Origin of the sequence: Flavobacterium saccharophilum (genome assembly GCF_900142735.1) — a bacterium.
In the GTDB taxonomy this organism is placed as follows: Bacteria; Bacteroidota; Bacteroidia; order Flavobacteriales; family Flavobacteriaceae; genus Flavobacterium; species Flavobacterium saccharophilum.
This window is the reverse complement of record NZ_FRBY01000001.1, coordinates 1-57671: the sequence shown is the minus strand read 5'-3', so window position 1 is coordinate 57671 and position 57671 is coordinate 1. Positions and strand designations below refer to the sequence as shown.

Below are 57671 nucleotides of genomic sequence, written 5' to 3'. Positions count from 1 at the left end.
ACAAACGCTCTAAACGCTGTGCATATAAATAAGGAGGGTTTATAGAATGTTGCCAAGGATCTTTAAGTATTTCTGTATATTCTTCTTCTGAAATTTCTAATCTTGAAGCTAGTTTGTCTAAAAACGATTTTTCCTCGTCATTAATTTTTCCGTCAGCATAAGCTACACGCACAATTGCAGAGAAATGACCTCTGTTTCTTTGTTTGAATTCGTTATCAAATAATTCTGAAAATGGCATAATTAATAGGGTTTTATATAGAACAAAGATAAATCTTATTTTAATTTAACATTTTAAATTTCTCATAAAATTTAACTTATTTTTCTGCGTTGTTTTAATAGTACGGTTTCTTTACTTTTCAAAATAAATCGTAAGTTTACATCCCCTTAATCAATTAATACCATTACCCCTATGTCAGAATTTTGGATTTATTTTCAGATAGGATTAAAGCACGTTTTAGATATCCACGCCTACGATCACGTTCTTTTTTTAATTGCCTTAACTATCCCGTATTTGTTTAAAGACTGGAAACGAATTTTGCTTTTGGTTTCACTTTTTACGATCGGTCACACTCTGGCTTTGTTGCTTTCTGTTTTTGGAATCATTGCTATTAAAGTAAATATTGTAGAGTTTTTAATTCCAATTACGATCTTGATAACAGCAATTTTTCATCTTTTTACTGCAGGAAAAGCAACTAAAAATGAAGGTGTGAATTTAATTTTTATGGTAACCCTGTTTTTTGGAATTATACACGGACTTGGTTTTTCTAATTATTTTAAGACTATTTTAGGAGGGTCGCCAAGCTCAAAATTATTACCTTTAGGCGAATTTGCATTAGGAATTGAAGCAGCGCAGTTAATTGTTGTTTTTGTAGTATTGATACTTTCCTATATTGTGCAGACCGTATTTCGTTTTTCAAAACGCGATTGGGCACTTGTAATGTCGGCTTTCATTATCGGAGTTGTGATTCCGATGATTATTGAAAGCCCAATTTGGAACAGATAAAATAAATGGATTTAAAAAAAATAAATAAGTACGATAAAGCGTACCTTCGTATTGCAAGAGAATGGGGTTCGCTTTCTTATTGCAAACGTAAACAGGTTGGCGCCATTATCGTAAAAGACCGTATGATTATTTCTGATGGATACAACGGTACACCATCCGGATTTGAAAATTGCTGCGAAGACGACGAAGGATTAACCCGTTGGGAAGTTCTCCATGCCGAAGCAAATGCAATCCTAAAAGTAGCCCGATCAACACAATCTTGTGAAGGTGCTACTTTATATATTACACTTTCACCCTGTAAAGAATGTAGCAAATTGATACATCAATCCGGGATAAAGAGAGTGGTTTATCAAAATGGATATCGCGACGATGCCGGAATTCAATTTTTATTAAAAGCAGGTGTAGAAGTTGAACATCTTCCTGTTTTAGAAGAGTAAATGAAATTTAATTCGAAATATTTGCCAATCGTAATCGGAGCGACTTTTGCTCTCGGAACTGTCCTCGGAAGCCTAATGAACGCTCCCGTTGATGACGGACTTTTGGCTAAAAATTACTCCAAAACAAAACTCAATAAACTGATTGATTTTATCAATAATGAATATGTCGACAGTATCAATACAGATTCAATTGTAAACCTGACAGTTGATAATATCTTATCCAAATTAGATCCGCACTCTGTTTATATTCCACCAAGCGAACAGGCTGAAGTGGCAGAAAGCATGAAAGGTGATTTTGTTGGAATCGGAATCAATTTTTATATGTATAAAGATTCGGTTGCGATCATAAAACCAATCGAAAATGGCCCTTCGGCGAAAGCCGGAATAAAATCAGGAGACCGAATTTTATTTGCCGGAAAAACGAAATTATATGGACGGAAATTGCCTTCAGATAGTTTGTTTTCGAAGTTGAAAGGATTGCAGGGTTCTGAAATTGAATTAACCGTTTTTAGAAAATCGGAACAAAAGAAACTGAAGTTTAAAGTAAAAAGAGATGTTATTCCGATAAAAAGCGTTGATGCTTCTTTATTACTTGGAAATAATGTCGGTTACATCAAAATAAATCGTTTTGCCGAGACTACTTTTAATGAATTCAAAACCGGTTTAACAAGATTAAAACAAAGCGGGATTCAGTCGCTTGTAATCGATCTTCGTGATAACGGCGGTGGTTATATGGAAGAAGCGGTTGCTATTGCCGATGAATTTTTGAAAGACAAACAATTGATCGTTTTTACTAAAAATAAAAACGGAACAACAGAGAAAACATACGCCACAAAAGCCGGAAGTTTTGAAACCGGAAAAGTGTATGTTTTGATTAATGAAAACAGTGCCTCTGCAAGTGAAATTTTGGCAGGAGCATTACAAGATAATGATCGTGGAATTATTGTGGGGCGCCGTTCTTTCGGAAAAGGTTTAGTGCAACGCGAAATGGATTTCAATGACGGATCTGCTGTACGTTTAACGGTGGCAAGATATTACACACCAACCGGAAGATCAATTCAAAAACCGTATAAAAAAGGAAACGAAGAATATTTTAAAGAATCAGAATCTCGTATAAAATCAGGCGAACTTTATGCTAAAGACAGTATAAAAGTAGCCGATTCGTTAAAGTTTAAAACGCCAAAAGGTAAAATTGTATATGGGGGCGGTGGAATTGTTCCCGATGTTTTTGTTCCGATGGAAGCAGAGCACGGAAATGAAAATGTTGGTTATTTGCTTCAAACCGGAGTAGTCGGACATTTTGTTTTTGAAGAATTGGATAAAAACCGAAAAGCTTTTGCCGGACTTAAGTTTAATGAGTTCCTGGCCGAAATGAAAAACTCGGATGTTTATTTCAAGAAATTCAAAAACTATATTTTCATGACGGGTCTGGATTTGAAATTAGACAAAACCAAACCTTTAGTGAATCGTTATATTACTGCTGAATTTGCCAGACAATTGTATGGTGAAATATATTACTACGATGTGATTTTGAAAGAAGATGCCATGATTAAGGCAGTTCAGAATCCGAAAAAATAACGCTCAAAACTTTTTAATATGAAAATAGAAGCCGTTGTAACTGCTGAAATTGAACTTTTGACAGCTATTAAAAATGCTGATGTTTTGTTTTTAGAAAAAATCCTCCACGACGATTTGCTTTTTAATTTACCTGATGGAAATACGATTACAAAAGAATTTGATTTGGCTACTTATCGTTCAGGAAGAATGAAAATTGATGCCCTCGAAGCGGCAGATCAAACTATAAATCTTATTGGTGATACGGCTGTAGTTGCAGTTACAGTTTCATTGAGAGGATCATTGGATAGTAATCCTATAAATGGTGTTCTTCGGTACATCAGAGTTTGGAAACAATTTGATGAAAATTTAAAAGTTATTGCGGGAAGCTGCATTCAATTACAATAAATAATAATAATTTATTAAAATATAATGTAACGAATCTTAGCTGATATAGTGCGAGATTTGTGGTTAAATATATAATATGAAAAATCTAAAAAAAATTAAGCTTTCTATTCGTTTTAATGACTTTTGTAATTTCTTGTAAAACTATGAAAGATAGCAGTTCTAATACAGTTACCGGAAAAGTAGATTCAATAGAAGCTGGAAAAGATGGTTATACAGCTAAAATTTCTACAGCTGCCAAAGAAGTGTATTTCGCAACAATCAGTATTGTAAATGTTGGCGGTCCTGAAAATTACAAACAATTAAAAATTGGAGATAATGTTTCTGTAAAAGGAGAAATCTGGAAAACAGAAGATGAAAAACATATTAAAGTAACTGAGATTGTTTCAGTAAAATAATAAGTAAGAAATAAAAAAAATAAACCATTAAGAGATTAAGTCTATTAAGCGCAAAGTCTTAATTTTTCTTAATCTCTTAATGGTTTAATTATATAAAAACTTATGTTTTAAATTTTATCGAATACTGTCATGAGCATGCGTCTGTATGCCGTTATTCCATAAAGTCAGAATATCTGTAGCAACAGCAGCACCGCTTCCTGCAGCGATAGCTAATTGGCTTCTCCAGCCGGCTAAAGTTCCAATAACATAAATACCATCGGTCACTTTATGATCGTCGTTTTTAAGCTGAATGCGTTGTTTTTCGGGAAGTGCTTTTTTGTGCGGTTCAATATACTGCATTAAACCTTCAATGTCGAAAGTATTGGCAGAACCAATTCCGATAACAATACTTTTAGTTTTGTATGAATTTTTATTTGTAGTCACAGTAAATTCAGGATAAGTACCTTCAATTTTGACTACTTTCTCGTTTGGAATCTGAGTAATGTGAGGATAAGTCATGGCCAGATCCTGTGTACTTTCTACAAGTAATTCAGATCCTAATTTACCAGGAGTTATTCCGTATGCGTTATAGAAGATCGCTTCCTGCAGTGAAGAATTCTTTTGATGGGTAAAAATTCCGATTTTTTTATCGGTAACAAAAGTTTTGTTTTTGGCAGAACCTAAAACGAGAGCACAAGACATGCCTGAAACGCCTCCGCCAATAATGAGAACGTCAAACATAATTATCTGTTATCGTGCATTTTTTCTTCAATTCTTTTTGAAATTCTAAAAATCAAAAGAATCAATACTGCGCAAAATGCTGCTGCGATTCCAATAAGCGCTACACCACTATCTCCCTGAAAAGGATTTTTAAAGTCTAATTGCGTAATATTAAAAACAATTAAGGCTAATGCTAAAAGCACTAAGATTGAAGTAAAGATTTTCATAATGGTTGTTTGTTTGTCTAAAAATTAAACTAAAACTCTATGCATATTGTAAATATGTTAAAAGTTCTATTTTAGAAATTTTATGGGGTAAATTTATAAAAATATCCGTTAGACGAACAAACCTTTAACATTAGCAGCGAATAATTTAACAGCAATTGCTAAAAGTATGACTCCAAATGTCTTGCGTACTACTCCAAGTCCGTTTTCTCCTAATAAATTTTCTATTTTTTTGGATGATTTCAAAACAATGTATACCAAGATAATATTCAACAATATTGCTATGATAATATTTATCGTATGAAATTGAGATCGAAGTGAAAGTAAAGTCGTCATTGTTCCTGCTCCGGCGATAAGAGGAAAAGCCAATGGAACAATAGAAGCTGATCCAGGTTCTTCATCGCGATAAATTCGGATACCTAAAATCATTTCCAATGCTAAAAAGAATAATACAAAAGATCCTGCAACGGCAAACGAATGCACATCGATTCCAATAAGATTAAGCAAACCTTCGCCGACAAAAAGAAAAACAATCATAATCATTCCGGCAACGATTGAAGCTTTTTCCGATTCAATGTGTCCCACTTTTGCTCGTAAATTGACAATAATTGGAATAGATCCTACAATATCAATTACAGCAAAAAGCACCATTCCAACAGTAATAATTTCTTTAAAGTCGATTTCTAACATATTAGTTTGATTTTAAGGGTTTAAAATTTTTGCAAAGGTAGATAATAAAGATAGGTGTTTTTTGAATACAATGCATTATTGTTATAAAAACACGTTTATAGTGTTAAAAAAGTGATATTTGTAACAAATGGTCATTTGTACCACGGAGATTCGCAAAGGTTAATTGTTTTTTACCACAGAGTGACACAAAGCTTTTCACAGAGTTACACAAAGATTTCAATAAGTTAATCTCAAATTTCGTGAACTTAAACTTCGCGCTGCTCTGTGAAAAACTCTGCGAATCTCTGTGGTACAATTTCTTTGCGAAACTCTGTGAAAAATCTTTGTGTCACTCTGTGGTAAAAATATTACCACGTAATGCAGTGAAATTTAATCTCATTTCATCTGCTTTCTTTGACTATCTTTGCACTTTATAAATTACAGTACTTTATTATCATGTTTCAATTAGGGAAAACCATTATTTCAGAAGATATTCTTGAAAAAGAATTTGTGTGCAACTTGTCAGCTTGTAAAGGAGCCTGCTGTGTTGACGGAGATGCCGGTGCGCCTTTGAGTGAAGCTGAAACTAAAATTCTGGAAGAAATTTACCCGAAAGTAAAACCATTTTTACGAAAAGAAGGAATCGCTGCGATCGAAGCGCAGGGAACCTGGGTAAAAGGAACTGATGGTGATCTTGAAACACCATTAATAGATGAAAAAGATTGTGCTTACGTTATTTTTGACGGAAAAACGGCCCTTTGCGGAATCGAGCAAGCTTACAATCAGGGAATCGTAGATTGGAAAAAACCCGTTTCTTGTCATTTATACCCAATCCGTGTGAAAGACTTTACCGAATTTGCCGCGGTGAATTACGACAAATGGGATATTTGCGATGATGCCTGTTCTTTAGGAAAAGAATTGGAAGTTCCGGTTTATAAATTTGTCAAAGAAGCTTTGATTCGCCGTTTTGGTGAAGACTGGTATTTGGAACTTGAAAAAGTAGCCGAAGAGCTTAAAAATTCGAAATAATTAAAGGGCTATAGTTACCGCTTTAAGAGGATATATTTTAACTCAAAAAATAAAGTTTTAACTCAAAAAAAACTTTTTAAAAACAATTAGAATTTCTTGCTTATTATTCCAAAAAGTCTATATTTTACAGGGGCTTTAGCGGTAAATGACTATATTAAATAGCTCATTTACAAATATTTAAATATTGTCTGAAAAGTATCTCATTTTTTAGGCGTTGTTAAAAACTACATCGAATTGTGAATAAGTTTGGCTTTCATTTTTGGCTACAAATGACAATCTTTGTAATCGTTCTGAATAAGTAAAAATTCAGCATAAAAATTAAATAAAACAGTCATGTCACAAGTCGAGCCAATATTACAAGAAAATAAAAATCGTTTCGTTATTTTTCCTATCAAACATCATGATATTTGGGAATGGTACAAAAAGATGGAAGCTAGTTTTTGGACTGCGGAAGAAATCGACTTACACCAGGATTTGACAGACTGGAATAATAAATTAAGTGATGACGAAAGATATTTCATTAAACATATTTTAGCGTTTTTTGCTGCATCTGATGGAATCGTAAATGAAAACCTTGCTGAGAATTTTGTAAATGAGGTACAATATGCTGAAGCGAAGTTTTTCTATGGTTTCCAAATCATGATGGAGAACATTCATAGTGAAACCTATTCATTATTGATTGATACTTATGTAAAAGATGAAGCTGAAAAAGCAGAGTTATTCAATGCATTGGAAGTTTTTCCTGCAATTAAGAAAAAAGCAGACTGGGCTTTAAAATGGATCGAGTCAGATTCATTTGCTGAAAGACTAATTGCTTTTGCTGCAGTTGAAGGTATATTCTTCTCTGGTGCTTTTTGTTCTATTTATTGGTTGAAAAAACGTGGTTTAATGCCAGGTTTAACTTTCTCTAACGAGTTGATTTCTCGTGACGAAGGTGTACACTGTGATTTTGCAGTGCACTTGCATAATCATCATTTGATTAACAAAGTACCAAAAGACAGAATTAAAGAAATCATCGTTGATGCTTTAGATATCGAAAGAGAATTTGTAACAGAATCGCTACCGGTAAGTTTAATTGGAATGAATGCGACTTTAATGACGCAATACTTAGAATTTGTTGCAGACAGATTGTTAGTAGAATTAGGTTGTGATCGTGTTTATGGATCAGCGAATCCGTTTGATTTCATGGATATGATTTCTCTTCAGGGAAAAACTAATTTCTTTGAAAAACGTGTTGCCGAGTATCAAAAATCAGGTGTTATGAACACAGACAGCGATGCTCAGAAAATTTCATTTGACGCAGATTTCTAGACAACAAAATATTTTAGCGACTCCAAAAACGCTAAAAGAATAAAATCATTTTTTTAAGATTGAATCTCTTTCCCAAATCGTAGATTCAGTAACAATTTTTTGCATTTTCGATCTATTTCATAGGTCGGAAGCAGACGACTATTGAGGATTCGATAATTCTCAAAAAATAATTTAAAAACACGCAATGTTTAAGGGCTGGAATTCGTTTTCTAGTGTCTTTCATTTTTTCAATAACTAATAAATAGTAAGCTTATGTATGTAGTAAAAAGAGATGGCCACAGAGAGCCCGTAATGTTTGATAAGATTACAGAAAGAATCAAAAAATTGTGTTACGGCTTAAATGAGCTTGTAGATCCTGTTAAGGTAGCCATGAGAGTTATCGAGGGATTGTATGATGGGGTTTCTACTTCTGAACTGGATAATCTTGCGGCAGAAACGGCGGCTTCTATGACTATTGCGCATCCTGATTATGCACAATTAGCAGCGCGTGTGGCAATTTCGAACCTACATTCAAATACTAAAAAATCTTTCTCAGAAACGATGAAAGATATGTATCACTACGTAAATCCAAGAAATGGACAAGAAGCACCATTACTTTCAGATGAAGTATTTAAAGTGATTCAGGAAAACGCTGCGTTTTTAGATTCTCATATTATTTACACAAGAGATTTCAATTACGATTACTTTGGTTTCAAAACTTTAGAGCGTTCATACTTACTTAAAATAAACGGAAAAATCGTAGAAAGACCACAACATATGTTGATGCGTGTTTCTGTTGGTATTCACTTAGACGATTTACAATCGGTTATTGAAACGTACGATTTAATGTCTAAAAAGTTCTTCACGCATGCAACGCCAACGTTGTTTAATGCAGGGACTCCAAAACCTCAAATGTCTTCTTGTTTCCTTTTGGCAATGCAGGATGATAGTATTGACGGAATTTACGATACTTTAAAACAAACGGCTAAAATCTCGCAATCAGCTGGAGGAATTGGTCTTTCTATTCATAACGTTCGTGCGACAGGATCTTATATTCGTGGTACAAACGGAACTTCAAACGGAATCGTACCAATGTTGAGAGTTTTCAACGATACGGCTCGTTACGTAGATCAGGGTGGTGGAAAACGTAAAGGAAGTTTTGCGATTTACATCGAAACCTGGCATGCTGATATCTTTGAGTTTTTGGATTTGAAGAAAAATACAGGAAAAGAAGAAATGCGTGCAAGAGATTTATTCTTCGCCATGTGGACTTCAGATTTATTCATGAAACGTGTACAGGAAGATGCTAGTTGGACATTAATGTGTCCGAATGAATGTCCTGGATTATACGATGTTTACGGAGAAGAATTCGAAACGATGTATTTGGATTATGAATTTAGAGGAAAAGGTAGAAAAACCATTCGTGCACGTGAATTATGGGAGAAAATCCTTGAATCACAAATCGAAACAGGAACACCTTATATGTTGTACAAAGATGCAGCAAACCGTAAATCGAACCACAAGAATTTAGGAACAATTCGTTCTTCTAACTTGTGTACTGAGATTATGGAGTTTACTTCTAAAGATGAAATTGCGGTTTGTAACCTGGCTTCTATTTCGTTGCCAATGTTTATTGAAAACGGAAAATTCGATCACCAGGCACTTTACAATGTTACAAAACGTGTAACGCGTAACTTGAACAAAGTAATCGACAGAAACTATTACCCGGTTAAAGAAGCTGAAAACTCAAACTTACGTCACCGTCCGGTTGGATTGGGAGTACAAGGTTTGGCAGATGCTTTTATCATGTTGCGTTTACCGTTTACAAGTGATGAAGCTAAAGTATTAAATCAGGAAATTTTCGAAACTTTATACTTCGCAGCTGTAACCGCTTCTATGGAAATGGCGAAAGAAGAAGGACCATATTCTACATTTGAAGGTTCTCCAATGTCTAAAGGAGAATTCCAATACAACATGTGGGGAATGAAAGATGAAGAATTATCTGGTCGTTGGGACTGGGCTTCATTAAGAAAAGAAGTTGTAGAGCACGGAGTTCGTAACTCATTGTTAGTTGCTCCAATGCCAACTGCTTCGACTTCTCAAATTCTTGGAAACAACGAAGCATTTGAACCATATACATCAAACATTTACACACGTCGTGTATTGTCTGGAGAATTCATTGTAGTAAACAAACACTTACTTCATGATTTAGTAGAAAGAGGTTTATGGAATGAGACTTTGAAACAAGAAATCATGCGTCATAACGGATCTGTTCAAAATATTGATGTGATTCCACAAGATTTAAAAGAATTATACAAAACAGTTTGGGAAATGTCGATGAAAGATATTATCGATATGTCTCGTCAAAGAGGTTATTTCATTGACCAATCACAATCTTTGAACTTGTTCATGCAAGATGCCAACTATTCTAAACTAACGTCAATGCACTTCTACGCTTGGCAGTCTGGTTTGAAAACAGGAATGTATTACTTGAGAACCAAATCAGCAGTTGATGCGATTAAATTCACATTAAACAACGATAAAAAAGAAGAAACAGCTCCAGCTTTAGTTGCAGAAACTGAAGAGATCAATATTGAGGAATATAAAGCGATGTTGCTTAAAGCACAAGCTGCAGGTCCTGAGGATTGTGAGATGTGTGGGTCTTAATTTTCTTTTAGAAGAAAGATAATAGAGTAAAGAGGAGAGATTTATTCTTTAATTTATAGAAAGCAGTTATTGTAATGATAGCTGCTTTTTTTTGGTTTAAAACTATTTTATGTAGCTTTTTTCGTATAATTGTAGCCTTAAGTGGAATTTAGAAAAAATTATAGTTTCACTTTAGGACAACTTTTATATATTTGCTATTATGAGTAATAATCAAAAGATTAGAACTGTTATTTTTTTTAATAATTACTTTAGAGATTTTTTTATAAAACAACGAGATAAGGTTCGAGCTAAAATTGTTTGGACAATTGACTTAATTGAGGAATTCGAAAGAGTTCCTGAAACGTATTTAAAATATATCGAAAATACCGATGGACTTTATGAAATTAGGGTAAAACAAGGAAGCGATATTTTTAGAATCTTTTGTTTTTTTGACGAAGGAAAATTAGTTGTATTGGCTAATGGATTTCAAAAGAAAACTCAAAAAACACCAAAGATCGAAATTGAAAAAGCACTAAAAATAAAAAAGGAATATGAAAACGAAAAGTAAAAATATTACCACTTTAGAAGAGTTTAAAGAAGAACATTACGGTAAAATAGGAACGCCAAAACGGGATGAACTCGAAGCCGGTTATGAAAATTTTAAAATTGGAGCAATGATTCATGAAGCAAGACTTCAAAAAGGAATGACTCAGGAACAACTAGCAGAAAAAGCAGGAACAACAAAATCTTATATTTCCAAGATTGAAAATAATGTAAAAGAAGCTAGATTTTCTACACTTCAAAAAATAGTAGAAATTGGTTTGGGAGGACATTTAGAGCTATCGATTAGATTATAATTATCTAAATTCTTAGCACCTTAGCACCTCAGAATCTTAGCACCTCACTAAAAACCAATTGCCTAAATCGCATTTTAAGACCTATTTATTAAATTATCCTACAAAACCAATAGATTTTGTTAAGAAATCCTTTTTTGTTTCATAAAATGCATTATTTTTTTTGGTGCGCTAAAAATAATTTATACATTCGCAGAGAATTTAAATAATAACACAAACAAAATGGCATCTAACCGTTTTTATTTTAGCAACTCTTTTTATTTCTTCTTTAGTAGAAGTGAGGATTGTGCTATGGTTATTTGAGAAATATAAAAGACAAATAAAACTAATATACAATCCTGATGAAAATCAGGATTTTTTTTTGAATATATGACAACTAAAATTGCAATACAAGGTATAAAAGGTTCTTTCCATCATCAGGTAGTGAAGGAGTATTTCTCTGAAAATGTGGCTATTGATGAGTGTTTGTCTTTTGAAGAATTAATTGACAGCCTTCTTTCAGGAAAATCGGATCAGGCAGTTATGGCGATTGAGAATTCGATTGCAGGTCCAATTATTCCGAATTATGCTTTGATTGACAAGAACAATTTACACATTATTGGAGAGCATTATTTAAGCATTCACCAAAATTTAATGGCTTTGAAAGGTCAGAAAATTGAAGATATAAAAGAAGTTCATTCGCATCCAATGGCCATTTTACAATGTATGGATTTTTTGAAACAGTATCCAAACATCAAATTGGTTGAAGATAAAGATACAGCTGAAACTGCCAGAAGAATTCAGGAAAAACAATTAACCGGAATCGCTGCAATTGCAAGTAAAACAGCATCTGAAATGTATGATTTAGAAATCATCGCTCCGGAAATCCAAACGATCAAAAACAACATGACTCGTTTTGTGATTATTAAAAAACAGAATTCATTTTTGCCTGAAAACGAAATCAACAGAGCTTCAATCAAATTTGAATTAGATCACAAAAGAGGAAGTTTAGCAGCGGTATTAAATGTAATGAGCGATTGCAAACTGAATTTAACAAAGATTCAATCGCTTCCAAAAATTGAAACACCTTGGAAATATTCGTTTTTCGTAGATGTAACATTTGAGAAATACGAAGATTTTGCAAAAGCCAAAACGTTACTAAATATAATGGCAGAATATTTCAAAATTCTGGGAGAATATAAAAACACGAAACCTTTGAGTAGCGAGTCATAAAGTTGGAAAGTCGAAAGTCTTAAAGTCCAAAAAAGCTTAGAGCTTACTGTCTAAAGCAAAAATAAAAGTTTAAAAAGAGCCTAAAGCTTACAGCTTAAAGCCTAAAGCAAATAAAAAATGATTACAACAGCAAAAAGATTAGATACAGTTGAAGAATACTACTTCTCCTCAAAATTGAGAGAAGTTCGTCAACTAATGTCTGAAGGAAAATCTATCATCAATATGGGAATTGGAAGCCCTGATTTGAGTCCGTCGAAAGCAGTAATTGAAGCGGTTGCCGCGGCAATTCAAGATGAAAACGGGCATGGTTATCAGAGCTATCAGGGATTGCCGGAATTGAGAAAAGGAATGGCAGATTTTTATCAGAATCAATTTGGTGTTGCGTTAAATCCGAATAACGAGATTTTGCCTTTGATGGGTTCGAAAGAGGGAATTATGCACATTTCGTTAGCCTTTTTAAATGAAGGCGATCATGTTTTAATTCCGAATCCAGGTTACCCGACGTATACTTCGGTAACTAATTTGGTTGGAGCAGTTCCGGTTTATTATGATTTGAAAGAAGCAAATGCATGGGAACCGGATTTTGAAGCTTTAGAAAAATTAGATCTTTCGAAAGTAAAAATTATGTGGCTGGGTTATCCGCACATGCCAACAGGTGCGAGAGGAAGTTTAGCGTTATTTGAAAAATTGGTTGCTTTTGCTAAAAAACACAACATATTATTAATCAACGACAATCCATATAGTTTTGTTTTGAATGATAACCCGATGAGTTTATTGCAGGTGGATGGAGCTAAAGAAGTAGCTTTAGAATTGAATTCATTAAGCAAAACTTTCAATATGGCAGGCTGGAGAGTTGGAATGGTTTTAGGAAATCCTGAAATTATCGATGCAGTGCTGAAAGTAAAAAGCAACATGGACAGCGGAATGTATTACGGAATTCAAAAAGGTGCAATTGCAGCGTTGAATTGTGATAAATCATGGTTCGAAGAGCAAAACAAAATTTACAGACGCCGTAGAGAATTAACGGAGAAATTAGCTGAAAAGTTAAATTGTAAAGTGTATAAAGAAGGAGTTGGACTTTTTGTTTGGGCAAAACTTCCGGAAGGGATTGAATCAGCAGAAAAGTTCATTGACGAAATATTATACGAGAAACATATTTTCATTACACCGGGAACCATTTTTGGAAGTAACGGAGAAGGTTATATCAGATTCTCATTGTGTGTGAAAGAAGAAAAAGTACAAGAAGCGATAGATCGGTTTTAGATTAAAGATTTTAGAAACAAGAGACAAGATTTTTTAATAGTCTGAAAAATAAAAGATCTTGAAAGAACGAGAGGCCCTAGCCCTGATAGAAGTGGAAATCCTTTTGCGCCGGGGTTCGGCGGAAAAGATTGAAACGGATAGCAGGAATTTGCTTCTAATAAAAAGAATTATGAAAGTATACGTAATAGGAATAGGGTTAATAGGAGGTTCGATGGTGCTGGACATCAAAGACCAACATCCGAACGCGACTATTTTTGGGATTGACAGCAACGAAAAACATTTGCAGGAAGCAATTGATTTGGGGGTTATCGATCAGGCAGGAAACTTTGAAGATTTGGCTGAGGCCGATTTTGTAATTGTTTCGGTTCCGGTTGATGTGGCGTTGGTTGTTTTGCCAAAAGTATTGGATTTGGTTGGAGATAAAACAATTGTTTTTGAAGTGGGTTCGACTAAAAAGCCAATTTGTGATGCAGTTGCCAATCATCCGAAAAGAAGAAATTTTATCGCAACGCATCCAATTGCAGGAACAGAGTTTTCCGGACCATCAGCGGCGATAAGAGGTTTGTTCAAAGGAAAGACAAACATTATTTGCGAAGTGGAAAAAACCACTTTTAAACTGCAGGAAAAGGCATTACAGCTTTTTAGCGAAATTGGAATGAGGATTCGATATATGGATCCGACTTCGCACGACAAACACATTGCTTACGTTTCGCATTTGTCGCACATTAGTTCGTTTATGCTTGGTAAAACGGTAATGAACAAAGAAAAAGACGAACAGGATATTTTTGATATGGCGGGAAGTGGATTTGAAAGTACCGTTCGTTTAGCAAAAAGTTCTCCGGCAATGTGGACGCCGATTTTTAAGCAAAACAAAGAACACGTCATTGAAACATTAGAAGAATATATTTCAAATCTCAGTCGGTTTAGGGATTTGCTAAAAGAAGAAAATTACAATGCCATTTTTGAAGAAATGGAAAGCACAAATAAAATAAAAGAAATACTAAACGGATTAACAACAACTAAAAAGTAAATTAGAATTAAGATGGAAAATAAGAAAGAAATGAGAAAGTGGTTAGAAGATTTCAATTTAAATCACCCACTTGTGATAGCTGGACCTTGTAGTGCAGAAACGGAAGATCAAGTATTAAAGATTGCTCATGAATTGAAAGATTCAAAAGTTAGTGTATTCAGAGCTGGAATTTGGAAACCAAGAACGCGTCCAGGAGGATTTGAAGGTGTTGGAGAAATTGGTTTAAAATGGTTACAAAAAGCTAAAAAAGAAACTGGTTTATTGATGGGAACTGAAGTTGCGACTGCAGCTCACTGTAAATTAGCTTTAGAACATGATATCGATGTTTTATGGGTTGGTGCTCGTACAACTGCAAACCCTTTCGCAGTTCAGGAAATTGCTGATACTTTAAAAGGAACTGACAAAATTGTTTTGGTTAAAAACCCAGTAAACCCGGATTTAGCTTTATGGTTAGGTGGTGTTGAGCGTTTACACATGGCTGGAATCGAGAAATTAGGAGTTATCCACAGAGGTTTCTCTACTTACGAAAAAACAAAATACAGAAATATTCCAGAATGGCAGATTGCTATCGAATTACAAAATAAATTCCCTGATTTACCCTTAATCATCGATCCATCTCACATTACCGGAGATCGTAAAATGATTTTTGAAGTAACGCAAGAGGCTTTAGATTTGAATTACGATGGTATGATTATCGAAACGCACTACGATCCGGACAACGCTTGGTCTGATGCTGCTCAACAAGTTACTCCTGATGCTTTGAAACAAATCATTAAAGATTTGACTATCAGAAAAACAGATGATACTACAGATGAGTACAGTTCAAAAATGACAAAATTAAGAGCTAACATCGACGTTTTGGATGCTAACTTATTAGAGTTACTAGGAAAACGTATGAAAGTTGCTGACGAAATTGGTCAGGTGAAAAAAGATGCAAACGTTGCGATTCTTCAAAACAATCGTTGGAATGAAATCTTAGGAAAAATGATTTTAGAAGGTGAGAAAAAAGGTCTTACTGAAGAATTCGTTTTGAGAATGTTCAAAGCTATCCACCAGGAAAGTATTGGTCACCAGGAAAAAATATTCAACGCATAATTTTTTCAAACATATAAGTGATATAAGTTAAGTTTAATTTTTTCTAAACTTTGTTATTTGGTTTTCTTATATCATAATTTTAAAAATAGATTGTTTTTTTAATCCCCATTTCTTCGAAAGAAGAGTGGGGATTTTTGTTTTATAATATATAGCCCACGGTTTCAACCGTGGGGACGTAATCAATAATCATAATCTTTATCCCCACGGTTGAAACCGTGGGCTATGTTTAAAATTATTCATTTATCTTTGCAAAGATTTAATTTCAATCTGAAATCTAAAATCAGCAATCTAAAATTAAAGAATGACAGGACTCGTATATAAATCTACAGGAAGTTGGTACACCGTAAAATCGGAACAAGGCGATTTTATAGAATGCCGTATGAAAGGGAAGTTTAGAATGAAAGGGATTAAAAGTACTAATCCTATTGCTGTAGGCGATATTGTCGATTATGAATTGGAAGAAACTTCAGATGCGGTAACCGGAACGATTTTTAATATTCACGAAAGAAAAAATTACATCGTTCGTAAATCGGTTAACCTTTCGCATCAAATGCATATTATTGCTTCGAATATTGATCGCGTTTTTTTATTGATCACGATTAATAATCCCCCAACGACATTCAATTTTATAGACCGTTTTTTGGTAACTGCCGAGGCTTACAATATTGAAACTATTTTGGTTTTTAATAAAATAGATACTTTTGATGAACCAACTTTGGAAGATCAATTGTATATGCAATATGTGTATCAGCAAATTGGTTACAAATGTCTTCGTGTTTCTTCGACTGAAATGAAAGGTGTTGACGAATTGAAAGAAATGATGATTGGCAAAGTAAGTATGTTCTCCGGACATTCAGGTGTTGGAAAATCGACTTTGGTCAATGCGATGGAACCTTCTTTACATCTTAAAACCAAAACCATTTCAGAAGCCAGTAAACAAGGCCAACACACCACAACTTTTGCTGAAATGTATGATTTGTCCTTTGATGCCAAAATTATCGACACACCGGGAATTAAAGGTTTCGGAATTGTAGATATGGAGAAAGAAGAAATCAGTGGTTATTTCCCTGAATTCTTCAAATTAAAAGACCAGTGCAAGTTTAACAACTGTTTACATAAAGAAGAACCACACTGTGCTATCAAAGCGGCTTTAGAAAGAGATGAGATCGCCTGGTCCCGTTATAATAGTTATTTGAAAATCCTCGAAGGCGATGAAGAAAATTATCGTACAGATACTTATGATGAGGATCGTAAAATTAGTGATGAAACAAGAAACCAGAAATAATTGTGAATTGTAAATGGTTAATTGTGAATTATGGCTGATAACGTTATAAAAACAAAATCTTTCAATTTTGCGTTGAGGATTATTAAATTGTTTCAGTTTCTAAATCAAGAAAAGAAAGAATTTGTTTTAAGCAAACAATTACTTCGCAGTGGAACTTCAATAGGAGCATTGGTTCGCGAATCCGAACAAGCAGAAAGCAAAAAAGATTTTATTCATAAATTAGCAATTGCACAAAAAGAAGCAAATGAAACGGATTATTGGTTAGAATTGTTGTTTCAGTCCGATTATTTAAATGAATCTCAATTCAAATCAATCAAATCTGATATTGTAGAAATCAATAAAATTCTAGCTTCAATCATAATCACAACGAAACAAAAATTGACTACAATCTAAAATTCACAATTAATCATTTACAATTAACCATTATTATGAAAGTTGTTCTTCAAAGAGTTTCACAAGCATCTGTAACTGTCGATTCTAAAATTATTGCTGATATTCAAAAAGGTTTATTAGTTTTAGTAGGTATTGAAGATGCCGATACTCAGGAAGACATCGATTGGCTGGTTGGAAAAATCATTAAAATGAGAATTTTTGGTGATGAAAATGACGTCATGAACTGCTCAGTTCAGGATATTGATGGTGATATTATAGTAGTAAGTCAATTTACACTTCATGCTTCTACAAAAAAAGGGAATCGTCCGTCATACATAAAAGCATCAAAACCCGAGTTTGCTATTCCAATGTATGAGAATTTCGTAAAATCTTTAGAAAAAGAATTTAATAAAAAAGTACAGACCGGAATTTTTGGTGCTGATATGAAAGTCAGCCTATTAAATGACGGGCCTGTTACGATCCTAATAGACAGTAAAAACAGGGAATAAAAAAAACTAAACAAATGTTAAGGATTTCTAAAAATAATATATATTTGAAGAAATTCCCTACTAATGAAAAGCCCTTTTTTTGCGTTGTTTTTTTTATTATTTAGCCTTATTTCTACTGCTCAAAAGAGCGATTTTTCTGTGTTAGGTATTGCAGATAGTCTTAAGGCAAATGCAGACGCTGTGGTGCGTTTAGACAAAATGGATATTGTCATTACTTCGCAACGCAGCATGAATATAAAAGTACAAAGAGTAGTAACGGTTTTTAACGGAACAGGGTTAAGTGATATCGATGCTTATCAGGGATATGATAAATCAACCTCAGTAAAAAGTATTGAAGCAATTGTTTATGATGCTTTTGGTAATGAAATCAAGAAAGTTAAAAGAAAAGATTTTAAAGACCAGAGCGCTGTCAGCGGAAGTACTCTTTTTTCGGACAATCGTGTAATTTTTTTAGAATATACTCCAGTTTCTTATCCTTTTACGGTGGTCTACAATAGCGAGATTGAAAGTTCAAATACAGCTTTTTTACCTCAATGGTATTTCTTGGGAGGTTATGCTGTAAGTATTGAGAAATCTGTTTTAAATGTTACTTTTCCTAATAACCTCGGATTCAAAAAGAAAGAATTCCATTTTTCGGGTTATACAATCAATAAAACTTTGGATACTGATACACAGGTAAGTTATGTTGCGACCAATATTTTAGCACAAAAATCTGAAGATTTAAGTCCTTCTCACAGAGATCTTTTTCCAAGAATTATGATGGGACTGGAAAATTTTCATTTAGAAGGTGTTGATGGTACAGCCAAAACCTGGGAGACTTTTGGTAAATGGTACAACGAAAAAATTCTAACAGGCACTACTGATCTGTCGGAAGAAACTAAAACTAAAATAAAAACGCTGGTTGGTGATGAAAAAGATCCAATAAAGAAAGCGAAGATTATTTATGATTTTGTTCAGAAAAAATCGAGATATGTAAACATTGCTATTGGTATTGGTGGATGGAAACCAATGCTTGCGACCGATGTAGATCGTTTAGGATATGGTGATTGTAAAGCCTTGTCAAATTATACCAAAGCACTTTTACAGGCAGTTGATGTTCCTTCGTATAATACTATTTTATATGGAGATCGTTACAAGTCTGATATTCAGTCTGATTTTGTCTCCATGCAGGGAAATCATATGATATTGGCAATCCCTAATGGAGATAACTATACTTTCCTGGAATGTACAAGTCAGGATGATCCGTTTGGTTATCAGGGAACTTTTACAGACGATCGTGATGTTTTAGTAGTTAAGCCGGATGGAGGTGTAATTGTCAGAACAAAAATTTATGAAGATAAAGGGAATTCCCAATTGGATAAAGGTGTGTATGCCATTGATGAAAATGGGAATTTTTCAGGTTCAATTTCGATAATTTCAGAAGGTTCGCAATATAGTTCAAAACAAAGACTCGAAAGTTTTCAGCCAACAGAAAAAGAATCATATTACAAAAAATACTGGGACAATATCAATAATTTGAAACTGGGGAAAATCGCTTTTTCAAACGATAAGGAGAATATTCGTTTTACGGAAGATATTCAGGTTAGTGCCATAAGTTACGCATCGCTATCAGCAAATAAAATGATTTTTGCAATTGATGCTTTTAATCAGAATACCGGAAATATTAAGCGAATCAGAAACAGAAAGAATCCTTTTCAGGTTCAGCGTGGTTATTTAGATACCGACGAAATAGAAATTAATCTTCCAACTGGTTTTACCATCGAATTTTTGCCTTCAAACTATGAGCTGAAAGGAAAATTTGGAGAATATAAAACTGAAATAATCAAAAAAGAAAATAATAAACTCCTTTACAAACGCTCCATGTTTGTAAATAAAGGTAAATATTCAAATAAAGAATATGACGAGTATCGCCTTTTTATGGAGCAAATAGCAAGAAATGATAACGCCAAAATTATACTAACCAAAAACTAACTCAATGAAATTAATCAAACTTTTTTGCCTCTCAGTTCTCTCCTTATTCTTTTCGAGAGTAGCGGCGCAGGAATTTAAACTAGGAAAAGTATCTATAGCCGAATTAGAGCAAAAAGTACATCCAAAAGATTCATCAGCGGCAGCTGCTATCTTGTATAAAAAGGGAAGTTCCAGAATTGAATATAATCAGAATGACGGTTTTGTTACGGTTACAGATGTCGAAACAAGAATTAAAATCTATAAAAAAGAAGGATACGATTGGGCTACCCATGAAGTTTGGTATTATAACAATCCTAACTTGTCTGAGAAAGTATCTTTTAATGATGCTGTTACTTATAATTTAGTTAATGGTAAAATTGAGAAAACTAAAATAAAAAGTGAAGGGATGTTTGATGAAGTTTTAAATAAATTCAGAGGACAAAAAAAAATAACAATGCCTAATGTTAAAGAAGGCTCAGTTATAGAATTTAAATATACAATTAGAAGTCTTGCCAGGATGATCAGAGAATGGGATTTTCAAACCAGTATTCCTGTGAATTATTCTGAGTTTACAACATATATCCCGGAGTATTACACTTTTAACTCTCAACAAAAGGGCTATGTTTTTCCTAAAGTAACTGTCGAAAAAAATAGTAAATCGATCGTGTTAAATTCTAAAGAAAGAGTTTCTTCAGGAGGTTTTGGAGGAGGAGTTACAAAAACAGAATTTTCTACGGATAAAATAGATTACATGGAAACAAAAACCACTTATATCGCGGAGAATTTTCCAGCAATAAAAGACGAGGCTTTTGTAAATAATATTGAAAATTATACTTCCAGTGTTCAATATGAATTGTCTATGGTGAAATTTCCAAATGAAACAATTAAGTCTTATTCTACAGATTGGAATTCAGTTGCAAAAACAATCTACGATTATGATACTTTTGGACCCGAATTAAATAAAACAGGTTATTTCGAAGAAGATTTAAAAACGGTTTTAGCAGGTAAAAACACAACTGATGAAAAAATATTAGCGATATTAAACCATGTAAAATCGAATATAAAGTGGAATAAATATACTGGTTACGATTGCGATCTGGGAGTCAAAAAAGCTTATAAAGAAAAAACGGGAAATATTGGTGATATTAATTTAATGTTGACTGCAATGTTGCGTTATGCAGGCTTAACAGCAAATCCGGTTTTAGTAAGTACACGAGCTAACGGAATTGCATTGTTTCCTAACAGAACTGCTTTTAATTATGTAATTACGCATGTAGAAACACCAGAAGGAAGTGTTTTACTAGATGCTTCTGATAAATATTCGGTTCCAAATGTTTTGCCTTTTCGAACTTTAAATTGGTATGGAAGATTGATACGTAAAGACGGAACTTCCGAAGAAGTGGATTTAATGCCTAAGAAATCATCAAATGATATGGTTTTTATGAATTATAGTATTGATGCTGAAGGTAAAGTTACAGGTAAAACAAGAAGACAATGTACAGATTACAATGCCTTGATTACAAGAGATAATATGGATGGGGTTGTGCAAGAAGAATATTTGGAGAAATTAGAAAATGAGAATAATAAAATTGAAGTTAGTGAATATGAAAGAAAGAATGAGAAAGATATTTTATTGCCAATGATCGAGACGTATACGTTTTCCGGAAATAATTTGTGCGAAATGATTGGCGGAAAAATTTATGTGAATCCTATGCTGTTTCTTACGAATAGAGAAAATCCATTTAAACAGGAAGTAAGAGAATACCCGGTAGATTTTGGATTCCCATTTACTGATAAATATAATATCACAATTAAAATACCGGAAGGTTTTATGGTTGAAACATTACCAACACCAGCTGTAATTACAATGGAAGACAATATTGGTACCTTTAAATTTAATATTGTGGCAAATGGCGGAACCTTACAATTAGTAGTTTCACATCAAATTAATGAACCAATCGTGTCAACCGAAAAATATGAAATGCTAAAAGAATATTATAAAGGGATGGTTGCAAAAGAAACTGAGAAAATAGTTTTAAAAAGAATATAAAAGATGGGATTACGTTTAATAATTGTCTCAGCTTTATTGATTTTGGGGACTTCAAAAGTCAATGCCCAAAATTATGAGTTGGGAAAAGTTACGATTGCTGAATTACAAGAAAAATCGAATGCAAAAGATACAGCGGCTCCGGCCGCTATTTTGTTTAAAAAAGGAAGAACCTTTTTTACCTACACTGAAGGGAAAGGGCTTGTAGCAAATAATGTCTATGAATTCAGAATTAAAATTTATAAAAAAGAAGGATTGAAATGGGCAAATCAGGAAGTTTCTTATTATGTAGGGTATGAGAATCTAAATGATGATACTGTAAAATTTTCTAATGCAGCAACATACAATTTGGAGAATGGCGAAATTGTAAAAACAAAATTGAACAGTGAGGGAAGTTTCAAAAATAAAATAAACAAGTATTGGAACCAGGCTACTATCACTTTGCCAAATGTAAAAGTAGGTTCGATTATAGAGTTCAAATATGTTTTGAAATCAGAAAATTTAGTCAGACTTCCTGATTTTGATTTTCAGTATAATATTCCAGTCAATTATTTCGAATATAAAACTGAAATTCCGGAATTCTTTATTTATAAAACGTTACTTGTCGGAAATTTAAAAATAGAAACTAACGCAGAAGTGGTTTTGAGTAGCCAGGTATTTGCAAGTGGTTACAAACAGATTAATAGTTTTTATACTTCAAAAGATATTCCGGCGCTTAATGAGGAAAGATTTGTCGATAATATAAATAATTATAGGGGGTCAATTCAAAATGAATTAGAAAAGGAAAGATATCCCGATAAACCAGCTATTAATTACACAAAAACCTGGGAGGGAGTCGCGACCTCAATCTATAAGAGTAAAGATTTTGGGGGTGAACTGAAACAAAAGGATTATTTTTCAGCAGATCTTAAAGAGATTTTACAGAAGACAGATTCTAAAAAAGAACAGTTAAACTTGATTTTTCAGTTTGTTCAAAACAGGATGAATTGCACTGGAAAGAGAGGGTATTTTGTAGATAAAGGTGTTGTAAAAGCATACGAAGAAAAGTCTGGAAATGTTGCTGAAATCAATTTTATTTTGATTTCGATGCTTAAAACAGCCGGAATAGACGTAGGCCCTGTTTTAGTAAGTACAGTCGAAAATGGTATACCTGTTTTTCCAAATAGAACTGTTTTTAATTATGTTATTGGTGTAGCGGAAATTGATGGACAGAAAATCTTGTTGGATGCTTCAAATAAGTTTACAACGCCTAATATTTTGCCATTGAGTCTTTTAAATTGGAAGGGCAGACTTATCAAGGAAGATGGTACGTCTCAGGAAATTGATCTTATCCCTAAAATCACTTCAAAAGAAAATTATACAATAACAGCTAGTATAAATCCTGCTTTGGGTGAAATTGAGGGAAGGTTGCGAATCAAGAAAACAGATTATGATGCTTTTCGATTTAGAGAAATAAACTCGAATGATAATGAGGATTCTTATTTGGAAAAACTAGAGAATGATTTGGGTAAAATTGAGATCGAAGACTATAAGATTGAGAATAAAACAGGGGATTTATCAAAACCAGTTCAGGAGGAATTCAATTTTAAGGCAAGAAATTCGTTTGATCTTATCGGTGGAAAAATATTTTTAAGGCCGATACTTTTTTTTACTGATGGCACTAATCCGTTTAAGCAGGAAAAGAGACAAATGCCTGTGTATTTCGGATACCCTGGTCAGGAAACATATAACGTGTTTTTAGATATTCCGGATGGTTTCGTTGTTGAATCGCTTCCAAAGCCAATGCGTATTGTAACAGAAAACAGAGATGCTTCTTATACAATGAATATGATTTCTGAAGAAAGTAAAATACATATTCAGGTTACGAAAGAAATTAATAAATACATTTTTGCTACTGACGATTACGATATGTTAAAAGAGTTCTTTCAAAATATAATAGCAAGTCAAAATGAAAAAATAGTTTTAAAAAGAATCTAGTATGAAATTCCAAAAAATTGTATTTGTTATTGTTTTATTTTTTTGCTTTTCTAAAATTAATGCACAGGACAATAAACTAGGAAAAGTAACGGTTGAAGAATTAAAAGAAAAAGTAAATCGAAAAGACACAACTGCGGCGGCTGCTATTTTGTTTAAAAAAGGAAGAACCTTTTTTACTTATAATAAAAAGAATGGTTTTTCAGCTAATCATGTTTATGAATTTAAAATTAAAATTTATAAAAAGGAAGGACTTCGCTGGGCTGATCAAAAAGTAAGGTTTTATATTGGCTACGAAAAGTTAAACGACGACCAATTGGAGTTTTCACAAGCAATTACTTATAATTTAGAAAATGGAGTAATTGCTAAAACAAAAATGGACAATCAAGGTACTTTTAAGAAAAAGGTAAATAAATACTGGAACGAAAAAACCATAACATTACCAAATGTAAAAGTCGGGTCAATTATTGAATACAAATACATTTTGAAATCAGAGAATATTGTGAAGCTTCCTGATTTTGATTTTCAATATGAAATTCCAGTAGATTATTTTGAATATAAAACGGAGATTCCTGAGTTTTATATCTATAAAACAATTTTAACAGGAGAAACAGCAATAACATCAGATTCTAAACTTGTCTCAGGAGGCCAAAGTTTTGATAACGAACATAATCAGACCAACACGATTTCCTACCAACAAATTAATTCTTTTTACACAGGAAAAGATATTTCGCCATTACTATTTGAACCTTATGTAAATAATATTGATAATTATAAAGGAAGTATTCAATTCGAACTTGAACGGGTTCGATACCCTGATGAGCCTGTAAAGGATTATGCCTTGACATGGGAGGGTGTAGCTTCAACAATTTTTAAGGACAAAGATTTCGGTAAAGAACTCAGCCAAAATGATTTTTTGATAGAAGATGTCAAAACACTTGTAGGCAATGTAGAATCTCTCAATGAAAGATTAAACATTATTTTCAAGTTCGTTCAGAATAAAATGAACTGGAATGAAGAAAACGGTTATTATAGCGATAAAGGAATTGTAAAAGCATATGCGGACCAAACCGGGAACATAGCCGAAATTAATTTTATATTGATCAATATGTTGAAATTGGCCGGTATAGAAGTGAACCCGGTTCTGGTTAGTACTATAGAAAATGGAGTTCCGGTTTATCCTACAAGAACTGGTTTTAATTATGTCATTGTAGCGGCTGAAATTGATGGGAAACAAATTTTGCTGGATGCGACTCATAAATTTACTTCACCCAATATTCTTCCCTTAAATGTTTTAAACTGGAAAGGAAGACTTATTAAGAAAGATGGTACATCGCAGGAAATAGATTTATATCCTGTTTTGTTATCTAAAGAATTTTCTAACACAATTGCCAAATTAGATGCTTCCGGAAAAATAGAAGGGAAAATCAGAGTACAACGAACAGATTATGAGGCTTATCGTTTCAGGATTCAAAATGTCGCTAAAAAGGAGGAAACTTATCTTGAAAAATATGAAGCAGAATTAGGAGATTTAAAGATATCAAATTATGCAATTCAAAATAAGGAAACAAATCTTGTAAATCCTGTTATAGAGAGTTTCTCTTTTAGTTCAGATAATCAATCTGAAATTATAGGTGATAAAATATTTGTAAATCCTCTTTTGTTTTTTACCAGATCTAAAAATCCTTTTACACAGGAAAAAAGACAAATGGCAATTTATTTTGGTTACCCAACGCAGGAAAAAATCAATCTAAATTTAGATATTCCGGAAGGATATATTATAGAATCAATGCCTAAACCTGTCCGTATTTCTTCTGAAGATAAAGAGATAGTTTATAGTTTTAATATTTCCAATGAAGGGAATAAAATTCAAATTAGTTGTTTAAAAGAGATTAACAGTAGTATTTTTGCAGCTGATGAATATACTGGTTTAAAAGAGCTGTTCCAGAAAATGCTTGCCAGTCAAAATGAAAAAATTGTTCTTAAAAAAATATAACGATGGATTTGAAAAATGCCCAACTTGATGTAGATACCTGGATAAAAGAGCACGGTGTTCGCTATTTTAACGAATTGACCAATATGGCGCAACTTACCGAAGAAGTAGGTGAAGTGGCGCGAATTATAGCGCGCAGATACGGAGAACAATCTGAGAAAGAAAGTGACAAAAACAAAGATTTAGGCGAAGAATTGGCTGATGTTGTTTTTGTAGTTTTATGTCTGGCCAACCAAACCGGAATCGATTTACAAGCCGCTTTCGATAAAAAAATGGATTTAAAGTCTGTTCGCGATAAAGACCGCCATAAAAACAATGATAAATTAAAATAATTGTGAAATATCAATCATAAGTTTTGAATTATGAGTTTTGAATTTTGAATTATGAATGGGGAGTGGTAAATTGCACGGCTGAATTATGTTTGCAATCATTCATAATTCATAATTTACAACTTACAATTAAAAAAATGAATTTACTACTTCAAACAACACAACATAATTTACAAGGACAAATTGCAGTAACAGGATCAAAAAGCGAAACGAATCGTTTATTGTTATTAAAAGCACTGTTTCCAAATATAACACTTGCCAATACTTCAAACTCTGATGACAGCGAAGTAATGCAAAAAGCTTTGGTTGGAAATGACGAAATTGTAGATATTCACCATGCCGGAACAGCAATGCGTTTTTTAACTGCTTATTTTGCTGTAAATGAAGGTAGAGATGTTGTAATGACAGGCTCAAGCAGAATGCAGGAACGTCCGATTAAAATTCTGGTGGAAGCTTTGGCGCAATTAGGGGTTGAGATCTCCTATGAAAAAGAAGTAGGTTATCCTCCAATAAAAATCAAAGGAAAAAAAGTCACCGCTTCAAAAGTAACTTTGGCAGCGGATGTGAGCAGTCAATACATTTCGGCACTTTTATTAGTGGCTTCAAAACTAGAAAATGGTTTAGAGCTGACTTTAGAAGGAGAAATTACTTCGATTCCATACATCAAAATGACTTTGGCTTTGCTGAATGATTTAGATATTCAAACTAGTTTTGAAGGAAATGTGATTAAGGTTTATCCAAAAGAAAGTATTGTTTCCAAAGAAATGGTGGTAGAATCAGATTGGAGTTCGGCATCTTATTTTTTCAGTTTGGTGGCTTTAGCCGATACGGCTTCGATAACCTTAACTAGTTATAAAGAGAATAGTTTACAAGGAGATTCTGAACTGGTTTCTCTTTACGAGAAATTAGGAGTAAAAACAACCTTTCAAAACAACAAAATGACCTTGGTAAAACAAGAGAATTTTAAATATGAAACAGTAAATTTCGAATTAAACAATACACCAGATATTGCACAAACTATTGTAGTTACTTGCCTAGGTTTAGGAATAGGTTGTCATTTGACAGGTCTTCATACCTTAAAAATTAAGGAAACTGACAGATTGGAAGCACTTAGAATTGAGCTTACAAAATTGGGAGCTAATATTTCTGTAACAAATGATTCATTGACTTTAACAGCTTCAGAAAACATCAACCATAATGTGAAAATTTCAACCTACAACGATCACCGTATGGCAATGGCATTTGCACCATTAGCACTGAAAGTTCCAATAATCATTGAGGATGCCGGTGTAGTTTCAAAATCATACCCGGATTTTTGGAATGACTTAAAAGCATTAAGTTTCGAAATTTCAGAATTATAAAATTTTCCGCCATATAAGAAAAATAAGTTCATTTAAATAAAATGAGTATAATTTGAATAGCCCCTGGTTTTAACCAGGGGTTTTTATTTTTTTGTCATTTCGACGAAGGAGAAATCACACGCGTAACTCTACAAAGATTGGCGATTTAGATTGGGGAATTTCTAGTGTGATTTCTCCTTCGTCGAAATGACAACATTGTGTTTAAATAATTGAATTTTTGATATTTGAAAATAAGAAATCCAATTTAAATGAACTTATATTTCTTATATGTTAAAAAACAGCAACCCGAAACACCACTAAATCAACGACTTTTGAAAATAAACAGCAAAACACTTGACAACGCCTATCTCACAATCGTATATTTGCACACGATTTATAATTTTAGATATAAAATCTAAGATCTACACTTTAAAATCAACAATTCAAATATGAAATTATCACATTTTCAATTTAATTTACCAAAAGAACTTTTAGCGGAATTTCCAGCAGAAAACAGAGATGAATCTCGTTTAATGGTAATTGATCGTCAAAAACAAACTATAGAACATAAAATGTTTAAAGATGTTATCAATTATTTTGATGACGGAGACGTTTTAATTCTTAATAATACAAAAGTTTTTCCTGCTCGTTTGTACGGAAACAAAGAAAAAACAGGAGCAAGAATTGAAGTTTTCTTATTAAGAGAATTAAATTCTGAGCAACGTCTATGGGATGTTTTAGTTGATCCGGCTAGAAAAATCCGTATCGGAAACAAACTTTATTTTGGTGATGACGATTCATTAGTTGCTGAGGTAATTGACAACACGACTTCTCGTGGTAGAACTTTACGTTTTTTATATGACGGTTCTTACGAAGAATTCAGAAACAAATTGACAGAACTTGGAGAAACTCCAATTCCTAAATACATCAACAGAGAAGTAACTGCTGAAGATGCTGAAAGATACCAAACTATTTATGCGAAAGAAGAAGGAGCTGTAGCTGCACCAACTGCAGGTTTACACTTCTCAAAACACCTTTTGAAAAAATTAGAAATCAAAGGAGTAAACTTTGCTGAAGTAACACTTCACGTTGGTTTAGGAACTTTTAATCCAGTTGAGGTTGAAGATTTATCGAAACACAAAATGGATTCTGAGGAGTTAATCATCAAACAAGAAGCTTGCGATATCGTAAACGAAGCAAAAGCAAAGAAAAAACGTATTTGTGCTGTTGGAACAACTTCAATGCGTGCTATTGAAAGTTCAGTTTCTTCTCAAAATACTTTAAATCCTTATGAAGGATGGACAAATAAATTTATTTTTCCTCCTCACGATTTTAGTATTGCAAACTGTATGATCACAAATTTCCACACACCAAAATCAACATTATTAATGATGATTTCAGCTTTCTGTGGACATGATTTAATGAAAAAAGCATACGACGAAGCGATCAAAGAAGGATACAAATTCTATTCCTACGGAGATGCGATGTTAATTATCTAATCTGAAATTAGAGATATATAAGAAACCTGTCAGTGATGACGGGTTTTTTGTTTTTAAAAGTGTTTTTTTTGTTTCAAGTTTCAGGTTTCAAGTTGTGCTCAACGTTAAACTTGAAACCTGAAACTTGAAACAAAAGAAACATTTTCCTATTTTTACGCCTCAAAACAAAAACAATGACTTTTCAAAATACACGCGAATTCGCACGAGAGCTTGATTCGCAAGACACTTTAAATCACTATCAGGAGCAATTTATTTTCCCGAAAGTGAATGATAAACGAGTAATTTATTTCACAGGAAATTCTTTAGGATTACAACCAAAACACACCAAAGCTTATATTGATGAAGTGATGAACGACTGGGCAGAATTGGCTGTCGAAGGCCACTTTTACGCACAAAAACCATGGTGGGATTACCAAGAAAGATTCGCAGAACCGTTAAGTAAAATTGTAGGTGCTTTGCCTTCAGAAGTTACTGTAATGAACACTTTGACTGTGAACCTTCATTTATTGATGGTTTCTTTTTATCAGCCAAAAGGCAAACGTTATAAAATTATCTGCGAAGAAAAAGCTTTTCCGTCAGATCAATATATGTTTCAGAGCCAGGTTCATTTTCATGGATATAAACCAGAAGATGCGATTGTAGAAATTAAACGTCGTGAGGGCGAACATAATATTCGTCTGGAAGATGTTTTAGCAAAAATTGAAGAAGTTGGCGATGAGTTAGCTTTGGTTTTAATAGGAGGCGTAAACTATTACACCGGACAAGTTTTTGATATTAAAACCATTACTGCTGCCGGGCACAAAGCGGGTGCAAAAGTAGGTTGGGATTTAGCGCATGCAGCAGGAAACATAAAATTAGAACTTCACGATTGGAATGTTGATTTCGCTGCCTGGTGCAGTTATAAATACATGAACTCAGGACCAGGAAATGCTTCTGGATGTTTCGTTCACGAAAAACATCATAATGATCCAGATTTACCAAGATTTGCCGGTTGGTGGGGACATAATAAAGAACGCCGCTTTAAAATGGAACCAACTTTCGATCCCGTTCATGGAGCAGGAGGATGGCAAATTAGTAATCTTCCGGTACTTTCATTAGCACCATACTTAGCATCAGTAGAAATGTTTGCTGAAGTTGGAATGGATGCTTTAATTGCAAAAAGAGATCATATTACCTCTTACCTGGAATTCATTTTACATGAAATAGATAAAGAAGTGAAAGGTAATTTTGAAGTTATTACACCTTCTAATCCTTTGGAAAGAGCATCTCAATTGTCTGTTTTTTTGCATGGAGAAGGAAGAAGCTTATTCGATTATTTAATGAAAAACGGAGTTATTACAGACTGGCGTGAGCCAAATGTAATTCGTTTAGCACCAGTTCCTTTATATTGTTCTTATGAAGACATGTACGACTTTGGACAAATTCTGAAAAAAGGAATTTTAGGAAAATAGTATAAAAGAAAGAATCTCGCAAAGCCGCAAAGAAAACTTAAAAAGAAAACTTTGCGGCTTTGCGACTTTGCGAGATTAATTTTTACAACCAGTAATTCTGTAACCTTTCTTCCAAATCTTATAACATCGAAAAATAAGATCTTCTTTACTTTGTAATGTATAATCATTAAAAGTATAATCATGAAAGCCTTATATATATTATTTGCCGCATTATCTATTGTTTCTTGTCAAAACCAAGGAAAAGAAGATGTCAATAAAGCCAAACAAGCCAGCATTGATTCAATGAAAGTTGAGATTAATAAACAGCGTGTTATTGATTCCATGAAAACGGAAATGGCGCAAATGCAAGAAGAGCATAAAGTAGAAGCGCAAAAAGTTGTAGTGGTACATCAACAAGACGGAACTGCAACAACAACCACAACGACTAAAAAGAAGGGTTGGAGTTCAACTGCTAAAGGTGCTGTAATTGGTGCTGGAGTTGGTGCCGCAACTGGTGCAATTATAAGTAAGAAAAAAGGTGAAGGTGCTATTATTGGAGGTTTGGCCGGAGCCGGAGTTGGTGCGGGAACGGGAGCGATAATTGATGGCAGTAAAAAGAAAGAATAGAAATATTTTAAAATAAAATAAAACCCCGATTTAGATTTCTAGATCGGGGTTTCTCTTTTATACCATTTCAGGAACTGGAATCTTTATAGAAGTTAATTCCAATTTATAAAAATCGATCTGATATTTAATTTTTTCTGTCTCGCTTTTGAAATAGAAAGTAGATTCAAACAAATTGTGATAATATTCAATTCCTTCTAAAAGGTTTGCTTTGAAACTATTCAATTTCTTAAGCTGATTGCTGGTGATTTCACCTGAAATAGTTTCAATTTCATTTCTGAAATATTCAACATACATTTTCAATTCCTTTACAAACAGATTAGGGCGATTATTAGCCCTTAAAATAGACTTATTTCCATAAATGTGTTCTACCATATGTTTTAAAGAAACTTCCTGATCAAAATAGGCCATATTGGGTCCAGGACAAATTACAACACCTTGCGCCTGACCTTTTATTTTGATATCATTTTCTAAATACGAGGAATTGGCCAAACCAACACATAAACACGATTTCTCTGTAATTTTTATTTTTGATTTTTCAAAAGCATCAGCCGAAAGAGTTTCTTTTTTATTTTCTAATTCTGCTAATTTGATATCCTGATATTTTTTGGATGCAGTACAAATTCCGTGTGCATCATATTCTTTGCTTAAAGCCAGAAATTTTTTTGGGCACGAGCTTCCTGCTTTATTCTCCTGAATTCGTTTCTGTTTCAAAATTTCATTTGTTGTTCCTTTCAAAGTATTAAACGGAACTCCTAAAGGTGAAATATGGCTTAAATATAAATCTCTTTCTTTGGCTTTAATTAATAAATTTCGGGTGGTCTGATCGACAGAAGTGGCTTCGGGAACTAGTAAAAATGGAGTGCCCCAGCCAACAGAATCGACATTGTAACTATTTAATAAAAATTCATGTTCTTCTGAAGTTCCTACGCCGCCCTGAACCGTAATTTTTAGATGTAAAGGCTGGTCAGGAAAAGACGCTCCTTTTTGCTGTAATGCCTTTACCATTAAGTTGTGTGCCGATTCAACTAGTTCTTCTTTTTTCTGTTTGAATTCTTCCAAAATAGTACCCAATAAAAGTCCGTCAGTAGCAAAAGCGTGTCCTCCACAATTTAGACCTGATTCAATTCGATATTCAGAAACCCAAAGTCCTTTTTTTGCTAAAAAATTGCCCTGAATCATAGCCGATCTAAAATCACTTACTTTTAAAATAATCTTCTTTTTAAGCTGATTATTTTCATTCGGAAAGAAATCTGGAAAATTCTCAAAATAACTGTAAAGCCTTGGATTCATTCCCGCAGAAAGCACAACTGATGATTCAAGATTACTGTTTGCAAAACCTCTTAAGGCCGCATGCGCATCATTAAATTCAAGCGGTAATTGTTCATCTTTAATGAAATTATCCTTGTCTAACTTCGTCATAATGTTCACATCAATTTCTCCAACAGAAAGATGTGATTCAATATAAGTTTGAATATTTTCTTTGAACGAAATCCCATCTTCAAGTAAATTTTGGAAACCTTTTTTGATGTCTGAGGTATTGGGTAACATTGACATAAAGTTCTCCAAAGAAGTTTTACTTTCAGCTAGTTCTGTTTTAAAACTTTCAAATTTTTGTTTGACAATTTTGTCTACTAAATTGAGGTAAGACGTAATTCTTTCTGCTCTGTAATCGTGAAATTTCTGACTTATTTCTTCATAAGGAAAATTAAATTTGGTGCTGTAGAAATTACGCATCTTCTCAATCAGATCATCATCTGCAATAGAGATTACCGATGAAATTCCATATTGCGCTACTCTAATCGGACTGTCAATCGTATAAGCAAGCCCCATCACCGGAATATGAAAAGTATGTAAGGGTGTTTTTTTCATTTGTTTTCAATTAAAATAAAAACAAATGTTAGAAAAAGGATTTTTATAAAACCTGATAAATGTCAGGTTTGAGATTCTCATTTTCACAATCTTGTCATTCCGAGGAACGAGGAATCCCCGCAAGAAACTCTACAATCAAAATCGCCAATCTTTGTCGAGCTACTTGCGGGGATTCCTCGTTCCTCGGAATGACAAACATAAATGAGTATATTGAATCTAAATCAAAATCTTCTTCAACGATTCTGCAATGCTTCTCCATAAAAAGTTGTAGAATGATTTTTCCTGAATTCGTTCCAATTCAACATCAGCCGTTTTTGCTTTTTCTTTTGAATCATTTTTGACTAGTAAATTAACAATCGCAGATTTTAGTTTAGCTTCTTTTTCAGGATTTTTTTTCTTGAATAACTTAACTTTTAAATCGTCATAATCTAAAGAAGCATTTCCTTTTGAAATATTGTCATTTCCGTAGAAATTAAAACGGTATTTATTAAAAACACCCGTGAATGAAGCATTCATATAAGGCTTGCTAAATTGCCCCATAGCGTTCACATCAAAATTTGAAATAACGCCCTGAATATGAAAACTGTCTTTTTGATCCAGGACATTAAAACTCCAATCAACATCTAATGGAGAAGTTTTCATGAATTGACAATTGATTTTAATCTTCACATCAGCCGTCTTTTTTAAACCAAAACCACTTCGAAGATTGGTTGCCTGCAAATTAAAATGATCAAAGTTTAATTTTCCGGGACCTTTAGAAAAGTCCATTTCTTCTTCGTAAACCAATTTTGATTTTAGAACTTGTAAAGTATCAATTTGCAGCGGGAATTTAAGGTTTCGCAATAAATGATTATAAAGATATTTTTTACTTAAATCATCTTTTGGCATTTTTCCGCGATAAATATTGGCATCAAAATGATTCATCACAACCGAATTTGCCTTGAAGAAAAAACGATCATTTTTAAATCCCCAATCCATTTTGTTGATGTGGACGGAGTCTACTTTTACCGTATAAATGTCTTTTTCTTTTTCTAATTTTTGAACAAAGGTTTTTCGGTTATACTCGGGTAACATCGAAAAATTCTTTACTTTCAAAAAATTGTTTTCCGTGCTTATTTTACTAACATCCATTCGATAAAAGTGATTGGGTTTATAGTATAAACTATCGCAAACCAAAACATATTTTTCAAAATGCATTGGGATTTTTTCTTTTAAGGTTGCATCGGTAATTAAAATGCCTTCGAGTTTCAGTAGAATATTTTTAACGCTGAAAATAGGTTTGTTATTTTTCAAATAAACAACATCAATGCTTCCGTCATTCAGATAAATATTAGAAACAGCAACTACTTTTCGAAAAGGTTCGATAATTTCAGTTCGAATGCTTTTACTATTGTTTAAAAGCTTATCATTCTTTTTATATAAAATAACTCTGGGTTTATTAATGATGATACTTTCAGCCTGTATAACATCGCGAAAAGCTAAATCCCAAATATTAAAATGCTTGATTGTAATCGATTCGATTTTAGAATAGATTCCCGTTTTTATTCTCGTATTTTCAAGCTGATTTTTTGGATGGACTAGTAAAGTTTGAGCGTAAATATTTCTCGACCAAAGTGAAACTTCAATTTTTTCGTAATTAATATGATAAGCGGTTTTGTTTTTCTCTTCAATAATAATCGGTAGTTGCTTTTTGATCCAATAGTTGAGTCCGAAATTGATTAAAAGCACAAAAACGAAGATTGAAATTACACCGATCGCTATTTTTTTGTAGATTGACATTTATCGTATTGATTTTAAATATAAATTTAGGCTTTTAAAAAATAGTGTTCCTTACAGGATTTTGTCTATAAGTTACATCATTACCGAATCATTTTTATCGCTATATTTTTTTTGAATATGAAGAAAATTAAAAAAATCCTGCTGGTTTTAGTTATCATAATTGTGCTTTTGGGAATAGGTTTATGTGCCTATATTTTTCATTTGAAACCTAAATATGAAGGTGAATTACTGCTGAAAAACCTTCAGAAAGAAACAACAGTTTATTTTGATGATTTTGGAGTTCCGCACATTTATGCCGATTCTGAAAAAGATGCCATGACAGCTCTGGGTTATGTTCATGCTCAGGAAAGATTATGGCAAATGGAATTGTTACGCAGAATTGCACCAGGAAGATTATCAGAAATATTCGGATCAGTTGCGCTTAAGAATGATATGTTTTTCTCAGGAATTGGTATAGAAGAAGCATCGGCGAAAGCCATTGCCAAATTAGATAAAAACAGTGAAAGCTATAAGTTAACGATGGCGTATCTGGACGGCCTAAATCAATATTTAGAAGAAGGAGTAACACCAATCGAATTCACGTTGGTAGGTGTAAAAAAAGAAAAATTTACAATAAAAGACGTTTATAATATTTTTGGATATATGTCTTTCAGTTTTGCCATGGCTCAAAAAACAGATCCTTTATTGACTGATCTTCGAGCGAAGTATGGTGCTGCATATATAAAAGATTTAGGAATTGAAGGAGAATTTAATGCAACCAAAATCAGAAGCTCAAAGGAGAATCTGGAAGAGTACAGCGAGATTTCAAAATCAGTTGCAAGTTTGTTGGATAAATCTCCAATACCGCCATTTGTTGGTAGTAACAGTTGGGTAGTAGGACCAAATAGAACAAAAAACAAAAAAGTTATTTTTGCAAATGATCCGCATATTGGGTTTTCGCAGCCGGCAACCTGGTACGAGGCACATATTGTAACTCCAAAACATGAATTGTACGGTTGTTATTTAGCGGGAACGCCATTTCCGTTATTGGCACACAACCGCGATTATGCTTACGGTTTAACGATGTTTGAAAATGATGATATCGATTTTTATCAGGAAACAAACAAAACGGATGATGCAAATCAATATAAGACGCCAACGGGTTTTGCTGCTTATGAATCAAGAAAAAAGACCATTAAAATAAAAGATACTGCAGATGTTGTTTTGACGGTTAAATCAAGTCGACACGGCCCAATTATAAATGATGTATTAACGAACCTGAAAAGCAAAAAGCCGATCGCCATGTCATGGATTTATACCCAACAACCCATTCAGATTCTGGATGCCGTTTATGGGCTATCACATGCGAAAAGCAAAGACGATTTTAGAAAGGCAGTACAATTGGTTGCTGCTCCGGGATTGAATGTTATGTACGGAGATGCCAAAGGAAATGTCGCATGGTGGGCAACAGGAACGCTTTACAAACATAACAAAGGAGTAAATTCATTTTTTATCTTAGATGGCGCAACTGGACAAGATGATATTACAGAATATTTAGATTTCAGTAAAAACCCATCGGCTGAAAATCCAAAATGGGGTTATGTATATTCAGCAAATAATCAACCGGAAGCTGTTGATGGTTATTTGTATCCGGGTTATTATTTACCTGAAGATCGCGCCAAAAGAATTTCAGGTTTAATGGATGCGAAATCAGATTGGGACAAAGAAGCAATTAGTAAAATGATTTTTGATAATACCTCTTTTGTTGCGACGGGTGTTGTTCAAAATTTAATTGCAAATCTGGATGCTAAGATGATTTCGGCTGAAGAAAAAAAAGTGCTGAATGTTTTGAAGGCATGGAGAGGAACTACAAATTTAGAAGACGTTGCGCCAACGATTTACAACAAATGGATTTATTTGTATTTGAAAAATACCTTTGAAGACGAAATGGGTAAGGAAGATTTTAATATCTTTCTCGGAACGCATTTAGGGAAACAAATTATTGCGAGACAAATTGTTAATGAGAATTCACTTTGGTGGGACAATATCAAAACAAAAAATGTCAAAGAGACCAGAAATCAAATTGTTTCAAAATCGTTTCATGACGCCGTTTCAGAACTTACAACGCAATTAGGCAGTACAATTGCAGACTGGAATTGGGGAAAAGTGCATACAGTTGAACACGAGCATCCGCTTGGAAAAGTAGCGGCACTTCGCAAATTGTTTAATGTTGGACCATTCGCTGCTCCCGGATCAAATGAAGTTATTAACAACCAGTTTTTTGGTTTTAATGATGAAGGAAAGTATTATGTAAAAGGCGGCCCTTCAACCAGAAGAGTCATAGATTTCTCTGATATTGAAAACAGCTGGAGTATTATTCCAACCGGACAATCAGGAAATCCATTTAGTGAACATTATCACGATCAGGCTGAAATGTTTAATGCAGGGAAATTCAGAAAAATGAAATTAAATAAAGAGGAGATTATAAAAACGTCAACAAAATTGGTTTTGAAGCCGAAAAAGTAATAGTTTCAAGTTTTCTTTGTTTCAGGTTTCAAGTTAAGGTTCTAAGGTTAGTATAAAAACCTTAGAACCTTAGTGTCTTAGAATCTTAGTACCTTACTTAGAAATATATTTCCCCTTAACAATATCATTCGCGAAAATATTCAGATTATTAAGCAACACTTTATTTGTTGTCATAATGTTTGTGGTCTGATATGCGGTATCTTTTTCATAAGCTTTTAATATAGTCTCTAATTCGACTTCATCATAAAAAGCAAAAATATTGTAGATAGCGTCTCTGAAATTTTTGTAGTTGATACTTTCTGTAATTTCCATTGCTTTTTGCTCATTCCAGCCTTCTTTGGCAGAAGCCTCATTTATTTTAGTTAAGCAATAATCAACAACATAAGTTTTATAATGCGCCGCTTCGATAATTCTGTCGACTATAATTTTATTTTGCTGAGTCGGCATTGCCGGAGGTGAAGGATTTGTCTGAGAAATACAAATATTAGTAATAAACACACATAGCGCTGACGCCAGAAAGGCAGGCTTTTTTAGATTTTTCATAGGTTATTGTAATGTTTTTGGGCAGGGCTAAAATAGTATTTTTTACGATAAATTATCTAACTTGATTGTTAGAAATTGTAACAAAAAAAACCTCGATGATTACCGTTTTTAAATTGGTAACCATCGAGGTTGGTTTGTTGTTTTTTAAAATTATTATTTTGAGATTTCTGCTAAAACCTTTTTCCCTGCTTCATTTTTTGGATCCAGTTCAACAGATTTTGTATAATTCGCAATAGCCAAATTTTTGTTCCCATCAGCTAAATATGCTTCGCCGAGACTGTCATAAACATTTCCTGATTTAGGAAAATTTTCTACATTAATCTTAAAGGCTTCAATAGCCTCTTTCTTTTTTCCACTTTGCAATAATACATACCCAACCCTGTTAATATCAGCTTCTTTAATGCCATAAGTTGGATCTTTTTTCAATTTATTATAAAGTGCTGTCCCAGCAACAGCTCCTTCTTCAGTATAAACATTTAAAAGTTCAACTGCCAGTGATTTTTTTGGTTCATTAAAAGGCTGATAGTATAAAATAGCTCTGATACTCTCGTTCATTTCACTTAAAATTGTTCCGCCAGTATTATTTAATAAGACGACTAAGTTTTTATCTGCAGGAACTCGCGAAATAATGGTATTGAATCCATTGATGCCTCCTCCGTGTTCAATAATTTTCAATTTAGCTTTTTCTCCGTTTGGAGCTTCTTCTAAAAACCAGCCATATCCATAAGAATCATTACCACCTGTACTAATATATGGTTTAAATAAGGATTCCATTGATTTTGGAGAAAGCAATTTAGTAGTATAAAGTGCCTGATCCCAAAGGTATAAATCTTCAACAGTTGAGTATAAAGATCCTGCCGCATAAGGAAGACTCATATCTAAATAAGCAGAATTGACGATTTTTTTACCTTGTTTTTCATAACCTGCCGCTCTGTTTTTAAGTATAACGTCACTGTGATCATATCCTGTATTAACCATTTTTAAGGGCGTTAGAATGGTTTCTTGTAAATATTGCTCATAGGTTTTTCCTGAAACTTTTTCAATAATATATCCCAACAAAAAATAACCGGAATTGCTATAATTGAATTTTTCGCCAGGTGTAAATTCAAGTGGCAAACTTGAAAAAGTTTTTACAAATTCTTCAGGCGAATATGGATTTCTACTTTTCTCTTTAAAGAAATTCGGAGCTGAAGTATAGTTTGGAATTCCGGATGTATGCGTTAGTAAATGATGAATGGTTATTTTATCCCCATTTGCTTTCGGGTAATCTGGTAAATAAGTGCTGATGGGAACATCAAGTTTCAATTTTCCATCTTCGGCTAATTTAACAAGTAAGAAAGCTGTGAACTGTTTACTGATAGAGCCTAATCTGAATTTAGTGTCGGGTTGGTTTTGAATATTCCACTCCATATTGGCAGAACCGTATCCTTTTTTGAAAATGACTTTTCCGTTTTCAGATACAAGCGCAGATCCGTTAAATTGTCCGTACTCATTGTATTTGCTTAAAAGCTGATCGATTTTTTTTGCCTTGTCCTGAGCAATGGCAGTAAATGTAAACAGCAGTGCGGTAAGGCATACTGTTAGTAGTTTGATTGATTTGTTCATGGTGATTGATGATTATTGATTAAGGTTTTTGATTGATGATTGAAACTGCTTAATCATCTGTTTTTTAATTTGTTATACGAATGTACGAATTAAAAATGATGATGATGTTCGTGTTTGATTCTTGTTAGACGATTCAAATTCGATTTGGTTTCAAAGCAATCAACTTTTTTTTGTTTTTCTCTAAAAAATAAAATTATAGGACAAAAAAAAGAGCTATTTTTTAATAGCTCTATGTTCATAACTAACAATTCTTTTTAGTATCCAATCACTGCCTTTTCGTTCCCAAATATGAATGAATTTTCCAGTTCCGCTAGGCTTTCCATCAACATAAAAAGTGTGTTCGCCAATTTGTACGGCTCCAAAATCACCTAATTTATCAATGGTACACGAGTTTAATTTTCGGGTCAGTTTCTCAGATCTTCCACATTTATCTAATAATGATTTAATTTCATTTCCTTTAGAGGTATTTAATCCGGAACGGTCGTCGTAAAATTCTATATCGTCAGCTATTATTTTTTTGAAAAGTGCAGCATCACATTGATTAAAAGAAACATCGAATAATAAACTGTCCATTTTCATAATTTCTGTTTTTAAAACATCCATTTTTAGAACTTCACTATTGGTTTGTGCTTTTGCTTCTCTGCTTAAAAATAGCATGAAAAGAATTAATATATTCATCATGGGTTCCATAGTTTTGATTGTATCAGTTTTCATTTTATTTCTTTTAAATGTTGTTTCTCATTATCTTCTAGTTTATGATCGTAGCTAAAAGATCTCGCCAATTTCCAGACTCCATTTTTAAGAAGCCAAACGTGAGTAAATTTTGCAATACTTCCGGGCTTGTCTTTTTGGCCTGGAGAAATTTCAGAAAATTGATGAATTCCAATCTGTAGAGCACCATACAAAGCGCCATTTTTTGTTAACGGATAAATTTCGGTACTGTTTGTTTTTAAGTCTCTTCTAACCTTGTAATTTTTACCGGGAAGACAAATACCTTTTTTTAAATTGACTAAAAAGAGTTCTTTGTCAGAAATACTATCCTGATCATGGTAAAATTCAAAATCGTCGCTAAAAAGGTTTTCGAACTGAGAGATGTCGCAAGTATTGAAACCAACATTAAAAAGAAGGCTGTCTTTGGACATAATAGTTTTGTACAATTCAGAATTTTTTTGTTCTTGCGAAAATCCACAGTGAACCTGGAAGAACTGGATTCCAATTAAAATAGTTTTTAACTGGAGAAAGGATGGATTGATTTTCATTTTGTAATTGATTATGATTGATGATTTTACAAAATTAAATCAATCCTAATTATCAAAATTGTATAAATGCGAAATCTTACCTTTTTTTGGAAAGAAAATACAAATCCGAATTGAACATTTTTGGAGTTGTTTTCGTCACATCTTTAAATTGCTTTATAAAATGAGACTGATCAAAATATTGGTTATACAGTGCAACATCGGTTAGTTTTAATTTGTCTAAACCAGAATTTACCATTTGATCAACCGATTTTCTGAATTTAAGAATCTGAATGTATTTTTTAATCGTAAGTCCGGTTGCTGATTTAAATTTAATTTGAAGTATTCGCTGAGAAGCACTTAAACTTTTCCCAATTTCTGAAACCGAAATTTCTTCATTATGAAGTTTGATAGTTTCGCAGATTTTTTCAATTGTATTTTTCGAGGTATTAATAGCATCTAATTCTTCGAAATAAGTATTAATAGTGCTCAATAAAACTGTGATATCGCTTTTTAAATTCGTTTTAAAAGGCAATTCAACGGAATCGATTTTGAGTATAGAATTGGTAAAACTGTTTAAATCATATTTTGGAAAAAACGAAAGTGTCCAGGCGTGTAATTGTATAATGGTAACTTTAGTTTCTGGCTGGATATTAACCAAAACTTTATTGGTCATTTGCGAACAAAAGTAAAAACCTTCATTCATTAGATATTTATTTTTGCTGGTATGAACTTCGATAGCATTCCCGCTTACAATAGCGAGATTAAAACAGCCATTGGGTAAAACGAGTTTGTTTTCAATCAGGCTTTCGCCGATGCTGTTGTCGAGACACCAAATTTTATTCACGAACCGCTCGCAAGTTTTGCTGACATAATGTTCTGAATATAGGTTCATTTGGATGTTTGCTAAAAATTAAGTTAAGGCATTAGATTAAAAGGGAAAGGCTGAATTAACAGCCTTTCTTATAATTATCTTTTAACTTTCCCTGTAAATATATCAATAGTCGAAGTTTTCTTAAAAGGCTCGTTGAAAAAACTTAGCACCACTAAATTAAAAAGTTCTGGTTTTTCATAGGAACCAAAATGAGTTGCTCCCGGCATTACAAAAAAGTTAGAGTTTTCGATGTTGCTAAAGATCTCAATAGAATGTTCTAATGTAATGGCATCTCTGTCACCCGACATGATCAAAACAGGACATTTTATTTTTTGCAAATCTTTATCTTTAATATCTGGCTGATAAGCTAATAGTGTGTAAAGGTTTTTAGTTCTCGGATCTTTTGTTGCTTTCAAGGTATCCATTACAAGTTTGTCGATTTCTGGGTAAACAGCTTTTTTGCCCGGATATAAATTGGCACCAAAAGCCGCTAATTTTGAGACTTTGTCAGGATTATGAATCGCTAAAAGTAAACCCAAAATTCCACCATCGCTTTGTCCCCAAACGTTAGCGTTTTTGATTTTAAGTGAATCTAATAAAACGCTTACATCATTTGCCATTTGATTGTAATTTAATTGTTTATTCGAATTGTCAACCGATTTTCCATGACCTCTGCTGTCAATAGCTATTACCTGAAAGTATTTTTTGAAATACTCAATTTTTTTGCTGTGTCCTTTAATAGAACCGCCATTTCCATGAAGTAAAACTAATGGTGTTCCGCTTCCATAAACTTCATAGTACATCTGCATACCGTTGATCTGTTTGAAATTTCCGGCGTCTTTATTATTTCCATACGGTATTGGAGTTTCGGTTTGAGCTGAAAGTTCTGCAAAAGTTAGAAAGAGAACTGCAAATAAAAGGAATGGTTTTTTCATGTTTTTGGTTTATTGAAAATAATGATTAATCTCTAATGGTATTAGACGACTTAATTCTTTTTTTGTTTCAAATTGAATTTGTTTTTCTATAGAAACTCTTCAAAATAGTGTCGTTTAGTAGTTTTCCATTCCTCCAAAATTACACTAAAATAAACATCATCTTTACTCTTTCCTTCAGAATCAATATAATTATTTCTAAAGATTCCTTCTTTAACTGCACCCAATTTTTCAATCGCTCTTTGTGATTTTTTGTTTTCCAAGTCAGCGCTAAATTGTATTCTTCTGAATTGAATATTTTCGAAACCAAAATTCAGTAACTCGTATTTACAAGCTTTGTTTAAACCTGTTCCCTGAAATGCTTTTCCGTACCACGTCCAGCCAATTTCGCATTTTTGACTGGCATGATTTAAGTACCCATATCTTGTACTTCCTGCAACTTTATTTGTCGCTTTGTCAATGATTAGAAAAGGATAACAAATTCCGTCTGCTTTTTGTTTTAAGGTATTTGTTATATAGTTTTCGAAGTCAGTTTCAGTTCGCACGTACATTCCCATATATTTCCAAATTTCATCATGGAAAATAATTTCTTTGAGTTCGATGTTTCTTTCGTTTTCAAAAGGGAGTAATAAAACGTTTTCGTTTTCTAAAATGATATTTGATTGTAATAATTGGCTGTTCATTGGTTTTAGGTTTTAGTACAAAAGCACAAAGTTTTTAGCTCAATCTTGTCATTTCGACGTAAGGAGAAATCACACGCGAAACTCTACAAAGATTGGTGATTTTGTTTGGCGGAATTTCTAGTGTGATTTCTCCTTACGTCGAAATGACAAAAAAGGTGTTTTTGTGAGATTATTTTCTCAAGCGAAAGTAGTTCTTTTCTAATTTCTAATAAATCTGTAAAAACGGGATTTTGTTATGAAAACGAGTCTTGCATGAGGGATAGGAGCGGTATCTCACGATTTAGAAAAACAAGGCTTTTTAGCCGTAGTTTTTGTTAATCGGGAATATAGCGGATAGCCCGACCCGCTTTTTTCTGCGGGTCATGCCCATATAAATCATAAATATTTCCTTTATTTTTAAGCTCTTGTAGAATTATTACTTATTTTTACGATCTTATATTTAGATTTTTCTTGATGCAAACTTCACTAAAAATTGCTGTTGTAGGTTCTGGATTAGTAGGATCGTTATTGGCAATTTATCTTAAAAAAGCAGGCCACACCGTTCATGTTTATGATCGTAGTCCTGATATTCGCAAAATTAATTTTTCGGGTCGTTCTATTAATCTGGCTATGTCAAATCGTGGCTGGCGGGCGCTTGATGGCGTTGGCGTTGGCGATGCGGTTCGTGAAATCGCGATTCCGATGGACAAACGTGCGATTCATTTGGTCGACAAACTCAATTTTCAGAATTACGGACAGGAAGGTGAATCGATTTATTCTATTTCAAGGGGAACTTTGAACCGAAAAATGATTGACCTTGCGGAACAAGCCGGAGCGGAGTTTTTGTTTGACCAAAAAATCTGGGATGTGACGCTGAGTGATGCAACTTTGCATATTGGCGAAACTGAAAGAGGGGAGTGGGAAGAGAAAAAATACGATATGGTTTTTGGAGCCGATGGTGCTTTTTCGAGAATTCGTCACAGAATGCAACGCCAGAGCATGTTTAATTATTCGCAGGAATTTTTGAATATGGGCTACAAAGAATTAAATATTCCGGCCAATGCCGATGCTACTCATAAATTAGATAAAAATTCGTTTCATATTTGGCCTCGCGGTAAATACATGTTGATTGCCCTTCCTAATTTAGATGGAAGTTTTACATGTACTTTATTTATGCCTTTTGAGGGCGAAAATTCGTTTGAATCGCTTACAGATCGTAAAATGGTTGAAGATTTCTTTGAGAAAAACTTCCCGGATTCGATTGAAGTGATTCCGAAGCTAGCAGAAGATTTCTTTAAGAATCCAACTAGTACTTTGGTAACGATGAAATGTTTTCCTTGGACGTATGAAGATAAAATTGCTTTAATTGGAGATGCCTGTCACGCGATTGTACCATTTTATGGGCAAGGAATGAATGCCGGTTTTGAAGATATTACGGTTTTAAACGAAATGATCGAAAAATACGGAAACGACTGGAAAAAGATTTTTTCTGAATATCAAATTTCACGTAAACCGAATGCTGACGCCATTGCAGAGCTTTCGTATCGTAATTTCATGGAAATGAGTACGAAAACTGCCGATGAGAAATTCTTATTACAAAAGAAAATCGAAAAAGCATTTTCAGATAAATATCCGGATAAATGGATTCCGCTTTATAGTCGTGTAACTTTTAGTGATCGCCCATACGCCGAAGCTTTGGCAATTGGAGATTTTCAAAACGGAATTATGGAAGAAGTTTTAAAATTAGATAATATTGAAAATATTTGGAACACCCCAGAAGTAGAAAAAAAGATTCTGGAGTTGCTGAAGAAATAATTTTCAATGTCAATTACAATATCAAAAATCAATTAAGAATTGAGATTGATATTGTAATTGATTTTTGATATTGCTATTGATTATTTTTTACTTCTTGAAGATTTTTGTCAATACGCCAAAAACACCTCTTATAAAGGTTGCACTTGTAACGACTTTCAAAACCGATTTCCCAACAACACTTGCCGTGCTTGGTTCAGATTTTGAAGATTTTGTTGGTGCCTGTTCTTCTTGTTCTGCTGCCGCTTGTGTGGCTTCTTCGATTTTTTTGTTTAGTAATTCGTAAGCACTTTCTCTGTCAAGTTCCTCGTTGTATTTTTTAACCAGTTTCGATTTGTTGTTTATTTCTTCAATTTCATCTGAAGTTAAAATATCCATTCTGCTTTCTGGCGCGCGCATCATGGTGGCAACAAGCGGAGTAGGAACACCTTTTTCGTTCAAAGCTGTAACTAATGCTTCTCCGATTCCTAAACTGGTAAGCAATTCTTCCGTTTTATAATAGGTAGAAGTAGGGTAGTTATCGGCTGTTTTTTTAATGGCCTGGCGATCGTTTGCTGTAAAAGCACGTAAGGCATGCTGAATTTTTAAACCTAACTGCGCTAAAACACCGCTCGGTACATCCATTGGGTTTTGCGTTACAAAATAAACACCAATACCTTTAGAACGAATCAGTTTTACAATGGTTTCAATTTGTTCTAATAATACTTTACTGGCTTCGTTGAAGATTAAGTGAGCTTCGTCAATAAAGATCACTAATTCTGGTTGTTCAGGATCTCCTTTTTCAGGCATTTTTTGGTAGATTTCAGCCAGTAAACTCAACATAAAAGTCGAGAATAACTTAGGTTTATCCTGAATATCCGTCAAGCGGATGATGTTTACGTAGCCTTTTCCATTTTCGTCTATACGCATCAAATCATCGATTTCAAAAGATAATTCTCCAAAAAACAAATCAGCCCCCTGTTGTTCCAACTCGATAATCTTTCTTAAAATCGTTCCGGTTGTAGCCGTTGAGATTTTACCATAACTCTCCGCAATTTCGTCTTTACCTTCTTCTGTAATATAATTGATAACTTTTTTAATGTCTTTTAAATCTAGTAAAGGCATTTGGTTGTCATCGCAATATTTAAAGATTACAGCAACCACCCCCGCCTGAGTATCATTAAGATCCAAAATTCTTGAAAATAATACTGGGCCAAATTCAGAAATCGTTGCGCGCAAGCGGACTCCATCTTGTTTTGATAATGACATTAACTCAACAGGAAATGAAGCTATATTATAAGGTAGGTTTATTTTGGTATGCCGTTCTGTTATAAAACCTTCTTCTTTTCCTTCTTTTGCTATACCACTAAAATCACCTTTTATATCCATCATCAAAACAGGAATTCCGGCATTTGATAATTGCTCAGAAAAAACCTGAATCGTTTTGGTTTTCCCGGTTCCGGTTGCGCCGGCAATTAGTCCGTGGCGGTTTAAGGTTTTAAGAGGGATTTTTACATGAGCCTCTGCAATTGCTTCTCCATCCAGCATAGCGCCTCCCAATATGATACTGTCACCTTTAGAAAGATAGCCCGTGTTTATATCTTGAATGAAATTATCTTTTTTATTCATGTTTTTATTTGTAATTTAGATGATTATAAGAGTATTGCTTTGTTTTTTAACAATTTCACATTATTTTTTTTAGTAGGAAAAAGCTTTTTCAGATTAAAAATACAATAAAAAAAAATTTCGCAACTTTTTAAGAAGATATCAACGGAATCTTTGAATATTTACTAAAACGTTGTAATTTTCCCATAAATCGTTCTGTTTTTTGTTTTATCACAAAAACAGGTTGGGCAATTTAATGAGATATTTTTTAAATTGACGTTAAATTTCCTTCAATAAAATTAAAAAAAGTTTTTTTATTTAAACTAAACGTATAAATTTGCTCCTCTACAAGTTAAATATAACTAAAAAATAAAAATTATTTAAAACTATTAAAATTAAAAAAAATGGCAAACGTTAAAGTTAAAAAAGAAAGCACTTCAAATGGAGGAGGAATGATCACTGGAATCATTATTGTAGCGTGTATTTTAGTTGGGGTGTTTATTTGGAAAGTAATCATGGGAGATTCTGCGAACTTTGAAGGTGGGAATCCAGAAACAGGTCATCCGATCAATACATTAGGACAAGTATATAAAGGAGGATTTATTGTACCAGTATTATTAGGTATGTTTTTAATGGTTGTTGTTTTTTCAATTGAAAGATTTATCGTTATCGGAAAAGCTGCTGGAAAAGCAAACTTAGATACATTTATGAAAAATGTACAAGCTAGTATCAAAGAAGGAAACATCGAGGCTGCTATTGCTTCATGTGACAAACAACAAGGTTCAGTTGCAAATGCAATTAAATCGGCTTTGATTAAATATCAAGATGTTAAAAAAGAAGGTTTCAACAGTGAAGAAGCTTCAGAAGTAATCCACAAAGAAATCGAAGAGGCAACTTCATTAGAAATGCCAATGTTAGAAAAAAATATGACTATTATCTCTACTTTAGTATCATTAGGAACTTTAGGAGGATTATTAGGAACTGTATCAGGTATGATTAAAGCGTTTGGTGCGTTAGCTTCTGCTGGAACTCCAGACCAGGCTGCTCTTGCAACAGGTATTTCTGAGGCACTTATCAACACTGCAACAGGTATCTCTACTTCTATCTTAGCTATTGTTTCTTACAACTTCTTTACTGCTAAGATTGATGATTTAACTTACTCTATCGATGAGGCTGGTACTACAATCGTGAATACTTACAGAAGATTCAGAGGAAGTTTGAAACAATAATTAATTTTTGATTATAATAATTAATTATATCAAAATAAAAATAAAAGAGAATGGCTAAAATAAAAATGAAAAAAAAGTCAACATCGACAGATATGACTGCCATGTGTGATGTTGCGTTCCTTTTGCTTACGTTCTTTATTTTGACCGCTACTGCTAAGGTGCCTGAAGCACTTCCTGTAGATATGCCTGCTTCTGTTGCTGAATTTAAATTGCCTGATACTGATTTGGCAATTATTACAGTAGGAAAAGGTGCTGACGGGAAAAGCAAAGTGTTTTTTGACCTAAAAGGAAGAGAGATTCGTAAAAGAACTCTTGAAGGAATGGGAGCAAAATTCGGCGTAGCTTTTACAGAAGATGATAAAACTAAATTTGCATTAATGGATGACTTCGGTGTACCTGTTGCAAATTTAAAACAAATCATTGCTATGAAAGCAGCTGACAGAGTGAAAGCAGATCAACCTGGAATTCCAATCGATTCTTTAGATAATCAATTAAAAGAATGGCTTTTAGTTTCAAGAAGAGCTTCTATTGATATTGACGATAAAGAATTGCAGATTGCAATTAAAGGAGATGCTAAAGAACAATATCCGCAAATCAAAAAGATTATGGATATTTTACAAGATCAGAAAATCAATTCCTTTAACTTAGTTACGGGTACGAGAGGAAAAGACTTTTAATTAAAAAAGATACACTAAAATGGCTGAATTAAATACCGGCGACGGTGGTGGCGGAAAAGGTGGCAAAGTAAGAAGTAAAAAGCAGAATTCTAAAGTCGATTTAACGGCAATGGTGGATTTGGCATTCTTATTGATCACATTCTTTATGTTAACCACATCGTTGTCAAAACCTCAATCGATGGATTTGTCTTTGCCAAATAAGGATGATGATACGACGAAAACAGTAGATACTAAAGTAGATGAAAATCGTACAATGACTGTAATCTTAGGGGAAAATAATAAATTGACCTATTATATGGGATTATTGGCTTCACCTATTGCGGGACCTAAAGATCTTCCATATGGCAAAGATGGGATTCGTAGAGAATTGCTTAAACGAAAAAAATCAGTTTTAGAATATTCTGCTGGTTTAGGGAAACCTAAAAATGGAATCATAGTTATTATCAAACCAACTAAAAAATCGAATTATCGTAATTTAGTGGATATCTTGGATGAAATGGCTATTACTGGAGTAGAAACTTATGCAATTGTTCCTGAGTTTACGCCAGAGGAAAATAAATTGATAGATAAAAAATAAGAGTTATCTTGTTTTAACATCCTAATAATCAAGAAAAATGAAATTAGATATTATAAAAAATCAGTGGCTTGATATCGTATTCGAAGGACGTAATAAGATATATGGTGCATATGAGTTAAGAAAATCGAACGGCAAAACTACGGTTAAGGCACTTATTATAGGTTCGATTATTTTTAGCTTTGCTGTAGCGGCTCCTCTTATTGCTAGTTTTTTACCAGACTCTGGTGAAGAAGAAGTAGATAACAATGTTAAGATCGCTACAGTAAAACTACCTCCTAAAAAAGAGGAAGTAAAGCCTAATCAACCGCCACCACCACCACCACCACCAAAAGTGGATCAGGTGAAGTTTACAAAACCAGTGGTTGCTAAGGCAGAAGAGGTTACAGAAGATCCTCCAAAAATTGAGGAACTTAAAGACAAGAAAGTTGGTGCTGAAACTATTAAAGGAGATCCAGATGCAGTTTTAACTGTTGATGAGCCAGTAGGTACTGGAACTGCTGCAGTAGTAGAAGAAGATAACCAAGTATATAACACAGCTGGTATCGAAGTAAAACCAGATTTCCCTGGAGGGATTGAGAAATTCTACAAATTCGTAGGAAACAATTACAAGACTCCGGAAGAAGAAGGTTTAAAAGGTAAAGTTTACGTTACGTTTGTAGTTGAAAAAGACGGTTCATTAACCGACATTAAAGTTCTAAGGGATATCGGTTACGGTACAGGAGCAGAAGCAATTCGTGTTCTTAAAAAATGTCCAAAATGGACTCCTGGTGAGCAAAATGGTAAAAAAGTTAGAGTACTTTACTCGCTTCCTATTACTATTCAATCTGCAGAATAATGTTAAAAGATATGCTTAATAATATTCAGAAGAAATCGCTCAAAGAGCGATTTCTTCTTGTTTTAGGAATACTGTTTTTTTTAATATATCTTGTGCTGGGTTTAATGATTATGTTCTGGAAGAAATTGCCATTAGATATGGAACCTAAATACAGATATGCTTTTGGTGGTTTGTTGATCGTTTATTCAGCAATCCGTTTTCTAAGATTAATTAATTCAAACGCAGAGTAAATATGTTAAAATATAGTAGAGTTTTCGGTTTGGTAGTTTTTGTTTTTTTGTTTGCCATGTGCAACCAAAAAAGCAAGAACGAATCAGATAAGGAAACAATTCTAAAAGGTTCTATTGATATTACGGTAGATGAAACGGTTAAGCCAATTGTGGATGATCAGGTTGCTGTTTTTGAAGGAACTTACTATGATGCAAAAATTACAGTTAAGCCAAAATCTGAAGCAGAGGTTATAAACGATTTATTAAATCAAAAGACTGAAGTTGTTGTTACCACCAGAAATTTGACTAAGGAAGAATTGCAAAGATTTGAAAAAAGTAAGATCAAGCCAAGGGTTACACCATTTGCAACTGATGCAATTGCTTTAATTTCGAACAAGAGCAATAATGATACATTAATTGCGTTGAAAACTGTACTGGATTTAATGCAAGGCAAACCGGATGGAAAAATTAAGGGGCTTGTTTTTGATAACCCAAATTCAAGCACAGTTCGCTTCATGAAAGAACTTGCAAAAGTAAAAGAGATTCCGACTAGTGGTGTTTTTTCTTTTAAAACCAATGAGGAAGTGATTAAGTTTGTTTCGGAGAATGATGGAATGATTGGAATAGTTGGTGTTAATTGGTTGTCTCAGCCTTCGCCAAATATGATTGAAACAATTAAAAAAATCAACATATTAAGCGTAAAAGGCTTAAAGGGTGATAAGTATTATGATCCAAGTCAAACTGACATTGCATTAAAAGAATATCCTTTGGCACGCGATTTGTTTATAATAAATTGTCAGGGTTATTCTGGATTAGGAATGGGATTTGCTTCATTCATTGCAGGTGACATTGGTCAAAGAATTGTATTAAAGTCTGGATTAATGCCTGTCAAAACTCCAACAAGAAAGCTTAAAATTAGAAGTCAGATTATAAACGATAAAGAATAAATTAATTACAATAAAGATGAATAAATTTAAAATTTTTAGTCTTGCCTTAGTTGCTTCAGCTTCTGTTGCAAAAGCGCAAGATATAAACCAGGCCAAAAAGGCAATTGATGCTGAACAATTTGAGAAAGCTAAATCTTTGCTGAAATCAATTATTAAAGCTAAACCTTCTGATGGAGAAGCTAACTTTGTTTTGGGTAATGTTTACCTTAATCAGGCTATTGTTGATTCTGCTAAAATTTATTATTTAAATGGAATAGAAGCGGCAGACCACAAAAACTTAAATTATATTGGTTTAGGTCAATTAGATCTTGATGCGAAAAATGCAGCGTCGGCTCAGGCAAATTTTGGTTTAGCGACAAAAGATATGAAGCGTAAAGATGTAAATGAATTTATTTACATTGGTAGAGCTTATATGAATTCTACAAATCCTGATTATACAAATGCAATTGCAAGTTTAAAGAAAGCTTTATTAATTGAGCCTCAAAACGCAACTGCACTTTTAGCAATTGGGGATGCTTATTATGGAGCAAACAATCAAAATGATGCTTACAAAGCTTACCGCGATGCGTTTACTGCTGATCCAACGCTTTTAAGAGCAAAAATGCAATTAGGTGTTTTATTAAAAGGGGCTAAATCTTACGACGAAGCAATTAAATCTTTCAATGAAGTTATTGCTCTTGATGCTAATTACGGACCAGTTTACAGAGAGCTTGCTGAAACTTATTACAAATGGGCAAGAAACAAGCCTTCTACAAGACAGGTGAATTATCAAAAAGCAATTCAAAACTACGAGAAATACTTGAGTTTAACGGATTACTCTATGAACTCAAGAATGCGACATGCTGATTTCCTGATCTTAGTTGAAGATTATAAAGCTCTTGAAAAAGAAGCTAACAAAATGATTGAGTTGGATAAAGTTAATCCTAGAATTTATAGATACTTAGGATACTCTGCTTACGAAAATGGTAATTATGATATTGCTATTAAATCATTGGAGGACTACATGAAAGTTCCTTCTAACAAAGTTATCGCAAAAGATAATTTATACTTAGGATTTGCTAAAATTAAAAAAGGAACTGATGCTGCTGGTGTAGTTGATCCTGCTGCTTTTGATGCTGGTTTGGCTGAAATCAAAAAAGCTGTTGCAGTAGAGCCGTTAGCTGTAGAAGATCTTGGAGATTTTGGAAAAGAATTGTTTGGTAAAAAACAATACAACCAAGCTGCTGCGATTTATGAATTGAGTACTAGCAATACAGAGCAAAAAAATTATCTAAATGATAATGTATACTATGGTATTTCTCTTTACTATGCAAATGCAAATAAAGAAAAAACTGCGATGGATGCTGCTGCTTTAGCTAAGGCTGATGCTGCTTTTGACAGAGTGTTGGTTGCTTCTCCTACTTATGATGAGGCTTACTTATACAAAGGTAGAATCAACAACTTATTGGAGAAAGATGATTTAATTATCAAAAACTACCAAGAGTATATCAATAAAACAACTGCAAAAGGTGCTGAAGAATTAGCAAAACCTGCAACAGTTAAAAAAATTGTAGAATCGTACAATTCAATCGGTGCTGCTTATGCTAACACTGACAAAGCAAAAGCTATTGAGAATTTCAATAAAAGTTTAGTTTTAGATCCAACTAACGCTTATGCTACTCAATCTGTGAAAGCTTTAAAATAAGAAAATTTATTTGACTAAATATAAAACCGATAGTTCCTTTGAACTGTCGGTTTTTTTTGTTCCGTATTTAATTGACTATCTTTGCACTTTAAAATAAAACAATGTTATCAAAAGAAATACAATTAGAAGTTAATAAAGGAGCGATGTTGCCTTTGATGGAAGAGTTTTATACTATTCAGGGAGAAGGTTTTCATACTGGTACAGCTGCATATTTTATTAGAATTGGAGGTTGCGATGTAGGTTGTCACTGGTGCGATGTGAAGGAAAGTTGGAATGCAGAATTGCATCCGCCGACAAGTGTTGATTTAATTGTAAAGAATGCTTCAAGTTATGCAGATACAGTTGTAATTACTGGTGGAGAGCCTTTAACATGGGACATGACTTTGTTGACACAGCAGTTAAAAGATAAAAATTTAAAAGTTCATATAGAAACCTCAGGTGCTTATCCGCTGTCAGGAACCTGGGATTGGATTTGTCTTTCGCCTAAAAAGAATAAATTACCTACTCAAACCGTATATGATAATGCGCATGAGTTAAAAGTAATCATTTATAATAAGCATGATTTTATCTTTGCAGAAGAGCAGGCAGAATTGGTAAACGATAATGCAATTTTATTCCTTCAGCCGGAATGGAGTAAAAAAGAAGAAATGACGCCGCTAATTGTTGATTATGTAATGAACAATCCAAAATGGAGAGTTTCGCTTCAGACTCATAAATATCTTAATATTCCTTAAATAGAAACAAAAAATCTCTTCAATTGAAGAGATTTTTTGTTTAGTTAGTGTTTACAATGGGTAAAAAAGAAACATATTTGTTTATTCCCAGTTTCTATATTTTTTTAAACTAGTAATATGCGCCAAATGATGATTTCCATGCCAGGCATAAGTTCCGATAATTTGTTTAATTCGATACTCAGAATTATTTTCCGGATGGATAAATGATTTTTTTAAATCAGTTTCTGATAAATTTTTCATTATAAAACCTAAACGGTAATGTAGTCCCTCCAGTAAATTTAGTGTAGGCCGAATAGGCATTTTTAAATTATCGGGTAATTCAGACCATAAAGTTTCATCATAAGCTTTTATCACAGGATTATTTTCCGTCAAAGCCCATTTAATTCGAATGAAACAATTCATGTGGCTTTCGGCACAGTGATGAATTACTTGACGCACTGTCCATCCTCCCGGACGATAAGGTGTGTCTAATTGTTCGTCACTCAAATGGAGCGTTTCTTTTTTGAGCCTTTCAGAAAATGATTCGATTTCAGCAATTCTATCTGAAATATATTCTGACGTAAAAGCTTCTGGTACTTCAAATTTTCCAATAGGAAATTTTAATTTCTGTAAATCTAATTCTTCCATGGTACTATAATAATGTATTTATATCGAAAGTCTGGCTAAATAATCGTAATGCTCGCCTTCTAAAATAAGTTCGCATTTTAGTCCATTCGCAATAGCAGCGTTTTGCAATGTATTATAATCAAGATACAACCAATCAAAAGGTTCTTCTTTTTCTCCTTTGTATGAAATATTAAATACTAATTCACCGTAATAATCATTATTAGACGGAATCCATTTGCCGCCGTCTTCATCTTCATCAAACATATAGATAATATCAGAGCTGTCTAATAAAATTTGACCTTCAGGATTCAAAAGTGATTTTAGCTTAGATAAATATTTATTGCAATTATCTAATTTTCCAAAAATTCCAACTCCATTCATTAATAAAATAATGGTGTCAAATTTTTCTCCTTCAAAATCTAATATATTCTGAACTTTTGCATTTTTAACACCACGAAGTTTGCAGGTTGCTATTGCTTTTTCAGAAATATCAATTGAAGTTACATCTAAATTTCGATCATTTTGTAATGACAAACTGTGACTTCCCGCGCCGCACCCAACATCTAATGTTTTTCCAGTGGCCAATTGCAATGCTTTTTGTTCCAGTTTAGGCATTTCGTTATAAGAACGGAATAAATAATCAACGCTCATTTCGTCCTCTTCAGAAATTGTCGTTTCTGTAATGATATCTTCAGGCGAATTATTGGTTTGAAAGTCGAACATCGCCTTCCCAAATAGATCTTTCATCGTATTTTAGTTCAAAGTTTAAGGTTTCAAGTTCAAAGTTGTTTAATTTTGCAGATCAACTTTAAATTTTAAACTTGAAACAAATTTTAAATAACTTAAATAAGTTAGCCAAAGATAAGCATATCGAAAACAAAAAGTATTTTGATAAGCTGAAAAAGAAGCAGCCGAAGAATTTAGATTACGTCATGCAGGATTTGCATGATGCCGAATTTAAAAAAATGGATTGCCTGCAATGTGCCAATTGTTGTAAAACAACCGGGCCGTTGTTTACTTTGGCCGATATTGAAAGAATTTCAAAATCTTTCAGACAAAAGCCACAGCAGTTTATTGATCAGTATCTTCGCATTGATGAGGACAAAGATTATGTTCTCAAAAGTGTCCCTTGTACTTTTTTGGATAGTGAAAACTATTGTATGATTTACGATGTGCGTCCAAAAGCCTGCAGGGAATTTCCGCACACAGATCGTAAAAAGTTTCATCAGATTGCAGATCTTACTTTGAAAAATGTTGCCATTTGTCCGGCAGCATATAATATAGTAGAAGAAATGAAAAAGAAATTACCACTTTAGAACTTAAATGTTTTGTAATTGTTTTTCGGAACAATTCTTTTTTGCTTTTTAAAATGTATTTTTGAATACAGACATAAGGCTGAATAAAAGACTAAATCATTAATCAGACAATATAGCAATTGAATCTAGAATATTTTATAGCAAAAAGACTTATCACTGCCAAAGATTATAAAAGCAGTATTTCAGCACCAATTATAAAAATTGCCATTTCGGCTATTGCCATCGGTATTATTATGATGCTGGTTTCGGTAGCAACCGGAATTGGTTTACAGCAAAAAATACGCGACAAAGTTTCAGCTTTCAATGGTCAGGTTATTATTTCGAACTATGATAATAATAATTCTGAAGTAACTTTGGTTCCAATTTCTAAAAAACAAGATTTTTATCCCAATTTCAAATCTGTTCCCGAAGTGAAACATATTCAGGCAATAGCAAGTAAAGCCGGAATCATTCGAACAGAAAATGCTTTCGAAGGAATTATTTTCAAAGGAGTTGGTGCCGATTACGATTGGAATAATATAAAAGAGTATTTAGTAGAGGGTAGATTGCCTGATTTTACGAAAGAACTAAATGAAGAGGTTATAATTTCAAGATTTCTTGCTGATCGTCTCAATTTAAAAGTAGGAGATCAATTCAATACTTTTTTTATAAAAGAAGAACAAGGCAAGATGCCAAATAGCCGCCGATTTAAAATTACTGGGATTTTTAATTCAGGTTTTCAAAATTTCGATGCAACATATATTATAGGAGATATTCGTCATATCCAAAGAATAAATAAATGGGCTCCAGACCAGGTCGGTGCTTTTGAGGTTTTTGTGAAAGACTTTACCAAAATTAAAGAAACAGGAGATGAAGTTTACGATCAAACTTCATCAACGCTAGATACAAAAACAATAATCGAAAAATACAGTTACATTTTTGACTGGCTTCAGCTTTTCGATTTCAATATAATAGTTATTCTTGCTGTTATGATATTAGTAGCTACAATTAATATGGTCGTGGCATTGTTGGTTCTTATTTTAGAGCGAACTCAAATGATTGGAATTCTAAAAGCACTTGGAGCAAATAACTGGACAGTTCGTAAAATATTTTTGTACAATGCATTTTATCTTATTATAAGAGGGCTCTTCTGGGGTAACTTAATAGGTATTTCGTTATTGCTCATTCAGCAGCAGTTTGGAGTTATCCATTTAAACCCCGAAAACTATTATGTCAACGTAGCGCCTGTGTATATAAACTGGGGTTATATAATACTTCTGAATTTACTAACAGTCACGGTTTGTTTCCTGGTATTATTAATTCCTTCCTATATCATAACGAGAATCTCTCCGGTAAAAGCCATTCGGTTTGATTAATATTTAAAACATAACGATTCCAAGCCCGACAAGTTCTTAGAACCTGTTGGGCTTGTTTTTTGTCTGTGTTTAAATGAGTATCATTTTCTACTATAATATATAAGAAGGATTTTAGAGAGGATTGTTGTTTTAATAAGGAGCTATTTCCCGCTATCCGCTACAATCTTTTGTGCCGAACCCCGGCACAAAAGGATTTCCGCTACTATCGGGGCTAGGGGAGTTGTTTTCAAAAGAAGTATTACTTCTATATAGTAGTAAGAAGAAAATAGAAAAAAGAGACTTTGTGCCTTGGTGTCTTCGTGGCAAAGCCAAAAAAGAGGGTAGAAGGTATGTTGTAAAGTTCTCAGAAAAGAATCGGTTGTCTTGTGAAGTCCATAAAAATGGCGTATTCTGAAACAAAAGAAATGAGACAAATACAAACACTACGGAATATTCTTATAAATGGTAAAAAAGGTAAAAAGCTAAGTTTTGTGTTATCAGACTGTTAAGAAAAAGTTTTAAAAAAGATCAAAAATAGTTGGATTAAAAGCTTGCAGAACTCAATAAAGGTGGTACTTTTGCACCCGCAACAGCGATAGACGTTCACTGAAATACTGACAAGCCAACGAATTTAAACTGAAAAAATATTTTCAAAAAAAGATTCAAAAAAGCTTGTGAGATTTGAAAACGGATGTTACATTTGCACCCCGCAAAACAAGGAAAGTTCATTGATAGATTGGTAAATAAGAAGAAGAAATTGAAACGAAAATTTTTCAAAAAAAAACTTCAAAAAACATTTGCCAGTTAGAAATAAGTTTTCTACTTTTGCAGCCGCTTTGAGAAATAAGCAAAACAAGATTGAAACACACGTTCGTAGACATATTGAATTGACAGCCGCTTTAACAGAGATGTTAGAGCAAAAGAATAAAGAGTAAGATAATCGAGAGATTAAGAAATGAA

The 57671-nt window shown here is 33.3% G+C and carries 54 protein-coding genes (1 of these 54 running past the window's edge); 38 read left to right on the top strand and 16 right to left on the bottom strand.

Going from position 1 to position 57671, the window contains the following annotated elements:
- A protein-coding gene (locus BUA98_RS00270; RefSeq protein ID WP_026983502.1) for a TerB family tellurite resistance protein crosses the window boundary here: on the bottom strand, positions 1-238 show its 5' portion. It extends 194 nt beyond the left edge of the window; 238 of the gene's 432 nt are visible here — the first part of the coding sequence; it begins with the start codon at positions 236-238; its stop codon lies off the left edge, out of view.
- 171 nt (positions 239-409) lie between these two features.
- Between BUA98_RS00270 and BUA98_RS00265 the strand changes: the two genes are divergently transcribed.
- The 5 genes from BUA98_RS00265 (at position 410) to BUA98_RS00245 (ending at position 3797) form a co-directional block, all read left to right on the top strand.
- Complete coding sequence (locus tag BUA98_RS00265; protein WP_072969687.1) at positions 410-1003, top strand: HupE/UreJ family protein; 594 nt, start codon at positions 410-412, stop codon at positions 1001-1003.
- Positions 1004-1008: 5 nt separating this feature from the next.
- Positions 1009-1440 carry a deoxycytidylate deaminase gene (locus tag BUA98_RS00260; RefSeq protein WP_072969686.1) on the top strand — a complete coding sequence of 144 codons (432 nt, stop codon included), beginning with the start codon at positions 1009-1011 and terminating at the stop codon, positions 1438-1440.
- Positions 1441-3018 carry a S41 family peptidase gene (locus BUA98_RS00255; RefSeq protein ID WP_072969685.1) on the top strand — a complete coding sequence of 526 codons (1578 nt, stop codon included), beginning with the start codon at positions 1441-1443 and terminating at the stop codon, positions 3016-3018.
- Between the two features lie 18 nt (positions 3019-3036).
- Entirely contained in the window at positions 3037-3402 is a 366-nt protein-coding gene (locus BUA98_RS00250; RefSeq protein WP_072969684.1) for a nuclear transport factor 2 family protein, read from the top strand.
- Between the two features lie 143 nt (positions 3403-3545).
- Positions 3546-3797: a hypothetical protein gene (locus BUA98_RS00245; RefSeq protein WP_244279155.1), complete on the top strand. Its 252-nt coding sequence runs from the start codon at positions 3546-3548 to the stop codon at positions 3795-3797.
- 114 nt (positions 3798-3911) lie between these two features.
- Here the strand turns inward: BUA98_RS00245 and BUA98_RS00240 are convergent, their stop codons facing one another.
- The 3 genes from BUA98_RS00240 to BUA98_RS00230 all read right to left on the bottom strand — a co-directional run bounded on the left by BUA98_RS00240 (position 3912) and on the right by BUA98_RS00230 (position 5410).
- The gene (locus BUA98_RS00240) at positions 3912-4517 is read right to left on the bottom strand and encodes an FAD-dependent oxidoreductase (protein ID WP_072969682.1); all 606 of its coding nucleotides are present in this window, start codon (positions 4515-4517) and stop codon (positions 3912-3914) included.
- A 2-nt stretch (positions 4518-4519) separates the two neighbouring features.
- Complete coding sequence (locus BUA98_RS00235) at positions 4520-4723, bottom strand: hypothetical protein (protein ID WP_056187321.1); 204 nt, start codon at positions 4721-4723, stop codon at positions 4520-4522.
- A gap of 108 nt (positions 4724-4831) precedes the next feature.
- On the bottom strand, positions 4832-5410 hold the full coding sequence (locus BUA98_RS00230; RefSeq protein ID WP_026983494.1) for a MarC family protein: 579 nt from the start codon (positions 5408-5410) through the stop codon (positions 4832-4834).
- 435 nt (positions 5411-5845) lie between these two features.
- On the opposite strand from BUA98_RS00230, the gene BUA98_RS00225 reads away from it, so the two are divergent.
- The 21 genes from BUA98_RS00225 to BUA98_RS00125 all read left to right on the top strand — a co-directional run bounded on the left by BUA98_RS00225 (position 5846) and on the right by BUA98_RS00125 (position 31163).
- The gene (locus BUA98_RS00225; RefSeq protein WP_072969681.1) at positions 5846-6418 is read left to right on the top strand and encodes a DUF3109 family protein; all 573 of its coding nucleotides are present in this window, start codon (positions 5846-5848) and stop codon (positions 6416-6418) included.
- A gap of 333 nt (positions 6419-6751) precedes the next feature.
- Positions 6752-7729: a ribonucleotide-diphosphate reductase subunit beta gene (locus tag BUA98_RS00220; protein WP_072969680.1), complete on the top strand. Its 978-nt coding sequence runs from the start codon at positions 6752-6754 to the stop codon at positions 7727-7729.
- Between the two features lie 252 nt (positions 7730-7981).
- The gene (locus BUA98_RS00215) at positions 7982-10375 is read left to right on the top strand and encodes a ribonucleoside-diphosphate reductase subunit alpha (protein ID WP_072969679.1); all 2394 of its coding nucleotides are present in this window, start codon (positions 7982-7984) and stop codon (positions 10373-10375) included.
- A gap of 199 nt (positions 10376-10574) precedes the next feature.
- A complete protein-coding gene (locus tag BUA98_RS00210) occupies positions 10575-10922 on the top strand; it encodes a type II toxin-antitoxin system RelE/ParE family toxin (RefSeq protein ID WP_072969678.1) in 348 nt (115 codons plus the stop codon).
- Entirely contained in the window at positions 10906-11211 is a 306-nt protein-coding gene (locus BUA98_RS00205; protein ID WP_072969677.1) for a helix-turn-helix domain-containing protein, read from the top strand. Before BUA98_RS00210 ends, BUA98_RS00205 begins: the two co-directional genes overlap by 17 nt.
- A 366-nt stretch (positions 11212-11577) precedes the next feature.
- Positions 11578-12420, top strand: a complete 843-nt coding sequence (locus BUA98_RS00200) for a prephenate dehydratase (RefSeq protein ID WP_072969676.1) — start codon at positions 11578-11580, stop codon at positions 12418-12420.
- 117 nt (positions 12421-12537) lie between these two features.
- Positions 12538-13683, top strand: coding sequence for a pyridoxal phosphate-dependent aminotransferase (locus tag BUA98_RS00195; RefSeq protein ID WP_072969675.1), 1146 nt, complete (start codon positions 12538-12540; stop codon positions 13681-13683).
- Positions 13684-13852: 169 nt separating this feature from the next.
- The gene (locus BUA98_RS00190; protein WP_072969674.1) at positions 13853-14713 is read left to right on the top strand and encodes a prephenate dehydrogenase; all 861 of its coding nucleotides are present in this window, start codon (positions 13853-13855) and stop codon (positions 14711-14713) included.
- A gap of 12 nt (positions 14714-14725) precedes the next feature.
- Complete coding sequence (locus BUA98_RS00185; protein WP_026983484.1) at positions 14726-15808, top strand: bifunctional 3-deoxy-7-phosphoheptulonate synthase/chorismate mutase type II; 1083 nt, start codon at positions 14726-14728, stop codon at positions 15806-15808.
- Positions 15809-16109: 301 nt separating this feature from the next.
- Positions 16110-17093 carry a ribosome small subunit-dependent GTPase A gene (rsgA, locus tag BUA98_RS00180; protein ID WP_026983483.1) on the top strand — a complete coding sequence of 328 codons (984 nt, stop codon included), beginning with the start codon at positions 16110-16112 and terminating at the stop codon, positions 17091-17093.
- Between the two features lie 30 nt (positions 17094-17123).
- Positions 17124-17486 (top strand): four helix bundle protein, encoded by a 363-nt coding sequence (locus BUA98_RS00175; protein ID WP_072969673.1) that lies wholly within the window; start codon positions 17124-17126, stop codon positions 17484-17486.
- A 35-nt stretch (positions 17487-17521) separates the two neighbouring features.
- Complete coding sequence (gene dtd / locus BUA98_RS00170; protein WP_072969672.1) at positions 17522-17974, top strand: D-aminoacyl-tRNA deacylase; 453 nt, start codon at positions 17522-17524, stop codon at positions 17972-17974.
- Between the two features lie 63 nt (positions 17975-18037).
- On the top strand, positions 18038-19945 hold the full coding sequence (locus BUA98_RS00165; protein WP_072969671.1) for a DUF3857 domain-containing protein: 1908 nt from the start codon (positions 18038-18040) through the stop codon (positions 19943-19945).
- 4 nt (positions 19946-19949) lie between these two features.
- Positions 19950-21974 (top strand): DUF3857 domain-containing protein, encoded by a 2025-nt coding sequence (locus BUA98_RS00160; protein ID WP_072969670.1) that lies wholly within the window; start codon positions 19950-19952, stop codon positions 21972-21974.
- Between the two features lie 3 nt (positions 21975-21977).
- The gene (locus tag BUA98_RS00155) at positions 21978-23948 is read left to right on the top strand and encodes a DUF3857 domain-containing protein (protein WP_072969669.1); all 1971 of its coding nucleotides are present in this window, start codon (positions 21978-21980) and stop codon (positions 23946-23948) included.
- Position 23949: 1 nt separating this feature from the next.
- Entirely contained in the window at positions 23950-25941 is a 1992-nt protein-coding gene (locus BUA98_RS00150; RefSeq protein ID WP_072969668.1) for a DUF3857 domain-containing protein, read from the top strand.
- A gap of 2 nt (positions 25942-25943) precedes the next feature.
- Positions 25944-26270 (top strand): nucleotide pyrophosphohydrolase, encoded by a 327-nt coding sequence (locus BUA98_RS00145; RefSeq protein WP_012022600.1) that lies wholly within the window; start codon positions 25944-25946, stop codon positions 26268-26270.
- Positions 26271-26404: 134 nt separating this feature from the next.
- The gene (aroA, locus tag BUA98_RS00140) at positions 26405-27628 is read left to right on the top strand and encodes a 3-phosphoshikimate 1-carboxyvinyltransferase (RefSeq protein ID WP_072970546.1); all 1224 of its coding nucleotides are present in this window, start codon (positions 26405-26407) and stop codon (positions 27626-27628) included.
- A 428-nt stretch (positions 27629-28056) separates the two neighbouring features.
- Entirely contained in the window at positions 28057-29106 is a 1050-nt protein-coding gene (queA, locus tag BUA98_RS00135; RefSeq protein WP_072969667.1) for a tRNA preQ1(34) S-adenosylmethionine ribosyltransferase-isomerase QueA, read from the top strand.
- Positions 29107-29279: 173 nt separating this feature from the next.
- A complete protein-coding gene (kynU, locus tag BUA98_RS00130) occupies positions 29280-30557 on the top strand; it encodes a kynureninase (RefSeq protein WP_072969666.1) in 1278 nt (425 codons plus the stop codon).
- 180 nt (positions 30558-30737) lie between these two features.
- The gene (locus tag BUA98_RS00125) at positions 30738-31163 is read left to right on the top strand and encodes a YMGG-like glycine zipper-containing protein (protein WP_072969665.1); all 426 of its coding nucleotides are present in this window, start codon (positions 30738-30740) and stop codon (positions 31161-31163) included.
- A 57-nt stretch (positions 31164-31220) separates the two neighbouring features.
- On the opposite strand, the gene BUA98_RS00120 is transcribed toward BUA98_RS00125, so the two are convergent.
- Both BUA98_RS00120 and BUA98_RS00115 read right to left on the bottom strand, forming a co-directional pair.
- Positions 31221-33032: a hypothetical protein gene (locus tag BUA98_RS00120; RefSeq protein ID WP_072969664.1), complete on the bottom strand. Its 1812-nt coding sequence runs from the start codon at positions 33030-33032 to the stop codon at positions 31221-31223.
- Positions 33033-33248: 216 nt separating this feature from the next.
- Entirely contained in the window at positions 33249-34811 is a 1563-nt protein-coding gene (locus BUA98_RS00115; RefSeq protein ID WP_072969663.1) for a hypothetical protein, read from the bottom strand.
- 117 nt (positions 34812-34928) lie between these two features.
- Between BUA98_RS00115 and BUA98_RS00110 the strand changes: the two genes are divergently transcribed.
- Positions 34929-37316, top strand: a complete 2388-nt coding sequence (locus tag BUA98_RS00110) for a penicillin acylase family protein (RefSeq protein ID WP_072969662.1) — start codon at positions 34929-34931, stop codon at positions 37314-37316.
- A gap of 93 nt (positions 37317-37409) precedes the next feature.
- Here the strand turns inward: BUA98_RS00110 and BUA98_RS00105 are convergent, their stop codons facing one another.
- From BUA98_RS00105 to BUA98_RS00075, 7 genes are all read right to left on the bottom strand, one after another.
- Positions 37410-37859, bottom strand: coding sequence for a hypothetical protein (locus BUA98_RS00105; protein WP_072969661.1), 450 nt, complete (start codon positions 37857-37859; stop codon positions 37410-37412).
- A gap of 153 nt (positions 37860-38012) precedes the next feature.
- Positions 38013-39464 carry a serine hydrolase gene (locus tag BUA98_RS00100; protein WP_072969660.1) on the bottom strand — a complete coding sequence of 484 codons (1452 nt, stop codon included), beginning with the start codon at positions 39462-39464 and terminating at the stop codon, positions 38013-38015.
- Between the two features lie 213 nt (positions 39465-39677).
- Positions 39678-40178 carry a nuclear transport factor 2 family protein gene (locus tag BUA98_RS00095; RefSeq protein WP_072969659.1) on the bottom strand — a complete coding sequence of 167 codons (501 nt, stop codon included), beginning with the start codon at positions 40176-40178 and terminating at the stop codon, positions 39678-39680.
- Complete coding sequence (locus BUA98_RS00090) at positions 40175-40723, bottom strand: nuclear transport factor 2 family protein (RefSeq protein WP_072969658.1); 549 nt, start codon at positions 40721-40723, stop codon at positions 40175-40177. Before BUA98_RS00090 ends, BUA98_RS00095 begins: the two co-directional genes overlap by 4 nt.
- A gap of 76 nt (positions 40724-40799) precedes the next feature.
- On the bottom strand, positions 40800-41594 hold the full coding sequence (locus BUA98_RS00085; RefSeq protein ID WP_072969657.1) for a helix-turn-helix domain-containing protein: 795 nt from the start codon (positions 41592-41594) through the stop codon (positions 40800-40802).
- A 74-nt stretch (positions 41595-41668) separates the two neighbouring features.
- Positions 41669-42508: an alpha/beta fold hydrolase gene (locus BUA98_RS00080; RefSeq protein WP_072969656.1), complete on the bottom strand. Its 840-nt coding sequence runs from the start codon at positions 42506-42508 to the stop codon at positions 41669-41671.
- Between the two features lie 86 nt (positions 42509-42594).
- Positions 42595-43188, bottom strand: a complete 594-nt coding sequence (locus BUA98_RS00075) for a GNAT family N-acetyltransferase (RefSeq protein ID WP_072969655.1) — start codon at positions 43186-43188, stop codon at positions 42595-42597.
- Positions 43189-43641: 453 nt separating this feature from the next.
- Between BUA98_RS00075 and BUA98_RS00070 the strand changes: the two genes are divergently transcribed.
- The gene (locus BUA98_RS00070) at positions 43642-44982 is read left to right on the top strand and encodes an FAD-dependent oxidoreductase (protein ID WP_072969654.1); all 1341 of its coding nucleotides are present in this window, start codon (positions 43642-43644) and stop codon (positions 44980-44982) included.
- An 87-nt stretch (positions 44983-45069) separates the two neighbouring features.
- On the opposite strand, the gene BUA98_RS00065 is transcribed toward BUA98_RS00070, so the two are convergent.
- A complete protein-coding gene (locus tag BUA98_RS00065; RefSeq protein WP_072969653.1) occupies positions 45070-46587 on the bottom strand; it encodes a helicase HerA-like domain-containing protein in 1518 nt (505 codons plus the stop codon).
- Between the two features lie 380 nt (positions 46588-46967).
- Here BUA98_RS00065 and BUA98_RS00060 point away from each other — a divergent pair, with 380 nt between their 5' ends.
- The 8 genes from BUA98_RS00060 (at position 46968) to BUA98_RS00025 (ending at position 53455) form a co-directional block, all read left to right on the top strand.
- Positions 46968-47792: a MotA/TolQ/ExbB proton channel family protein gene (locus BUA98_RS00060; RefSeq protein WP_072969652.1), complete on the top strand. Its 825-nt coding sequence runs from the start codon at positions 46968-46970 to the stop codon at positions 47790-47792.
- A 50-nt stretch (positions 47793-47842) separates the two neighbouring features.
- Entirely contained in the window at positions 47843-48469 is a 627-nt protein-coding gene (locus tag BUA98_RS00055; RefSeq protein ID WP_072969651.1) for an ExbD/TolR family protein, read from the top strand.
- Between the two features lie 19 nt (positions 48470-48488).
- Positions 48489-49046 (top strand): ExbD/TolR family protein, encoded by a 558-nt coding sequence (locus BUA98_RS00050; protein ID WP_072969650.1) that lies wholly within the window; start codon positions 48489-48491, stop codon positions 49044-49046.
- 37 nt (positions 49047-49083) lie between these two features.
- Positions 49084-49881, top strand: a complete 798-nt coding sequence (locus BUA98_RS00045; RefSeq protein WP_072969649.1) for an energy transducer TonB — start codon at positions 49084-49086, stop codon at positions 49879-49881.
- The gene (locus BUA98_RS22505; RefSeq protein WP_026983456.1) at positions 49881-50111 is read left to right on the top strand and encodes a hypothetical protein; all 231 of its coding nucleotides are present in this window, start codon (positions 49881-49883) and stop codon (positions 50109-50111) included. Before BUA98_RS00045 ends, BUA98_RS22505 begins: the two co-directional genes overlap by 1 nt.
- Positions 50112-50113: 2 nt before the next feature.
- The gene (locus tag BUA98_RS00035) at positions 50114-51037 is read left to right on the top strand and encodes a PstS family phosphate ABC transporter substrate-binding protein (protein WP_072969648.1); all 924 of its coding nucleotides are present in this window, start codon (positions 50114-50116) and stop codon (positions 51035-51037) included.
- Positions 51038-51053: 16 nt separating this feature from the next.
- The gene (locus BUA98_RS00030; protein WP_072969647.1) at positions 51054-52721 is read left to right on the top strand and encodes a tetratricopeptide repeat protein; all 1668 of its coding nucleotides are present in this window, start codon (positions 51054-51056) and stop codon (positions 52719-52721) included.
- A 101-nt stretch (positions 52722-52822) separates the two neighbouring features.
- Positions 52823-53455, top strand: coding sequence for a 7-carboxy-7-deazaguanine synthase QueE (locus tag BUA98_RS00025; RefSeq protein ID WP_072969646.1), 633 nt, complete (start codon positions 52823-52825; stop codon positions 53453-53455).
- Positions 53456-53536: 81 nt separating this feature from the next.
- On the opposite strand, the gene BUA98_RS00020 is transcribed toward BUA98_RS00025, so the two are convergent.
- Together BUA98_RS00020 and BUA98_RS00015 are read right to left on the bottom strand one after the other, a co-directional pair.
- Positions 53537-54082, bottom strand: coding sequence for a YfiT family bacillithiol transferase (locus tag BUA98_RS00020; RefSeq protein WP_072969645.1), 546 nt, complete (start codon positions 54080-54082; stop codon positions 53537-53539).
- Positions 54083-54100: 18 nt separating this feature from the next.
- Positions 54101-54808, bottom strand: a complete 708-nt coding sequence (locus BUA98_RS00015) for a class I SAM-dependent methyltransferase (RefSeq protein ID WP_072969644.1) — start codon at positions 54806-54808, stop codon at positions 54101-54103.
- Between the two features lie 74 nt (positions 54809-54882).
- On the opposite strand from BUA98_RS00015, the gene BUA98_RS00010 reads away from it, so the two are divergent.
- Together BUA98_RS00010 and BUA98_RS00005 are read left to right on the top strand one after the other, a co-directional pair.
- Positions 54883-55377, top strand: a complete 495-nt coding sequence (locus BUA98_RS00010; protein ID WP_072969643.1) for a YkgJ family cysteine cluster protein — start codon at positions 54883-54885, stop codon at positions 55375-55377.
- A 119-nt stretch (positions 55378-55496) separates the two neighbouring features.
- The gene (locus tag BUA98_RS00005) at positions 55497-56732 is read left to right on the top strand and encodes an ABC transporter permease (protein WP_072969642.1); all 1236 of its coding nucleotides are present in this window, start codon (positions 55497-55499) and stop codon (positions 56730-56732) included.
- Positions 56733-57671 lie beyond the last annotated feature (939 nt).

What these genes read in the sequence shown, in the direction of transcription:
- BUA98_RS00085 (WP_072969657.1), bottom strand. Translation starts at nt 41,594, where the DNA reads ATGAACCTATATTCAGAACATTATGTCAGCAAAACTTGCGAGCGGTTC.
- kynU (WP_072969666.1), top strand. Translation starts at nt 29,280, where the DNA reads ATGACTTTTCAAAATACACGCGAATTCGCACGAGAGCTTGATTCGCAA.
- BUA98_RS00050 (WP_072969650.1), top strand. Translation starts at nt 48,489, where the DNA reads ATGGCTGAATTAAATACCGGCGACGGTGGTGGCGGAAAAGGTGGCAAA.
- BUA98_RS00210 (WP_072969678.1), top strand. Translation starts at nt 10,575, where the DNA reads ATGAGTAATAATCAAAAGATTAGAACTGTTATTTTTTTTAATAATTAC.
- BUA98_RS00075 (WP_072969655.1), bottom strand. Translation starts at nt 43,188, where the DNA reads ATGAACAGCCAATTATTACAATCAAATATCATTTTAGAAAACGAAAAC.
- BUA98_RS00200 (WP_072969676.1), top strand. Translation starts at nt 11,578, where the DNA reads ATGACAACTAAAATTGCAATACAAGGTATAAAAGGTTCTTTCCATCAT.
- BUA98_RS00030 (WP_072969647.1), top strand. Translation starts at nt 51,054, where the DNA reads ATGAATAAATTTAAAATTTTTAGTCTTGCCTTAGTTGCTTCAGCTTCT.
- BUA98_RS00125 (WP_072969665.1), top strand. Translation starts at nt 30,738, where the DNA reads ATGAAAGCCTTATATATATTATTTGCCGCATTATCTATTGTTTCTTGT.
- BUA98_RS00195 (WP_072969675.1), top strand. Translation starts at nt 12,538, where the DNA reads ATGATTACAACAGCAAAAAGATTAGATACAGTTGAAGAATACTACTTC.
- BUA98_RS22505 (WP_026983456.1), top strand. Translation starts at nt 49,881, where the DNA reads ATGTTAAAAGATATGCTTAATAATATTCAGAAGAAATCGCTCAAAGAG.
- BUA98_RS00260 (WP_072969686.1), top strand. Translation starts at nt 1,009, where the DNA reads ATGGATTTAAAAAAAATAAATAAGTACGATAAAGCGTACCTTCGTATT.
- BUA98_RS00055 (WP_072969651.1), top strand. Translation starts at nt 47,843, where the DNA reads ATGGCTAAAATAAAAATGAAAAAAAAGTCAACATCGACAGATATGACT.
- BUA98_RS00160 (WP_072969670.1), top strand. Translation starts at nt 19,950, where the DNA reads ATGAAATTAATCAAACTTTTTTGCCTCTCAGTTCTCTCCTTATTCTTT.
- BUA98_RS00105 (WP_072969661.1), bottom strand. Translation starts at nt 37,859, where the DNA reads ATGAAAAATCTAAAAAAGCCTGCCTTTCTGGCGTCAGCGCTATGTGTG.
- BUA98_RS00025 (WP_072969646.1), top strand. Translation starts at nt 52,823, where the DNA reads ATGTTATCAAAAGAAATACAATTAGAAGTTAATAAAGGAGCGATGTTG.
- BUA98_RS00020 (WP_072969645.1), bottom strand. Translation starts at nt 54,082, where the DNA reads ATGGAAGAATTAGATTTACAGAAATTAAAATTTCCTATTGGAAAATTT.
- BUA98_RS00185 (WP_026983484.1), top strand. Translation starts at nt 14,726, where the DNA reads ATGGAAAATAAGAAAGAAATGAGAAAGTGGTTAGAAGATTTCAATTTA.
- BUA98_RS00220 (WP_072969680.1), top strand. Translation starts at nt 6,752, where the DNA reads ATGTCACAAGTCGAGCCAATATTACAAGAAAATAAAAATCGTTTCGTT.
- BUA98_RS00065 (WP_072969653.1), bottom strand. Translation starts at nt 46,587, where the DNA reads ATGAATAAAAAAGATAATTTCATTCAAGATATAAACACGGGCTATCTT.
- BUA98_RS00060 (WP_072969652.1), top strand. Translation starts at nt 46,968, where the DNA reads ATGGCAAACGTTAAAGTTAAAAAAGAAAGCACTTCAAATGGAGGAGGA.
- BUA98_RS00245 (WP_244279155.1), top strand. Translation starts at nt 3,546, where the DNA reads ATGAAAGATAGCAGTTCTAATACAGTTACCGGAAAAGTAGATTCAATA.
- BUA98_RS00165 (WP_072969671.1), top strand. Translation starts at nt 18,038, where the DNA reads ATGAAAAGCCCTTTTTTTGCGTTGTTTTTTTTATTATTTAGCCTTATT.
- BUA98_RS00150 (WP_072969668.1), top strand. Translation starts at nt 23,950, where the DNA reads ATGAAATTCCAAAAAATTGTATTTGTTATTGTTTTATTTTTTTGCTTT.
- BUA98_RS00235 (WP_056187321.1), bottom strand. Translation starts at nt 4,723, where the DNA reads ATGAAAATCTTTACTTCAATCTTAGTGCTTTTAGCATTAGCCTTAATT.
- BUA98_RS00120 (WP_072969664.1), bottom strand. Translation starts at nt 33,032, where the DNA reads ATGAAAAAAACACCCTTACATACTTTTCATATTCCGGTGATGGGGCTT.
- queA (WP_072969667.1), top strand. Translation starts at nt 28,057, where the DNA reads ATGAAATTATCACATTTTCAATTTAATTTACCAAAAGAACTTTTAGCG.
- BUA98_RS00255 (WP_072969685.1), top strand. Translation starts at nt 1,441, where the DNA reads ATGAAATTTAATTCGAAATATTTGCCAATCGTAATCGGAGCGACTTTT.
- BUA98_RS00080 (WP_072969656.1), bottom strand. Translation starts at nt 42,508, where the DNA reads ATGAAAAAACCATTCCTTTTATTTGCAGTTCTCTTTCTAACTTTTGCA.
- BUA98_RS00205 (WP_072969677.1), top strand. Translation starts at nt 10,906, where the DNA reads ATGAAAACGAAAAGTAAAAATATTACCACTTTAGAAGAGTTTAAAGAA.
- BUA98_RS00230 (WP_026983494.1), bottom strand. Translation starts at nt 5,410, where the DNA reads ATGTTAGAAATCGACTTTAAAGAAATTATTACTGTTGGAATGGTGCTT.
- aroA (WP_072970546.1), top strand. Translation starts at nt 26,405, where the DNA reads ATGAATTTACTACTTCAAACAACACAACATAATTTACAAGGACAAATT.
- dtd (WP_072969672.1), top strand. Translation starts at nt 17,522, where the DNA reads ATGAAAGTTGTTCTTCAAAGAGTTTCACAAGCATCTGTAACTGTCGAT.
- BUA98_RS00215 (WP_072969679.1), top strand. Translation starts at nt 7,982, where the DNA reads ATGTATGTAGTAAAAAGAGATGGCCACAGAGAGCCCGTAATGTTTGAT.
- BUA98_RS00110 (WP_072969662.1), top strand. Translation starts at nt 34,929, where the DNA reads ATGAAGAAAATTAAAAAAATCCTGCTGGTTTTAGTTATCATAATTGTG.
- BUA98_RS00115 (WP_072969663.1), bottom strand. Translation starts at nt 34,811, where the DNA reads ATGTCAATCTACAAAAAAATAGCGATCGGTGTAATTTCAATCTTCGTT.
- BUA98_RS00095 (WP_072969659.1), bottom strand. Translation starts at nt 40,178, where the DNA reads ATGAAAACTGATACAATCAAAACTATGGAACCCATGATGAATATATTA.
- BUA98_RS00155 (WP_072969669.1), top strand. Translation starts at nt 21,978, where the DNA reads ATGGGATTACGTTTAATAATTGTCTCAGCTTTATTGATTTTGGGGACT.
- rsgA (WP_026983483.1), top strand. Translation starts at nt 16,110, where the DNA reads ATGACAGGACTCGTATATAAATCTACAGGAAGTTGGTACACCGTAAAA.
- BUA98_RS00035 (WP_072969648.1), top strand. Translation starts at nt 50,114, where the DNA reads ATGTTAAAATATAGTAGAGTTTTCGGTTTGGTAGTTTTTGTTTTTTTG.
- BUA98_RS00015 (WP_072969644.1), bottom strand. Translation starts at nt 54,808, where the DNA reads ATGAAAGATCTATTTGGGAAGGCGATGTTCGACTTTCAAACCAATAAT.
- BUA98_RS00265 (WP_072969687.1), top strand. Translation starts at nt 410, where the DNA reads ATGTCAGAATTTTGGATTTATTTTCAGATAGGATTAAAGCACGTTTTA.
- BUA98_RS00070 (WP_072969654.1), top strand. Translation starts at nt 43,642, where the DNA reads ATGCAAACTTCACTAAAAATTGCTGTTGTAGGTTCTGGATTAGTAGGA.
- BUA98_RS00240 (WP_072969682.1), bottom strand. Translation starts at nt 4,517, where the DNA reads ATGTTTGACGTTCTCATTATTGGCGGAGGCGTTTCAGGCATGTCTTGT.
- BUA98_RS00175 (WP_072969673.1), top strand. Translation starts at nt 17,124, where the DNA reads ATGGCTGATAACGTTATAAAAACAAAATCTTTCAATTTTGCGTTGAGG.
- BUA98_RS00090 (WP_072969658.1), bottom strand. Translation starts at nt 40,723, where the DNA reads ATGAAAATCAATCCATCCTTTCTCCAGTTAAAAACTATTTTAATTGGA.
- BUA98_RS00190 (WP_072969674.1), top strand. Translation starts at nt 13,853, where the DNA reads ATGAAAGTATACGTAATAGGAATAGGGTTAATAGGAGGTTCGATGGTG.
- BUA98_RS00045 (WP_072969649.1), top strand. Translation starts at nt 49,084, where the DNA reads ATGAAATTAGATATTATAAAAAATCAGTGGCTTGATATCGTATTCGAA.
- BUA98_RS00225 (WP_072969681.1), top strand. Translation starts at nt 5,846, where the DNA reads ATGTTTCAATTAGGGAAAACCATTATTTCAGAAGATATTCTTGAAAAA.
- BUA98_RS00145 (WP_012022600.1), top strand. Translation starts at nt 25,944, where the DNA reads ATGGATTTGAAAAATGCCCAACTTGATGTAGATACCTGGATAAAAGAG.
- BUA98_RS00250 (WP_072969684.1), top strand. Translation starts at nt 3,037, where the DNA reads ATGAAAATAGAAGCCGTTGTAACTGCTGAAATTGAACTTTTGACAGCT.
- BUA98_RS00100 (WP_072969660.1), bottom strand. Translation starts at nt 39,464, where the DNA reads ATGAACAAATCAATCAAACTACTAACAGTATGCCTTACCGCACTGCTG.